The organism is Streptomyces sp. NPDC020731, from assembly GCF_044334705.1.
Classification (GTDB): Bacteria; Actinomycetota; Actinomycetes; order Streptomycetales; family Streptomycetaceae; genus Streptomyces.
On record NZ_JBIRTN010000013.1, the window covers coordinates 82917 to 128967 of the forward strand.

A 46051-nucleotide genomic window follows, 5' to 3' on the forward strand; every position below is an offset into this window, starting at 1 on the left:
GGGGGTCGGGGGGGGGGGCCCGGGGGAGGGTTTGCCCCGCCGGGCCGGGGGGCCGGGGCGCGGGCCCACCGGCCGGCGGGGGGGGCCCCGGGGGGGGGGGGCCCCGCCCCCCCGGGCGCCTGTCCGTTGCGGGGGGTGGCGGGCCGCGTCAGCGGGCGGCGCCCGCGTCGGCGTTGGGGCCCGTGTAGTCCTCGCCGTAGGCGCCCTTGGCGGGGCGGCGTCGGCGCATGGGCGGCTCGACACCGTCGGCGAGGCGGCGGGCGGTGAGCAGGAAGCCGGTGTGGCCGATCATCCGGTGGTCCGGGCGGACGGCCAGGCCCTCGATGTGCCAGTTGCGGATCATCGTCTCCCAGGAGGTCGGCTCGTTGAAGCAGCCGATCTCGCGGATGGACTCGACGGTCCGGGCGAGCTGGGTGGTGGTGGCGACGTAGCAGCACAGGATGCCGCCGGGGACGAGCGCCTTGGAGACGGCCTCCAGACACTCCCAGGGGGCGAGCATGTCGAGGATGACGCGGTCGACGTCGGTGTCGGACAGGTTGTCCTGGAGGTCGCCGACGGTGAGCTGCCAGGCGGGGTGCGGGCCGCCGAAGTAGCGCTCCACGTTCTGCCGGGCGATGTCGGCGAAGTCCTCGCGGCGCTCGTAGGAGTGCAGCATGCCCTGGTCGCCGACGGCACGCAGCAGGAAGCTGCTGAGCGAGCCGGAGCCGACGCCGGCCTCGACGACGCGCGCGCCGGGGAAGATGTCGGCGAAGGCGAGGATCTGCCCCGCGTCCTTCGGGTAGACGACGGCTGCCCCGCGGGGCATGGACAGGACGTAGTCGGGGAGCAGGGGGCGCAGCGCGAGGTAGGCGACGTTCCCGGTGGTGCGGACAACGCTGCCCTCGGGAGCGCCGATCAGTTCGTCGTGGGGGAAGGAACCCTTGTGGGTGTGGAAGTTCTTCCCGGCCTCGAGCGTGAACGTGTAGTGGCGGCCCTTGGGGTCGGTCAGCTGAACCTGGTCCCCGACCTTGAAGGGCCCGCGCCTGCGGGCGGCACCGGTCGGTTCGGACATGTGAACAGCCTACCCGTCCCTGGAGGGGGCACCGACCACTGCCGGTGCGGGCGGGGGTTCAGCTGGGCCGCGCCATCGCCTTCACGAAGGCGCGCTCGACGTCGGCCGCGGACAGGACGCCGTAGATCTCGCCCGTGTCCTCGACCACCAGGTACTCGGTGGCCGGGGTCGCGCGCAGGGTGTCCAGGAGGTCCTCTCCTGCGAGCTCGGCGGAGACGTGCATGCCGTCGGTGAGGTCCTGGGCGAGTCCGCCGACGGGTACCCAGGGGCGGCGGTGTTCGGGTACGCCGACGATGGCGGCCTCGCGGACCAGGGAGAGGGGGACGCCGTCGGGGTCCACGACGACCAGGGCGCGGGCGCCGGCGGCGTTGGCCCGGCGCAGGGCCTCGGAGAGGGGTGTGTCGGTCTCGACGGGCACCGCGCGGCGGGTGAGGTTGCGTGCGCGCAGCTCGGGGAGGTGTTCACGCAGCCGGGCCATGCGCAGGCTGTTGCCGGCGCCGGTCCAGATGATCGCGGCGAGGATGGCGGCGAGCAGGGCGTCCAGGACGGTGTCCATGCCCACGTTGTCCACGGCGTCCGAGCCGAGGGCGCCGGACTGGGTGAGCAGCGGGAGGCCGATCAGGACGGCGACGGCGAGGGCGCGGCCGACCCAGGCGGCGGCGATGGTGCCGGTCATGGGCTTGCCGCTGATCGCCCAGACGACGGCGCGGAGCATGCGGCCGCCGTCCAGGGGGAGACCGGGCAGGAGGTTGAAGACGGCCACGATGAGGTTGGAGATCATCAGGCCGGCCAGCAGGACGCCGGGGACGCTGCTGGGGTCGACGGCCAGCAGCGCGAGGTAGAAGAGGCCGGACAGGACGAGGGAGAGCAGGGGGCCGACGAAGGCCAGCACGAACTCGCGGCCGGGGGTCTCGGCCTCCTTCTCGATCTCGGAGACGCCGCCGAAGAACTGGAGCTGGATGCGGCGCACCGGGAGTTTGAAGCGGAGGGCGGCGAGGGTGTGGGCGAGCTCGTGGATGAGTACGGAGGCGTAGAAGGCGACCGCGAAGAACAGGGAGACGAGGTAGCTGACGGCGCCGAGCTCGGGCAGCACGCGGTCGATCTGTCCGCCGAACACCCAGGTGATGAGGATGGCGACGAGGAACCAGCTGGGTGCCACGTACACCGGCACTCCGAACGGGCGCCCCATCAGCAGTCCGCCCCGCTGCTTCTCCTGCGGCCGCGACGCCCGACCGGCACCGGAGTGAGCCGGCGGTCGCCCCCCGCCACGCCCACCGCTCGGCCCGCCCGCGGGCGGGGAGGACCCGCCGGACGGCTCGGCGGCCGGTGTCCGGGGACCGGTACGGGTGCCGTCGGCCGCGGTACCGCCGGGAGGGCCCGGCTGGGGGGAGGCGGAGGGTGCGCCTGGATCGGCGGCCGGGGGGCGCGGGTGGGCGGGGGCGCCGTCGGGTCGGTCGTCGGCAGGCCTGTCCGCGGGGCCGTCGGTGGGGTGGCCGGGCTCGGGGGTGGTCGGAGGCCGAGGGCCCGTGTGGTCGGGCGTCTCGTCGTTGCCGGGTCGCGGCTGTCCGCGCCCGCCGCTTACGTCCACCGGTGTCCCCTCGTTCGCTGCGTCTCCCGCGCCTGCCGGACGGGAGGGTCTCGTGTCGATGGTATGCGGCCTGCGCCGCACGTTCCGCCCCGGCACCCTGTCTCCTCCCCTCCTCCCCTCCTTCCCCTTCCCTCCCCGCCGTCACGCGTAGCGCCTGCGGCCGGTGGGCGGTTCGGGGTCGTGCCGGGGGTGTGCGTCCTCGGACCGGGGCGCGATCGGCCCGCTGGAGGGAGTGCGGGGCGCGGGCGCCTCGGCCCTCCCCGCCCCGTCCCCTCCGTGCCGCCGGCGGCGCACGCTCTGTCAGCGGCGGGCCGTAAGGTCTGTGGCATGGAGACGAGCATCGAGGGCGAGGAGCCGGCCGGCGGCGGCCCGGTCACCGTGGGCGTGCGAGCGGACACGGCCGCCATACCGCCCGCCTCGCTGTCCCCTTCACGTGCGAGTGACTTCATGCAGTGCCCGCTGCTGTACCGGTTCCGGGTCATCGACCGGCTGCCGGAGAAGCCGAGCGAGGCGGCGACCAGGGGCACGCTGGTGCACGCGGTGCTGGAGCGCCTCTTCGACGCCCCGGCCGCCGAGCGCACCGCGCCCCGGGCGAAGTCGCTGGTCCCGGGTCAGTGGGACCGGCTGCGCGAGACCAGGCCGGAGGTCGTGGAGCTGTTCGCCGACGATCCGGAGGGCGAGCGGCTGGCGCGCTGGCTGGCGGAGGCGGAGAGGCTGGTCGAGCGGTGGTTCTCACTGGAGGATCCGAGCCGGCTGGAGCCCGCCGAGCGGGAGCTGTTCGTCGAGGCGGAGCTGGACTCCGGACTGAGACTGCGCGGCATCATCGACCGGGTGGACGTCGCGCCGACCGGCGAGGTGCGGATCGTCGACTACAAGACGGGCAAGGCGCCCCGGCCGGAGTACGCCGAGGGCGCGCTGTTCCAGATGAAGTTCTACGCCCTGGTGGTGTGGCGGCTGAAGAAGGTGATCCCGCGCCGTCTCCAGCTGGTGTACCTCGGCAGTGGTGACGTGCTGACCTACGACCCCGTGCTCGCGGATCTGGAGCGGGTGGAGCGCAAGCTGCTCGCGCTGTGGGACGCGATCCGGCTGGCGACCGAGACGGGTGTCTGGCGCCCTCGCCCCACGAAGCTGTGCGGCTGGTGCGACCACCAGGCGCACTGCCCGGAGTTCGGCGGCACTCCCCCGCCGTACCCCCTCCCGGTGAGGGCGCCTGAGTCCGGCGGGGCCCAACAGGGCAGAATGGGGCCGGACTAGCGAAGGAGACTCAGGTGGCCATCCGCGTCCTACTGGTCGACGACCAGCCGCTGCTGCGTACCGGGTTCCGGATGATTCTGGAGGCCGAGCAGGACATCGCGGTCGTCGGCGAGGCCGGAGACGGCCTCCAGGCCCTGGACCAGGTGCGGGCGCTGCAGCCCGATGTGGTGCTGATGGACATCCGCATGCCGCGGATGGACGGGGTGGAGGCGACCCGGCAGATCACCGGGCCCGAGCGGGACGGGCCGGCGAAGGTGCTGGTGCTGACGACGTTCGATCTCGACGAGTACGTGGTGGAGGCCCTGAAGGCGGGGGCCAGCGGTTTCCTGCTGAAGGACGCCCCGGCCAACGAGCTGGTGCAGGCGATCCGTGTGGTGGCCGCCGGGGAGGCGATGCTCGCGCCGAGCATCACGCGCCGGCTGCTGGACAAGTACGCCACGCATCTGCCGTCCGGTGACGAGCCGGTGCCGAACACGCTGCACACGCTGACCGAGCGTGAGGTCGAGGTGCTGAAGCTGGTGGCGCGCGGGCTGTCCAACGCGGAGATCGCCGCCGACCTGTTCGTCAGCGAGACCACCGTCAAGACGCACGTCGGTCATGTGCTGACGAAGCTGGGGCTGCGCGACCGGGTGCAGGCGGCGGTGTACGCCTACGAGAGCGGGCTGGTGCGCCCCGGCGCGCAGTAGCCCGACAGCCATGATGCGACGGGGGCGCCCTCCCCGACGGGGAGGGCGCCCCCGTCGCATCGGTACGGCGCCGGCTCTTGCTCAGCTCCCAGAACCGGAAGACGGTCGAGGCGTCGAGGCGGTACTCCAGGCCGTACACGCCGTCCTGGACGACCGCGTACTGCTTGGCCTGCCGGACCGAGGACGGGGACGTCCTGGATCCGGCCGAACTCCCCGTCGGTGGCGGAGCGGTCGCTCCGGGCGGCCGCGCGTGGGAGGAGCGACTCGGTGACGGTGCCGCCGTCGTAGTCGTTGTCCGGCACGTTGCCCTCGCCGAAGAAGGGCCCGGTGAAGTTCTCGGCGTCCGGGTGGTCGGGCACCCAGCCCTTGACGTGGACGCCGTACTCGCCGGCCGCGATGTCCTCTCTCGTACTGGGCGAAGCGACTGGAAGACGTTGTTGAACAGCGGCCATGAGCCGGGGTCGTGGCCGGAGGCGGGGTCGGTGGACAGGACGTCGTCGGACATCCCCACCACGACGTCGGAACCGTCGGCCCCCGTGTCGCCGCTCCGGGTGCCACATCCGGTCGGCAGGCCGGTGGCCGGCCCCGCCACGACGGGCAGGACCGGCCACGGGTTACGCACCTTCACGTGCTGTGCGTGCTGTGCCTTGTCGTTCTTACTGCCCGGACCGTGCGACCGGTCCGGTTCCATGCGGTTTCGTCACTCGCTGACGCCGCGCCCGAGCTCCCACAGCTGGAGAGTCGAGGAGGAGTTGAGCGCGTAGGCGGTGCCGGTGACGCCGTCGCGTGCGGCGACGTACTGCTTGCCCTGCCACAGCGGGATCAGCGGGACCTCGTCGGCGACGATGTTCTGGATCTCGGCGAGGCTGTCGGAGGCGGACAGCCGGTCGGCCTGGCGGCGCGACTCGGGGATCAGCTCCTTGATGATCTTGGAATTGGCGTAGGGCGAGCTGAGGAAGTTGTCCTTGTCGAGGAAGGGGGCGGTGAAGGCGTCGGCGTCCGGGAAGTCGGGGAACCAGCCCATGCCGTAGACGTCGTACTTCTCGTTCTGAGCAGCGGTCTTGAACTTGTTCCAGGTCTCGCTCTTGATGTCGGTCTCGAACAGACCGCTGTCGTTGAGCTGCTTGCTCAGCTGCTCGAACTCCGTCTTGGCGGCGGGGCCGTAGTGGTCGTGCGTGTAGTGCAGCGTCAGCTTCACCGGGGTGCTGACGCCGGCCTCCTCCAGCGCCGCGCGGGCCTTGGCCACGCTCGGGTCGCCGTACGTGTTGAAGAACGCGTTGGTGTGACCGGTGACGCCGGCGGGGACCAGCGAGAACAGCGGCTCGGCCTGGGAGCCGTAGACGTTGCCGACCAGCTCGCCGCGGTTGATGACCTGGGCCATCGCCTGGCGGACGGCCTTGTCCTTCACCGTGGGGGCTTCGGTGTTGAACGCCAGGTACCGGATCTCCAGACCGGGCGACTCGACCACCTCGATCTCGTCGTCGGTGGCGGTGCCGAGCTCCTGGATCTGCTCCGGCGACATGGTGCGGGTCGCCATGTCGATGTCGCCCTTCTCCAGCGCCTCGCCCATGGCCTCGGCACTGTCGTAGGAGACCATCTCGACCTTGTCGTTGTTCACCTCCAGCGCGCCCTTGTAGGAGGGGTTCTTGGTGAAGGTGGCACTGACCATCGTGCCGTCCTCGACCTTGCCCTCGAGGGTGTACGGGCCGGAGGCGTCGATCTCGAAGCCTTCGCGCAGCTTGTTCTTCTCGTAGTCGTCCGGGTTGACGATGCCCGCGACCGGAGTGGACAGCTTGTACGGGAAGGTGGCGTCGGCGCTCTTGAGGTGGAAGATCACCTCGCGGTCGCCCTGCGTCTCGACGGTGTCGATGGTGGACAGCAGCGCGAACACACCACTGTCGCCCTTGATGTCGAGGGCGCGCTCGATGGAGAACTTCACGTCCTCCGCGGTGACCTCGTCGCCGTTCGAGAACTTCAGGCCGTCACGCAGGGTGCAGCTGTAGCGCTCGTTGCCGGCGTCGGTGAATCCGCAGGACTCGGCGGCCTCGGGCACCGGCTCGCCGTCGCCCCGGGGCTGGACCATCAGGGTCTGCACGGTCTGCCGCAGGATGTTCCAGGTACCGACGTCATAGGCCCAGGCCGGGTCGAGGGGCGCGGGGCCGTCCTCCTTGGATGCGGTGAACCGGTCCGTGGTGCCCACGACGATCGCGTCGCCGTCTCCGCTCCCGCCCTCGGTGTCGCCGCAGGCGGCGAGCACCGGCGCGAGCAGGCCCATCGCGGCCGCCAGCACCAAAGTCTTGCGGTTCATGCTCGAGTTTCTCCAGGACTGTCGACTCCGTGTATCCGGCATGCGGGGGTTGTTGCAGCGGATCACAGGGATGGGGGCGAGGTTCTCGCGATGACATTAGTCCGCGCCCGCAGGAGGGTTCGCGGCCGCCGGAGTTGAAGGCACATCACGCAGTGGAACCGGGTGTGAACGCACCGGTAAAGGCGACCGGGGAAGGATTGGTGCAGCTTCTCATGAATCGGGACACAAAGGCGCACCGGCGACCTCCCAAAGGAGGGTGAAGGCACAGGTGGACATCGTTGTCGACCCCCTCCCATGTGGTGAACCTCACATGTGAAAACGGGCTCGACGGCACCGGAATTCGGCCACCGACAAGCGGGTCGAATTCTTTCGGGCGCATGCGCCCGGGCCCGTGAAGCCGAGTGGCGGGAATTCCGGCGGTAACACCATTGCGCTGGGTGAACGCCTAGCGCATTTCCGTCATCACACCGCGCAGGAATGTCAGGTCCACGACTTCCAGGGAGGGAACGACCGTCCGCCGGGCGGCCGGGGTGATCGGACCCACCGAGGGGACCGCGACGACCTGGCAGCCCGCCGCCTCGGCGGCGGCGACACCGGTCACGGTGTCCTCGACGACGGCGCACCGTACGGGGTCCACACCGAGCCCGGCGGCGGCCGCGAGATACGGATCGGGGTGCGGCTTGGTGCGCGGTACCTCGTCGCCGGCGATCGACAGCGCGAAGTGCCGGGGGCCCAGCGTGGTCAGCACCCGGTCGATGATGCGCCGGTGGGAGGCGGAGACGAGCGCCGTGGGGATCCCGTACTCGGACAGTTCGGCGAGCAGCCGCGCGGCGCCCGGCATCAGCGGCAGGGCGTGGTCGATGCGGTCCTCGAAGCCGTCGTTGAGCAGCACCGTCAGTTCGGGGAGGCCGATGTCGGCACCGGTGGCCTCGATGAGGAACCCCGCGCTGCGGGTCATGGGGCCGCCGACCACGACATGGCGCCAGGAGTCGTCGAGGGTGTGGCCGAGGGAGGCGAAGACCTCGACCTCGACGTCCCACCAGAAGCCCTCCGTGTCCACCAGGGTGCCGTCCATGTCGAGGAACACGGCCTGCAGGGCCGAACCCTCGGCCGTTGGGGTTCCGAGCGCGGGGACCGTACTGGTCATCCACGTACCTCCTTCACAGGGACGACCAGGCCGGTTCCCACGAGGGGAACCGGCCTGCGGTGGACCGACCAGTGTACGTCGTACGGGCCGCGAACGCCCGGTGTGGCTGGTGGAGCCTCAGCGGGCGTTGAAGTACTTGGCCTCCGGGTGGTGGATGACGATGGCGTCCGTGGACTGCTCGGGGTGCAGCTGGAACTCCTCGGAGAGCTGCACACCGATGCGTTCGGGTTCGAGCAGGGCGGCGATCTTGGCGCGGTCCTCCAGGTCGGGGCAGGCTCCGTAGCCGAGGGAGAAGCGGGCGCCCCGGTACTTCAGGGCGAACATGTCCTCCATCGCGGCCGGGTCCTCGCCCGCGAAGCCGAGTTCGGAGCGCACGCGCGCGTGCCAGTACTCGGCGAGGGCCTCCGCCAGCTGCACGGAGAGCCCGTGCAGCTCCAGGTAGTCGCGGTAGGAGTTGGCCTCGAACATCCGGGCGGTCTCTTCGCCGATCCTCGATCCGACCGTGACCACCTGAAAGCCCACCACGTCGGTCTCGCCGGACTCCTCCGGGCGGAAGAAGTCCGCCAGGCACAGCCGGCGGCCGCGGCGCTGGCGCGGGAAGGTGAAGCGGGTGCGCTCGTTGCCCTGCTCGTCCAGGACGATCAGGTCGTCGTCCTTGGAGACGCACGGGAAGTAGCCGTAGACCACGGCCGCCTCCAGCAGGTTCTCCGTCTGGAGCCGGTCGAGCAGTCCGCGCAGCCTGGGCCGGCCCTCGGTCTCGGCCAGCTCCTCGTAGGTCGGCCCGTCGCCGGTGCGGGCCTGCTTCAGACCCCACTGGCCCTTGAACAGGGCGCCCTCGTCGAGCCAGCTCGCGTACTCCTTGAGCTGGATGCCCTTGACGACGCGGGTGCCCCGGAAGGGCGGGGTGGGGACCGGGTTGTCGGTGGCGACGTCGGAGCGGACGTGCCCCTCCTCGGGCCGCTCCTCGATCTCCACGGTGGCCGCGCGGACCCGGCGCTGCTTCAGTTCGGGCAGCTGGGCACCGGGCACCCCGCGCTTGATGCCGATGAGGGCGTCCATCAGGCGCAGGCCCTCGAAGGCGTCGCGGGCGTAGCGGACCTCGCCCTGGTAGATCTCGTGCAGGTCCTGCTCGACGTAGGCGCGGGTGAGGGCGGCGCCGCCGAGGATCACCGGGTAGTCGGTGGCCAGGCCGCGCTGGTTGAGCTCCTCCAGGTTCTCCTTCATGATCACCGTGGACTTCACCAGCAGCCCGGACATGCCGATCACGTCGGCCCTGTGCTCGTCGGCGGCGTCCAGGATCGCGGAGACCGGCTGCTTGATGCCCAGGTTGACGACGTTGTAGCCGTTGTTCGACAGGATGATGTCGACCAGGTTCTTGCCGATGTCGTGCACGTCGCCGCGCACGGTGGCCAGCACGATGGTGCCCTTGCCGGCCTCGTCGGTCTTGTCCATGTGCGGCTCGAGGTGCGCCACGGCGGTCTTCATCACCTCGGCGGACTGGAGCACGAACGGCAGCTGCATCTGGCCGGAGCCGAACAGCTCGCCGACCACCTTCATGCCGTCCAGGAGGGTGTCGTTGACGATGTCGAGGGCCCTGCGGGTCTTCAGGGCCTCGTCCAGGTCGGGCTCGAGGCCGTTCTTCTCACCGTCGATGATGCGGCGCTTGAGGCGCTCCTCCAGGGGCAGCGCGGCCAGTTCCTCGGCCTTGCCCGCCTTGAGCGACTTGGCGGTGGCGCCTTCGAACAGCTGCATGAGCTTCTGCAGCGGGTCGTAGCCCTCGCGGCGCCGGTCGTGGATCAGGTCCAGCGCCGTGCGGACCTCTTCCTCGCTGAAGCGGGCGATGGGCAGGATCTTCGACGCGTGCACGATCGCCGAGTCCAGGCCGGCCTTGACGCACTCGTCGAGGAAGACCGAGTTCAGCAGGATGCGGGCGGCCGGGTTGAGGCCGAAGGAGATGTTCGACAGGCCCAGCGTGGTCTGCACCTTCGGGTGGCGCCTCTTCAGCTCGCGGATGCCCTCGATGGTGGCCAGGCCGTCCTTGCGGGACTCCTCCTGGCCGGTGCAGATGGTGAAGGTCAGACAGTCGACGAGGATGTCCTCCTCGCGGATGCCCCAGTTGCCGGTCAGGTCGTCGATCAGCCGCTCGGCGATCTCGACCTTCTTCTCGGCGGTGCGGGCCTGACCCACCTCGTCGATGGTCAGCGCGATCAGCGCGGCACCGTGCTCCTGGGCCAGCCGGGTGACGCGGGCGAACCGGGACTCGGGTCCTGCGCCGTCCTCATAGTTCACCGAGTTGATCACCGCGCGGCCGCCGAGCTTCTCCAGCCCGGCCCGGATGACGTCGACCTCGGTGGAGTCCAGGACGATGGGCAGGGTGGAGGCGGTGGCGAAACGTCCGGCCAGTTCCTCCATGTCGGCGACGCCGTCACGGCCCACGTAGTCCACGCACAGGTCCAGCATGTGCGCGCCCTCGCGGATCTGCTCGCGGGCCATCTCCACGCAGTTGTCCCAGCGGCCCTCGAGCATCGCCTCGCGGAACTTCTTCGACCCGTTGGCGTTCGTCCGCTCACCGATCGCCAGGTAGGAGGTGTCCTGACGGAAGGGGACGGTCTGGTAGAGGGAGGCGGCGCCGGGTTCCGGGCGCGGGTCGCGCTCCGTCGGCGCGAGGTCGCGCACCCGCTCCACGAGCTGCCGCAGGTGCTCGGGCGTGGTGCCGCAGCAGCCGCCCACCAGGGACAGTCCGTAGTCGCGGACGAAGTTCTCCTGGGCGTCCGCCAGCTCTCCCGGAGAGAGCGGGTAGCGGGCGCCGTCCTTGGTGAGTTCCGGCAGGCCGGCGTTGGGCATGCAGGACAGCTGGACGCGGGAGTGGCGGGCCAGGTGGCGCAGGTGCTCGCTCATCTCGGCCGGGCCGGTGGCGCAGTTCAGGCCGATCATGTCGATGCCCAGCGGTTCCAGCGCGGTGAGCGCGGCACCGATCTCGGAGCCGAGCAGCATGGTGCCGGTGGTCTCGACCGTGACCGACACGATCAGCGGGACCTCGAACCCGGCGGTCTCCATCGCGCGGCGGGCGGCGATCACGGAGGCCTTGGTCTGCAGCAGGTCCTGGGTCGTCTCCACCAGCAGCGCGTCCGCGCCGCCCGCGAGCAGGCCCTCGGCGTTCTGCCGGTAGGCGTCCCGGATGGCGGCGAAGGTGGTGTGGCCGAGGGTGGGCAGCTTGGTGCCGGGTCCCATCGAGCCCAGCACCCAGCGGGTACGGCCGTCCCGCGCCGCGTACTCGTCGGCCGCCTCGCGGGCGATGCGGGCGCCCGCCTCGGACAGTTCGGCGACGCGCTCCGGGATGTCGTACTCGCCCAGGGCGGTGAGGTTGGCGCCGAAGGTGTTCGTCTCGACGCAGTCGACTCCGGCGGCGAAGTACTCGGAGTGGACGGAACGGACGATGTCCGGGCGCGTCAGGTTCAGGATCTCGTTGCAGCCCTCGAGGTTCTGGAAGTCCTCGAGCGTGGGGTCCTGGGCCTGGAGCATGGTGCCCATGGCTCCGTCTGCGACCACCACCCGGGTGGCGAGCGCCTCACGGAGGGCGGACACACGGGTCCGGCTGTCGGCGGAAGGGGTCAGCGGCAACGAGGCCATGAAAGGGGCTCCCTCTGGGTGCGACGGCTGTCGGCTTTGCGGCTGCCCGGGAATCCCCTCACGGAGCGTCCCCGGCTGGGCGCACCTCGCCAGAGTATCCGGGACCGCTCCCTGATGTTCAGGGCGTCCACGGGGCGGACGATGATGGCCGACGGCCGGCGTACGGAGTACGAGCGGCGGAGCCGATCACGTCCGACCATTAGCGAGAGGTCGACATCGACCGGTAGTGTTCGACATTGCCGAACGGCGGCAGCGGCGCGTCGCGGGTCGACGGCCGAAGGGGACGGAGGCAGTACGGCGATGGCACGGAACATCCAGTCGCTCGAACGGGCGGCGGCGATGCTGCGGCTGCTCGCGGGTGGCGAGCGACGGCTCGGCCTGTCGGACATCGCCTCGTCGCTGGGCCTCGCCAAGGGCACCGCCCACGGCATACTGCGCACCCTCCAGCAGGAGGGATTCGTCGAGCAGGACGACGCCTCCGGGCGCTACCAGCTGGGCGCCGAGCTGCTGCGCCTGGGCACCACCTATCTCGACGTGCACGAGCTGCGGGCACGCGCCCTGGTGTGGACGGACGACCTGGCCCGCTCCAGCGGCGAGAGCGTCTATCTCGGCGTGCTGCACCAGCGGGGCGTACTGATCGTGCACCACGTCTTCCGGCCGGACGACAGCCGGCAGGTCCTGGAGATAGGGGCCATGCAGCCGCTGCACTCCACGGCCCTGGGCAAGGTGCTGTCGGCCTACGACCCGGTGGCCCACAGCGAGGCGCTGGAGGCCGACCGCACGGCCTTCACCGACCGCACGGTGTGCGATCCGGACGCCTTCGAGCGCATCCTCGACCTCATCCGCGCGCGTGGCTACGCGGCGGACGTGGAGGAGACCTGGGAGGGTGTCGCCGCCGTCGCCGCCCCCATCCACGACCGGCGGCGCATGCCGGTGGGCGCGGTGGGCATCACGGGGGCGGTGGAGCGGCTGCGCCGGGACGGCGAACTGCGGCCCGAACTGATCGCGGCGGTACGGGACTGCGCCCGCGCGGTGTCGCGGGACCTGGGCGCCGGGCGGTTCTGAGCGGAACGCGAAGGAGACCGGGATGCCGTTCGGCGTTCCGGTCACAGCCATGCCCCGGGGCGGACATACCGGGTGCGAGCCGGCACAACCGTCGCGAAGATCGATAACTCGGGGCGATCAATAACGATCGCGTTTTCGATAACCAAACTCTTGACGCCCGCGAGGTGCCGGGAAAGACTCCCGTCCATCGGTCGGCATTGTCGAACACCTACCGGCAATACGAGTTAGAGTGTGACAACGCCAAGGGCCGGCATCGCTCTCACCCTGAGGGCGCCAATCCCCGGTGGGACCCGGGGGTCGGCTTCCCTGGACGAAGGACAAAGGAGTCGCGGGTGTCCAGCTCCGACATCTTCATCGGCGAGACCATCGGTACCGCCATACTCATCCTGCTCGGCGGCGGCGTCTGCGCCGCCGTGACCCTGAAGGCCTCCAAGGCCCGTAACGCCGGCTGGCTCGCCATCGCCTTCGGGTGGGGTTTCGCCGTCATGACGGCGGTGTACATCGCCGGTCCGCTCTCCGGCGCCCACCTCAACCCCGCCGTCACCGTGGCGCTCGCCATCAAGGACGGCGAGTGGGGCAACGTTCCGACCTACTTCGCCGGAGAGTTCCTCGGCGCGATGATCGGTGCGGCTCTGGTCTGGGTGGCCTACTACGGCCAGTTCCTGGCCCACCTCACCGACAAGGAGATCGTCGGCGGCCCGGGCGCGCAGGCCACCGCCGCCAAGGCGGTCGAGGCGCAGGAGAAGGGCGCGGGCCCGGTGCTCGGCGTCTTCTCCACCGGTCCGGAGATACGGCACACGGTGCAGAACCTCGCCACGGAGATCGTCGGCACCTTCGTGCTGCTGCTCGCCATCCTCACCCAGGGCCTGAACGACGCGGGCAACGGCCTGGGCGTGCTGGGCGGTCTGATCACGGCGCTCGTCGTCGTCTCCATCGGTCTGTCGCTGGGCGGCCCGACCGGTTACGCCATCAACCCGGCCCGTGACCTCGGCCCGCGCGTCGTGCACGCCCTGCTGCCGCTGCCCAACAAGGGCGGCTCCGACTGGTCCTACGCCTGGATCCCGGTGGTCGGCCCGCTGATCGGCGGCGCCCTCGCGGCCGGCCTCTACAACGTCGCCTTCGCGTAGGCCGCACATGCCGAATGCCGCAGCAGCGCCGTACGTACTGCCCCGTAACCAAGGAACCCCCAGGAGCACACAGTGACCGACGCCCACACCGCCGGCCCGTTCATCGCCGCCATCGACCAGGGCACCACCTCCTCCCGCTGCATCGTCTTCGACCGTGACGGGCGCATCGTCTCCGTCGACCAGAAGGAGCACGAGCAGATCTTCCCCAAGCCCGGCTGGGTCGAGCACGACGCCACCGAGATCTGGACCAACGTCCAGGAGGTCGTCGCCGGGGCCATCGAGAAGGCCGGCATCACCCGTGACGACATCAAGGCCATCGGCATCACCAACCAGCGCGAGACGACCGTGCTGTGGGACAGGAACACCGGTGAGCCGGTCCACAACGCCATCGTCTGGCAGGACACCCGCACCGACGCCCTGTGCCGCGAGCTCGGCCGCAACGTCGGCCAGGACCGTTTCCGCCGCGAGACCGGCCTTCCGCTGGCCTCCTACTTCGCCGGTCCCAAGGCCCGCTGGCTGCTCGACAACGTCGACGGCCTCAAGGAGCGCGCCGAGGCGGGCGACATCCTCTTCGGCACCATGGACACCTGGGTCATCTGGAACCTGACCGGCGGCGTGGACGGCGGCCACCACGTCACCGACGTCACCAACGCGTCCCGCACGATGCTGATGAACCTGCACACCATGCAGTGGGACGAGAAGATCGCCGAGTCCATCGGCGTCCCGCTGACGATGCTGCCCGAGATCCGTTCCTCGGCCGAGGTCTACGGCGAGATCACGGGCGGCCGGCTGGGCGAGCTGCTCGGCGGCATCCCGGTCGCCTCCGCGCTGGGCGACCAGCAGGCGGCCCTGTTCGGCCAGACCTGCTTCTCCGAGGGCGAGACCAAGTCGACGTACGGCACCGGCACCTTCATGGTGATGAACACCGGTGACAAGATCATCAACTCCTACAGCGGGCTGCTGACCACGGTCGGTTACAAGATCGGCGACCAGGACACGGTCTACGCCCTGGAGGGCTCGATCGCCGTCACCGGTTCGCTGGTGCAGTGGATGCGCGACCAGATGGGCCTGATCTCCACCGCCGCCGAGATCGAGACCCTCGCCCTGTCGGTCGAGGACAACGGCGGCGCCTACTTCGTGCCGGCCTTCTCCGGCCTGTTCGCCCCGTACTGGCGCTCCGACGCCCGCGGTGTGATCGCCGGCCTCACCCGGTACGTGACCAAGGCGCACCTCGCGCGCGCCGTGCTGGAGGCCACCGCCTGGCAGACGCGGGAGATCGCGGACGCCATGACGAAGGACTCCGGCGTGGAGCTGACCGCCCTCAAGGTCGACGGCGGCATGACCTCCAACAACCTGCTGATGCAGACGCTCTCGGACTTCCTGGACGCCCCCGTGGTGCGCCCGATGGTCGCCGAGACCACCTGCCTCGGTGCCGCCTACGCCGCCGGCCTCGCCGTCGGCTTCTGGAACAGCACCGACGACCTGCGCGCCAACTGGCGGCGGGCCGCCGAGTGGACCCCCCGCATGGACGCGGAGACCCGCGACCGTGAGTACAAGAGCTGGCTCAAGGCCGTCGAGCGGACCATGGGCTGGCTCGAGGACGAGGAGTAAGAACCGCCATGACCACCCAGTCCACCCTGCAGTCCGTGCCTGCCCTGGGGACGCACCCGGCCTCCGGCTCGAACCCGAGCCGCGCCGAGACCCGGGAGCAGCTTTCCAAGGCGTCGTACGACCTTCTCGTGATCGGCGGCGGCATCCTGGGCATATCCACCGCCTGGCACGCCGCGCAGTCCGGCCTCAGGGTGGCCCTGGTGGACGCCGGCGACTTCGCCGGCGCCACCTCCTCCGCCTCCTCCAAGCTGCTCCACGGCGGTCTGCGCTACCTGCAGACCGGCGCGGTGAAGCTGGTGGCGGAGAACCACTTCGAGCGCCGTGCGGTCTCCCGCCAGGTGGCCCCCCACCTGGCGAACCCGCTCACGTTCTACCTCCCCGTGTACAAGGGCGGGCCGCACGGCGCGGCGAAGCTCGGCGCCGGTGTCTTCGCGTACTCGGCGCTGTCCGCCTTCGGCGACGGCGTCGGGCACCTGCTCTCGCCGGCCAAGGCCGCGCAGGACGTGCCGGAGCTGCGCACCGACAACCTCAAGGCCGTGGCCGTGTACGGCGACGACCAGATGAACGACGCGCGCATGGCACTGATGACGGTCCGCGCGGCGGCCGAGTCCGGCGCGGTCGTCCTCAACCACGCCGAGGTGACGGGCCTGCGCTTCACCCGGGGCCGGGTCACCGGTGCCGAGCTGCGCGACCGTCTGACGGGCGACGAGTTCGGGGTGAACGCCCGGCTCGTGCTCAACGCGACCGGCCCGTGGGTCGACCACCTGCGCCGTATGGAGGACCCCGACGCCGCGCCGTCCATCCGGCTGTCGAAGGGCGCGCATCTGGTCCTGAAGCGGACCTCCCCCTGGAAGGCCGCGCTGGCCACGCCGATCGACAAGTACCGGATCACCTTCGCCCTCCCCTGGGAGGACATGCTGCTGCTCGGCACCACCGACGAGGAGTTCGAGGGCGACCCGGCGGACGTCGCGGTCACCGAGAAGGACACCGCGCAGATACTCGACGAGGCCGCGTTCTCCATCCGCGACCAGCAGCTCGACCGTGACCTGATCACCTACGCCTTCGCGGGGCTGCGGGTGCTGCCCGGCGGCCCCGGGGACACGGCCAAGGCCAAGCGGGAGACCGTCGTCACCGAGGGCCGGGGCGGGATGCTGTCCGTCGCGGGCGGCAAGTGGACCACCTTCCGCCACATCGGCCGTACGGTGATGCAGAAGCTCCAGGCGCTGCCCGGCCATCCGCTGGGCGACGACTTCGAGCCGATCGCCTCGCTGCCGAAGAAGCTGCCGCTGCCGGGCGTGGCCAACCCCCGCGCGGTGGCCCACCGACTGCTGGTGGACGGCCCGGCCCCCGGCCCGCGCATGGCGGCGGACACCGCCAGGCACCTGGCCACCCACTACGGTTCGCTGGCCTTCGACATCGCCCGGCTGGCCAACGACGACCCGGCGCTGGCACAGCGCGTGCACCCGGACGCCCCGGAGATCTGGGCGCAGGTCGTCTGGGCCCGGGACCACGAGTGGGCCGAGACCGCGGACGACGTGCTGCGCCGCCGCACCACCCTGACGATCCGGGGCCTGGCCACGGACCAGGTCCGCGCCGACGTGCAGGACCTGCTCGACAAGAAGTGACCGCCACTCCCCCGGCTCCCCCCGCACGGGAGCCGTTACCGGGTCAGGGGCGGCTCCGCGCCGACGGAGCCGCCCCTGACCCGTACATAATGGGCTGGATACATCGGAGGTCTGGTCCGCAGGGAGGCGCGGTATGACAGTGACCGACGAGGCGATCGAGAAGATCAAGGGAATGATCGTCTCGGGCGCGCTGCGTCCCGGCGCCCGGCTGCCCAAGGAGAGCGAGCTGGCGGCCGGGCTGGGGCTGTCCCGCAACTCGCTGCGCGAGGCGGTGCGCGCCCTGTCGCTGATCCGCATCCTGGACGTACGGCAGGGCGACGGCACCTACGTCACGAGTCTCGATCCGCAACTCCTGCTGGAGGCGATGAGTTTCGTCGTCGACTTCCACCGCGACGACACGGTCCTGGAGTTCCTCGCCGTACGCCGCATCCTGGAGCCGGCCGCGACGGCCCTCGCGGCCACCCGGATCGACGAGGAGCAACTGGACGCGCTGTCGGATCAGTTGGACAAGCTCGGCGACGAGCCGTCGGTGGAGGACCTGGTCGCCGCCGACCTGGAGTTCCACCGGGGCATCGTGCGCGGCTCCGGCAACTCCGTGCTGTGTTCCCTGCTCGACGGCCTGTCGGGTCCCACCACCCGGGCCCGGATCTGGCGCGGGCTCACCCAGGAGGACGCGGTCGGCCGCACCCTGCGCGAGCACCGGGCCATCCTCGCCGCCCTGCGGGACCGGGACGCGGAGGCGGCGCGGTCCTGGTCGACGGTGCACATCGCGAGCGTGGAACAGTGGCTGCGGTCCACGCTGTGAACGCCTCCTTCCGCCCCGGGGCTCCCGGCTCGCCGAAGGGTGTTTCCCGGTGCCCGGCGGGGCAGTGATGGGGGCACTCCCCTCGTGAGGGGGCTGCGGGCGCCCCGTGGGCACGCCGTAAGGTTGGGGCGTACGCGAGGGCACGTCGGAAGGAGGCGCTGGGTGATCGAGCTCGAGGGGGTTCCCGAGCTGGTCGACCCGGTCATGGTGGCCGCGTTCGAGGGCTGGAACGATGCCGGTGACGCCGCCTCCACCGCGGTCGCGCATCTGGACAGGGAGTGGAAGGGCGAGGTGTTCGCGGCGCTGGACGCCGAGGACTACTACGACTTCCAGGTGAACCGTCCCACGGTGTTCATGGACGGCGGGGTCCGCAGGATCACCTGGCCGACGACGCGGTTGTCGGTGGTCCGGGTCGGCGGCGAGAAGCCGCGCGACCTGGTGCTGGTCCGCGGCATCGAACCGTCCATGCGGTGGCGTTCGTTCTGCAACGAGATCCTCGGCTTCGCGCACGAACTCGGCGTGGAGCTGGTGGTCGTGCTGGGCGCGCTGCTCGGTGACACCCCGCACACCCGGCCGGTCCCGGTCAGCGGGACCACGTCCGACCCCGACCTGGCCCGCCGCATGGATCTGGAGGAGACCAAGTACGAGGGCCCCACGGGCATCGTCGGCATCCTCCAGGAGGCGTGCGCGCACGCGGGCGTGCCCGCGGTGTCGCTGTGGGCGGCGGTTCCGCACTACGTGTCGCAGCCGCCCAACCCGAAGGCCACGCTGGCCCTCCTCAACCGCCTGGAGGACCTGATCGACGTGCGGATCCCGCTGGGCGAACTGCCCGAGGACGCGCGTGCCTGGCAGGTGGGCGTGGACCAACTGGCCGCGGAGGACAGCGAGGTGGCCGAGTACGTCCAGACGCTGGAGGAGGCCCGGGACACCGCGGAGCTGCCGGAGGCGTCGGGCGAGGCGATCGCCCGCGAGTTCGAGCGCTACCTGCGGCGTCGTGACGGGGCGTCGGGTCCGCCCGGCGGGCATGCCACCGCCGACGGCTCGGACGGTACGTCGTACCGGCGGGAGGGCCCGGGCGGGCGCACCCGCCCGCCGAAGCCGCCGAAGCCGGAGACGGACTCCGACCCGGGCCCGGACTCGGACCCGGGCGGCGACGAGTCGTCGGAGGACTGACCGAGAGGACCGCACGAAGGGGCGCCCCGTTCCGGAACGGGGCGCCCCTTCGTTGTCGCGTCCGGCTACAGTGCCACGCCGAGCAGCGCGTCCACCGCGCGGGAGACGACGCCGGGCGCGCCGGTGTCCGTGCCGCCGCTCTCCTCCTGGAGCACGGTCCAGCGGTCGACGGCGGCCAGCGCGGCCGGGGCGTCCAGGTCGTTGGCGAGCGCCTCCCGGATCTCCTCGACCAGCGCCTCGGCGGGCGGACCGTCGGGACGGGAGACCGCGGCACGCCAGTGGGCAAGGCGGGTCACCGCGTCCTGGAGGACCTGGTCGGTCCACTCCCAGTCGGCGCGGTAGTGGTGGGCGAGCAGCGCCAGCCGGATCGCCGCCGGGTCCACGCCGTCGTGCCGCAGCCGGGACACGAAGACCAGGTTGCCCTTGGACTTGGACATCTTCTCGCCGTGCAGGGCGACCATGCCGGCGTGGACGTACGCCGTGGCCATGGGGAACTCGCCGGTGAGCACCTGGGCGTGGGAGGCGCCCATCTCGTGGTGCGGGAAGACCAGGTCGGAGCCGCCGCCCTGGACGTCGAAGCCCATGCCGAGGTGGTCGAGGGCGATGGCCACGCACTCGATGTGCCAGCCGGGGCGGCCCCGGCCGAGGGAGCCGCCGTCCCAGCTCGGCTCGCCCTCGCGGGCGGCCATCCAGAGCATCGGGTCGACGGGGTTCTTCTTGCCCGGACGCTCCGGGTCGCCGCCACGTTCGGCGGACAGCAGCCGCATGGCGGCGGCGTCGAGGTTCGAGACCTGGCCGAAGTGCGGGTCGGACTCGACGGAGAAGTAGACGTCGCCCTCGATCTCGTAGGTCGCACCGAGGTCGCGCAGCCGTTCGACGAGCGGGACGATGCCGGGTATCGCCTCCACGGCGCCTATGTACTGCCGCGGGGGCAGCATCCGCAGGGCCGTCATGTCCTCGCGGAACAGCGCGGTCTCGCGCTCGGCGAGCTCGGCCCAGTCGAGGCCGTCCCGCTCGGCCCGCTCCAGCAGCGGGTCGTCGACGTCCGTGACGTTCTGGACGTAGTGAACCTGCCGCTTGGTGTCGAGCCACACGCGCTGCACGAGGTCGAACGCGTTGTAGGTCGCCGCGTGTCCGATGTGGGTGGCGTCGTAGGGGGTGATGCCGCAGACGTAGATACGGGCGACGGGACCGGGGTCGGAGGTGATCAGACCCCCGGTCGCGGTGTCGTGGATCCTCAGGTCGCGGCCCTGACCGGGCAGGGCGGGGACCTCGGAAGCGGGCCAGGCATGCATGTCATGAGCCTAACCGGACCGCGGTTCGGAATACGAACGGGAGCGGGCCGGATGACCGGGAAGGCCCTCTTGCGCCGCGCCGTCCGGCGTGCTCGCGGTGCCGTCAGACCGGGGGCCAGGGGATGGCCGGCCAGTCGCCGGCCGGCTGTGGGTGGGTGCCGGTGGAGAGGAGGGCCTCGACGCGTGCGCGGGTGGCGTCGATCTCCGCGGGGGTGATGAGGGGGGTCAGGGCGGTGGTGAGGGCGCCGGTGCCGGTGAGGGCCGTCCTGAGGCCCTCGAGGACGTCCAGCGCCTCCGCGGTCAGGGGCTCCCCCGCCCAGCCCCACAACAGGGTGCGGAGCTTGTCCTCGGCATTGAAGGTGACTCCGTGGTCGATGCCGTACAGCCGGCCCTCCGCGGTGGGCAGCAGATGGCCGCCCTTGCGGTCGGCGTTGTTGATCACCGCGTCGAGGACCGCGAGCCGGCGCAGCCGCTCGTCGTCGGCGTGCACGAGCAGGGCGGTGCGGCCCTCACCGACCTCGGCGAAGCCGATCGCCTTCCAGCCCGGTTCCGGTTCCTCACCGTCGACCAGGGCGAGGAGTTCCGCACCGGGCGCCGTCTCGATCCACAGCTGGCACATGCCCTCGCCATAGGGGCCGTCGCGGAGGACGGTGGGCGGCACGAGGCCCCAGCCGGTCGCCTCGGAGACCGCGTGGGCGGCGACCTCGCGCCCGGCGAGCGTGCCGTCGGGGAAGTCCCACAGGGGCCGCTCCCCGGCGACCGGCTTGTAGACGCACGCGGCTTCCCGGCCCTCGTACGTCACGGTGCAGTACAGCGCCGCGTTCGACGCCTCACGGATGCGCCCGCGCACGGTCAGCCCGCCCTCGGCGAGCAGCATCGCGGCGGCCGGGTCGGCGGCCGTCACGCTCCGCGGCGGTATCCGTTCTGGCGCGGACATACGTGTCCTTCCGGGTCGAGCGGGAGGCTGCACAGCGGGCACGGCGGCCGCCCGGCGTTGACGATGTCGAGGGCGCGCTTGGCGAAGGCCCGGGCCTGCGCGCCGGTGAGCCGGACGCGGAGCATCGGGGGCCCGTTCTCCTCGTCCTGGAGCAGCCGCTCCTCGGCCTCGGCGAGGTCCTCCTCGGTGTCGGCGTCCAGTTCGACGAGGGCCTGCGCCTCGACGATCATGCGCTGCTCCTCGCCGTCCCAGGCGAGCGCCATGGTGCCGACGCGGAACTCCTCCTCCACGGGGGTGTCCAGCGGGGCGCTGTCGGTGGTCTCGGCCGGCGTCATCGCGGGCACCGCGGCGCTGCCGCCGCTGCGGCGTACGACCTCGTCGAGCAGTTCGTCCATCCGCTCGGCGAGCGCCGCGACCTGGGTCTTCTCCAGGGCCACGCTGGTCACCCGGGAGCCGGCGGAGGCCTGGAGGAAGAACGTACGGCGCCCTGGCAGTCCGACCGTACCGGCCACAAAACGTTCCGGTTGGTCGTAGAGGAACACCTGACGGGACACGTCCTGTCTCCATTGAGAGTCGTGGTGGGCGTTGGGTGGGGGGACGGGCGGCTGTTCGAAACGGGGACGCACTGCTGCGACCGCTTCACCCTACTGCGCCCGACGATCACGGTGCGCCCGCGCCGCCCCCGACCGTGGCGTCGTCGGCCGGCGGTTCCTCGCGCGGCGCCAGGGACGCGAAGTCGCCGGTGTCGCCGAGGCGGACGAGAAAGGGACGCAGCCGTGTGTAACGGATCGCGGTGATGGAACACGGTTCAACAGCAATCCGCTGGAAGAGGTCGAGATGAAGTCCGAGTGCGTCCGCGACGAGGGACTTGATGATGTCGCCGTGCGAGCACATGAGGTACACGGCGTCGGCGCCGTGATCGCGCTCCACGCGCGCGTTCCACTCGCGTACCGCCTCGGCGGCGCGTGTCTGCATCGCGCGCATGGACTCCCCGCCGGGGAAGGCCGCCGCCGACGGGTGCGCCTGCACCACCTCCATCAGGGGCTCGTCCTTGAGCTCGGCGAGTTTGCGGCCCGACCAGTCGCCGTAGTGGCACTCGCCGATGCGGTCGTCGGTGTGCGGGGTCAGGCCGGGACGTTCCTCCAGCAGCGGCCGGATCGTCTCCTGGCAGCGCTGGAGCGGGCTGGTGACGATCTCGGCCAGCGGCAGCTCGGCGAGCCGTCCGGGCAGTGCGGCGGCCTGGGCGGCGCCGCGGTCGTCGAGGGCGACACCGGGCGTCCACCCGGCGAGCAGTCCCTCGGTGTTGGCGGTGGAACGTCCGTGCCGGACCAGGAGCAACGTGGGCATGCGGCCCAGGGTAGGGGGTCCGGTGTGTTCGCCGTAGGAAGGGAGAAAGGGCTTCGTGATCGTCGACTGTGCCATCTACCGGGAGGGACATCGGTCGGAGGGGCCCCACGACTTCTCCGACGCGCTGGACGAGGCGCGGTCGGCCGGGGGGTTCGTCTGGATCGGGCTGCACGAGCCGACGGCGGACGAGTTCGACCTGGTCGCGCAGGAGTTCAGCCTGCATCCGCTGGCGGTCGAGGACGCCCTCAAGGCCCATCAGCGGCCCAAGCTGGAGGTGTACGACGACTCGCTCTTCGTGGTGCTGAAACCGGTCGTGTACGAGCCGCGGAGCGACACCGTCTCCTCCGGCGAGGTCATGATCTTCCTCGGTGATTCCTTCGCGGTGACCGTACGGCATGGCGAGGGGACGCCGCTCAAAGCCGTACGGGGGCGGCTCGAGCGGGAGCCCGAGCTGCTGGGTGAGGGGCCCACATCGGTGCTGTACGCGATCGCCGACGCGGTCGTCGACCACTATCTGGACGTGGCGACCGAGCTGCAGACCGACCTGGAGGAGCTGGAGGCGGAGGTCTTCACCCCCGACGGCGGGGGGTCGCGGCACACCGCCTCCCGGATCTACAACTTCAAGCGGCAGGTCCTGGAGTTCCGCCGCGCGACCGGGCCGCTGGCGCTGCCGATGACGCGGCTGGCGGGGGTGGGCACGTACGGGGCGGGGGTGCCGTTCGTGGAGGACAGGGCGCGGCCCTTCTTCCGTGACGTGCACGACCACCTCACCCGGGTGAACGAGTCCGTGGAAGGGCTGGACCGGCTGGTCTCGGACATCCTCTCGGCGCATCTGGCGCAGATGAGCGTGCGGCAGAACGACGACATGCGGAAGATCTCCGCGTGGGCGGCCATGGCCGCGATCCCCACGATGCTCGCGGGGATCTACGGGATGAACTTCGAGCACATGCCGGAGCTGCGGTGGGAGTGGTCGTATCCGGTGGTGATCCTGGTGATGGGTGTGCTGGAGGTGCTGGTGTTCCGCCTGTTCAAGCGGCGGGGATGGATGTGAGGGGGCCGTGCGGGTGTCCGGTCACGCGAACTCCGGTTCCGGGTTCGCCGGGCCGCCGAGCGCGTTGCGGCGGTCGGGCATCTCGAGGGAGACCATGCGGCGCCAGCCGCCCAGGCGTTCGTACGCGTACACCGCGTGGATGCCTGCCGCGAGGACCGCTGCCTTGGGCCTGGGCCAGCCGAGGATGCGGCCCATGTGGGCCATCACCGCCAGGCTGACGTCCCGGTGGACGCGGATCTCCGCGAGCGCGCACTCGCGCAGGGTGCGCTGGATCGCGCGGCCGTGTCCGGCGTACGCGAAGCGCAGCAGTTCCTCGTGGCAGTAGGCGAGGTGGTTGCCCTCGTCGTTGGAGATCATCCCGACCGCGCGGCCGAGGTCGGGGTGGTCGGCGAAGTGCCTGCGGAGCAGGTCCATCTGCTCGGAGGCGCGCTGTTCGGTGACCCTGCTGTGGGCGAGGTAGGTGACGAGGTCCTGGACGGTGAGCGGCTCGTCGCGCCTCAGCCGGTCGTGGGCCAGGCCGATGCCGTTGTTCTCGAGGAGCATCGTGTAGTCGGTCTCCGGGGGGACCGGGACGGGCCTGAGGCCCCGTTTCTTCATCAGGGCGTTGAAGATGCGGCCGTGCTTGTCCTCGTCGGCACCGTGCCTGGTGATCTTGGGGGCGAGTTCGCGCCCGCTCTCGGGGACCAGCGCGGCGATACGGGCGTTCTCCCAGCCACCCTGGGACTCGCCGCTCGCGGCGATGGAACAGAACAGGGCGAAGGACTCGTCGTCGTCGACGATCTCCTGGAACAGACTCTTGGCCGAAAGCATGGTGGGCCACCTCTCCGCAGGCTTCCGCAGTTCCGAGGTTCCGCAAAGAACGAGTCAAGTGCGTGGGGCCGGGCGCGGCAACAGGTGTGTCGGGCAACTCCGCCGAAAGGAGTACGGAGCAGGGGGCGCGGGAGCGTAACCGGGTGGGTCGACGGGCGTTGTGGTGGGTGACGGCCGTGGCGGGGTGGATCTCCCGAGCCCCCACCACGGCCGTGGGGACTACGCGAGACCTGCGCGCTCCAGGGCCTCGGTGCCGGCGCGGAGGGACGCGAGGCGCTCGTCGAGCGTGAAGCCGGCCGGGGCGAGGGTGAGGGTGGTGACCCCGGCGGCGGCGTAGGCCTTCATCCGGTCGGCGATGCGGTCGACGGAGCCGAGGAGGGTGGTCCTGTCGATCAGGTCGTGCGGGACCGCGGCGGCCGCGCCCTGCTTGTCGCCGGTGAGGTACTTGTCCTGGATCTCGGCGGCCTCGCGTTCGTAGCCCATGCGCCGGGCGAGCTGGTTGTAGAAGTTCTGCTTGCGGCTGCCCATGCCGCCGACGTACAGCGCGGTGTAGGGGCGGAAGGTGTCGGCGAGGGTGGTGACGTCCTTGTCGTCGCCCACGGCGAGGGGGACGGTGGGGCAGACGTCGAAACCTTCGAGGGTCTTGCCGGCCTTCTCGCGGCCCGCGCGGAGGTGCTTGACGGCGGTGTCCTCGAGGTGGTCGGCGGAGGGGAAGATCAGCAGGGCGCCGTCGGCGATCTCGCCGGTCTGTTCGAGGTTCTTCGGGCCGATGGCGGCGATGTAGAGGGGGATGTGCTCGCGCTGGGGGTGCACGGTGAGCTTGATGGGCTTGCCGGGGCCGCCGGGGAGGGGGAGGGTCCAGTGCTCGCCCTCGTAGGAGAGGCGTTCGCGGGTCATGGCCTTGCGGATGATCTCGACGTACTCGCGGGTGCGGGCGAGGGGCTTGTCGAACTTGACGCCGTACCAGCCCTCGGAGACCTGGGGTCCGGAGACGCCGAGGCCGAGGCGGAAGCGGCCCTGGGAGAGGGAGTCCAGGGTGGCCGCCGTCATCGCCGTCATCGCGGGCTGGCGGGCGGGGATCTGGAAGATGGCCGAGCCCACGTCGATGCGGTGGGTCTGGGCGGCGACCCAGGTGAGTACGGTGGCGGCGTCGGAGCCGTAGGCCTCTGCGGCCCAGCAGACGGCGTATCCGAGGCGGTCGGCTTCCTGGGCCACGGCGAGGTTGTCCGCGTCCATTCCGGCACCCCAGTAGCCGAGGTTGATCCCTAGCTGCATGGCGGCTTTCCCCTTACCGATGAGTAACGTCGCTTGTGCGGAGACCTTATACCTCCGGCGGTCGGGTGGGGTGCCTGATATCTCCGGCGGTCGGGGGGTGCCTGCGGCTTCGGTGAGGGCTGGGGCAGCGCCTGCGGCCGGTGGGTGGGTCGGGGCCGTGTCGGGGGTGTCCGTCCTCGGACCGGCGCGGATCACGTCTCCCGGAGGGGGTGCGGGGCGCGGACGCGCCGGCCACTGCGGGCGGCCACCCCCGCCCCGTCCCCTCCGCGCCGTACGCGGCCATGCCCGCTGCCACCGGCCCGCGATCCGCGGGCAGCCGCTCCCGCATGCCACCGCCCCGCGGGCAGCCGCTGCCGCGTGTCTCCGCCGCCGCGGGCAGTCGTGCCTCCCCAGTGCCTCAAGGGCCTGGGAGGTGCCCCCAGGCGATGGGGGTACCTCCCGGTCGAGCGGAGCCGAGAGTGGTGGGTGCCTCCCCGGGGGTGCTCCTCCGGGGAGGCACCCCGCGACCGCTCGCCCTTCGGGAAACCCGTTGTCCACAGGCCCCCACACCAAACGCTCCGGCCAGTAATCTCGGCGTTCATGGAGCAGAGGCATCTCGGCCGTACCGGCCTGCGTGTGTCCCGGCTCGGGCTCGGGACTCTGACCTGGGGTCGGGACACCGACGAGCACGACGCCGCAGACCTCTTGAAGACCTTCTGGGAAGCGGGCGGAACCCTCGTCGACACCGCCGACGTGTACGGCGACGGAGAGTCCGAGTACCTGCTCGGCAAGCTGATGGACGGACTCGTGCCCCGCCGGGACCTCGTCATCTCGACGAAGGCCGGCAGCGTACCCGACCCGGACCGCCGGTTCGACGGCTCGCGCGGCCATCTGCTCTCCGCCCTGGACGCCTCGCTCGCCCGCCTCGGCACCGACTACGTCGACGTGTGGCACATCCACGCCTACGACCCCGCCACCCCGCTGGACGAGACGCTCGCCGCGCTCGACATCGCCGTCGGCAGCGGGCGCGTGCGATACGCCGGTGTCTCCAACTTCTGCGGCTGGCAGCTGGCCAAGGCGGCGACCTGGCAGCTCGCCGCGCCGGGGGCTCGGACCCGGCTGGCGAGCACCCAGATGGAGTACTCGCTGCTTCAGCGGGGCATCGAGCGCGAGGTCCTCCCCGCGGCCCTCGACCTGGGGATCGGACTGTTGCCGTCCTCGCCGCTCGGCCGGGGCGTGCTCACCGGCAAGTACCGCAACGACGCCGCACCGCTGGACTCCCGGGGTGCCTCTGAGCATCTCGCCCCGTTCGTCGCGCCGTATCTCGACGACACGGCGAGCCGTATCGTGGACGCCTTGACCACGGCGGCGGACGGACTCGCCGTGACCGCGCTGCAGGTGGCCCTCGCATGGGTCCGTGACCGGCCCGGTGTGGCCGCCCCCATCGTCGGCGCGCGCACCGCGCAGCAGCTCACGGCGGCATTGTCAGTGGAGGCCCTTAGTCTTCCTGACGAGATCTGCCGGGCGCTCGACGATGTGTCGGCGCCCGTGCACCGCTATCCCGATCACGACTGGAGCACGCTGTGAGCACGGAGCCGCCCGAGACCGCGGAGGACGCCGAGGAGCCGGGGACGCCGGCCGAGGGCGAGCGGGTGTCCGAGGGCGCGCAGGTGTCCGAGGCCGAGGCCGAGCTGGCCGCGCAGCGCGTGGAGCGGGAGCGGATCGAGCGGCGGAAGGCGGAGCGGGAGGGCCCGGTCGAGGCAGGCGGCAAGCTGAGCGGCACGGCCGCGGATCTGCTGGCCGCGGTGCGGGCCGTGGAGAGTGGGGAGAAGCCGGCCGCCACCGTGTTCGCGGAGGCCGGACCCGCGCCGCGGCGGCCCGCTCCCGAGCCCGTGCGGCGGGCCCCGGAGGCGGCCCCCGGCCCGGTGGTCCCGGCCGCCGGTGCCGTCGCGGACGTGCGGGAGGTGCTGGTTCAGGGGGGTGCGCCGGAGGGGATCGCCGTGCAGGCCGCCGGCGTGTTCGGGGACGGGGGCGCCGACGTGCTGCGCGCCGATCCCTGGCAGTTGCTGCGGGTCCCCGGGGTGCGGCCCGAGCAGGCGGACGGGTTCGCCCGTGCGCTGCTCGGCGCCGTGGCCGGGCCGGACGACGAGCGGCGGGGGCGGGCGGTCACCGTGTGGCTGCTGGAGCAGGCCGCGCTCGCCGGGCACACCGCGCTGGAGATGTCCTCGCTGGTCGTCGCGCTGGGGCGGCAGGGGGTGCCGGAGCCCGAGGAGGCCGTGCAGAACGCCATCTCGGAGGGGGACGTGCTCGTTTTCCAGGACGCCATCGGCGAAGCCGGTGATGCCGGGGAGGACGAGGAGCGGCCGGTGCGGGTGCTGGTGGGACTGGAGCGGTACGCGCTGGCCGAGGAGAGTCTGGCCGACGGGCTGGCCCGGCTGGTCAGCTCCGTGACCGAGCAGGACGGTGCGGGTGCGGAGTGGGAGCGTGCGGCCGCCGCGGCGGAGGGTTCCGCGGGTGAGTTGATCCGGGCGGTCGCCGGGCACGGGCTGGTGCTGCACACCGGTGGGGAGGCCTCGCTGGCCGAGCCGGCGGCGCTGCTGGGCGCGGCGCACGGGCTGGGGCTGCGTGCCTGGGCCGCCGCCCACGGTCCGGTGGGGCGTGCCCGGTTCGCGGGCCTGGTCGAGGGGGCCGGGGTCGCCACCGTCGCGGGACTGCTGTCCGGTGCCGAGGGGCCCGGACGGGACGCCGACGGGGCGCTGGACGTGGATCTGCTGGTGGTGCTCGACGCTCCGCAGCTGGATGTCGAGACCGCCGCGCTGGTGACGGAGTCGCTGCCGGACGGGGCGCGGCTGGTGCTGGCCGGTGATCCGGGAGTGCTGTGGTCGGTGGGCCCCGGGCGGGTGTTCGCGGATCTGCTGGCGGCGCGGGTCTGCCCGCAGGTCGCCTCGCGGCGGCCGGATCCCGGACCGCTGGGCGAGCTGGTCTCGGGTATCGGCGTCGGCGAGCTGAACCAGGTGGCGGCGCCCGGCAAGGAGGTCGTGATCGTGCCGGTGCGGGACGCGGGAGAGGCCGTGCACCGGACCGTGCAGCTGGTGGTGGACTCGGTGCCGCGCGCCATCGGGGTGCCGGTCGAGGAGACCCAGGTGATCACCCCGGGGCACGGGGGCGCGGTGGGGACGCGCGCGCTGAACGCGGCACTGAAGGAGCGGCTGAATCCGGGGCCGGGACGCTTCGGCGGATTCGACCCGGGTGACCGGGTCGCCTACTCCCCCGCTCCCGGGCGTACGCTGCCGGGCCGCGTGGTGCGGGCCGACGGTGAGGGGCTGCACCTGGAGTGCGGGGACGAGGAGATCGTCGTACCGAGGGAGCGGGTGGAGTCGTCCGTGCGGCACGGGTGGGCGCTGACCGCGCACCAGGCGGTGGGCTGCCGGTGGCCCGCGGTGGTCGTGGTGCTGCCCGGTGACGCCGCGCGGGCGCTGAGCCGGCCCTGGGTGTACACGGCGTTCAGCCGGGCCGACCGGCATCTGTCCGTGGTGCACGGCGCGGAGCAGGCGCTGCCGCGTGCCGTGGCCGAGGTGGCGGCGAAGCCGCGGACCACCCGGTTGCCGGTGCTGCTGGTCCCGCAGGTTCCGGTGGCGGAGGGCTGATCCCGGCCCGTGCGCGGGTGGCGGCACCGGGAGTGCCGCCGTGCGGGGCGGGTGCGGTCAGCGGTCCGCGTCGAGGGGTTCCAGGTCCTCGTCCTCGTCCAGGCTCGGGTCCAGCTCGTCCTCCAGGTCCTCGTCGTCGAGGTCCCCCTCGTCGTCGAAGACCGCGCTGACGTCGAAGCGGCACACCACCTGCTGCGGGTCCGCCTGCTCGAACGGCGCCTCCAGCCACTCGCCGGGTTCCGCGGGGGCGTCCGATGCCGTCACCCAGAGCGTGGAGTCGCCTTCCTCCAGCCCGAACTCCTTGTGCCGGGAGGCGATCTCGTCCGGTTCGAACTCTCCGAACAGCAGGCCGAGCGCACCGTGGACGGTGCCCGACACCTCCGGGTTCTCCTCGTCCGCCGCCTCGATCCGCTGGGCGTGCGCGCGCAGCCGCTGGGGTTCCACGACGGCGTAGTCGCGGCGGATCAGCACACTGAGCGCGGCCGGTTCCTCGGGACCGGTGTACGGCGGCGTGTCCTCCGCGCCGGGGATCTCGAAGGGGGTGACCTCGTCGTAGCGGTCGTAGAGCAGTTCGTCGTACGCCTCCGCGGCCGCGGCCAGCTGGTTGAACGCCTCGTAGACGGCCGGGTCGTCCTCCCCCGACCGGCGTTCGACCGCGGCCAGGTGGCGGTCGAGCGCGGTCTTGACCGCCTCGGCGGCGGCGCGTACCTCGGCAGCGGTGGGCTGCGCAGCATCAGACATAGTGCAGACGCTATCCGTACCGGGGCCCGGCCCGCACAATAGATGCGATGCCGGAATACGAATTTGTCGACGTGCACGTACCGCGCGGGGTCTCCCGCAAGGAGACGGCACGTCTGCTGACGGACCATGCAGAGTACGGTCACTGGGAGTTGTACCGCCTGACGCTGATGCGTGACGGCAGTCGCAGGGTGCGGCTACGGAGGCGGATCATCCGCCAGGTGCGCGCCACCTGGTGATCTTCGACACCCGACCGGAATCACACGACGGAGCGGACCCCGCGGTCGCGGGGTCCGCTCCGTGTGTCCGGCGTCACGCGGCGGTCCGTGCCTTGCGGTAGAGGACCGCGCCGGCGAGCAGCGCGCCCGCGCCGACGGGCAGGACGAGGCCCATCGGCAGTTCGCTGCCGGTCCGGGCGAGCTGTGCGTCGTGCCGGGGCTGGGCGAGGGAGTGGACGTCCGGCCGGTCACCGGCCGAGGGGCGGTCCGGAGTGCGGTCGTCCGGGGTACCCGGCGTGCCCGGCTCGTCGCCGGGGTGCCCTGGGCTGCCGGGCTGTCCCGGGGTGTCGTGGCCCGAGCCGTCGTTCGCGCAGCCGTTGCCCTCGGTGGTGTTTCCGGCACCGAGGATGTCGACACTGTTGCCGCAGACGTTCACCGGCACGTGGACCGGTGCCTGGATGTGGTTGCCGGAGCCCACACCGGGCGAGCCCTCGGCGTACCCGCCGGCGTGCGAACCGCCGTGGCCGCCGGAGTCGCCGTAACCGCCCGGGGAGGAGCCGCCCTGGTCGGCACAGGAGTTCCCCACCGACGGATTGAGGACGCCGACCACGTCGACCGTGTTCCCACAGACGTTCACCGGCACGTGCACCGGCGCCTGCACCGTGTTCCCGGAGAGCACACCGGGCGAACCCTCGGCGTACCCGCCGGCATGCGCACCACCGTGGCCGCCGGAGTCGCCGTAACCACCCGACGAGGAGCCGCCCTGGTCGGCACAGGAGTTCCCCACCGACGGATTGAGGACGCCGACCACGTCGACCGTGTTCCCACAGACGTTCACCGGCACGTCCACCGGCGCCTGCACCGTGTTCCCGGAGAGCACACCGGGCGAACCGGCGGCATGGCCCGCCGCGCCGGAGTCGGCGTGGGCGGCCCCGCCCGCGGCGGCGAGCACGCCCGTGGCGGCCGCCATCGTCATCAGGCCCTTGCGGGTGACCTGTCGCATTGCTGAAATCCCTGCCTTCGACCTGGTGCCGGGAACCGGCGTTCCGACGGATTCCCGGTGCTTCCGACGTTCGACGAGACCGGTCGGCCCCGGAGCGCATGGCGCGCGCTCCGGGGCCGACGGGCTCAAGCCCTCAGCGGGCATTCCCCAGAGGGCGAGACGCAACGTCAGGCGTTGACGCAGGTGTTGCCGAAGGCGGGGTTCAGCAGTCCGATCACGGAGATCGTGTTGCCGCAGACGTTCACGGGGATGTGGATCGGGGCCTGCACGACGTTGCCGGAAAGGACACCCGGGGAGTGCACGGCGGCACCCTGGGCACCGGAGTCGGCGGCGGCCATGCCCGCGCCCGCGAGAACCAGACCACCGGTGGCAGCAGCGACGGCGACGACCTTCTTGAGCATTATTCCTCCTTGTTGGCAAAGCGATCCAAAGTCGCGGATCACATCACGGCTAACGAGGACGGAGTAATGAGGCTACGAGCTTATCGTCGCATTCACTCTTTTCAGTCAACTCCGCACGTCTGGGCGATTATTGAGGTCATCGGGTAACCGTCTCAGCTCGCGTCGAGGAAGCGGTCGAGCACCCGCACGCCGAACTTGAGACCGTCCACCGGGACCCGCTCGTCGACCCCGTGGAACATGCCGGCGAAGTCCAGCTCCGGGGGGAGCTTGAGGGGCGCGAAGCCGAAGCCCCGGATGCCGAGGTCGTCGAAGGACTTGGCGTCCGTCCCGCCGGAGAGCATGTACGGGACGGCCTTCGCGGCCGGGTCCTCGGCCACCAGCGCGGACTGCATCGCGTCCACGAGGGCTCCGTCGAACGTGGTCTCGACGGCCTTGTCGGAGTGGACGTCCTCGCGCCGCACCTTCGGACCGAGGATCCGGTCGAGGTCGGCGAGGAACTCCTCCTCGTGCCCGGGCAGGAAGCGGCCGTCCACGTGCGCGGTCGCCTCGCCCGGGATGACGTTGACCTTGTAGCCCGCGCCCAGCTGAGTGGGGTTGGCGGTGTTGCTCAGCGTCGCGCCGATGAGCTTGGCGATGCCGCCGAGCCTGGCGAGGGTCCCCTCCATGTTCTCCGGGTCGAGCTCGGTCCCGAGGGCGTCGCCCAGTTCGTCGAGGAAGGCCCGGGTCGTCTTCGTGACGCGGACGGGGAACGTGTGCCGGCCGAGGCGCGCGACCGCCTCCGAGAGCTCGGTGATGGCGTTGTCCCGGTGGATCATCGACCCGTGCCCGGCGGTGCCGGCCACGGTCAGCTTCATCCAGTGCATGCCCTTCTCGGCCGTCTGGATCAGGTACAGGCGGCGCTGCTCGCTGACGGTGAACGAGAAGCCGCCCACCTCGCTGATCGCCTCGGTGACGCCCTCGAAGAGGTGCGGGTGGTTGTCGACCAGGTGGCGGGCGCCGTACGTGCCGCCGGCCTCCTCGTCGGCGAGGAACGCCAGCACGATGTCCCGGGGCGGCTTGCGGCCGCTGCGCATCCGGTCGCGGACGACCGCGAGGGTCATCGCGTCCATGTCCTTCATGTCGACGGCCCCGCGCCCCCACACGCATCCGTCGGCGATCTCGCCGGAGAAGGGGTGGTGGGTCCAGTCGTCGGCGTTGGCCGGTACGACGTCGGTGTGGCCGTGGATGAGCAGCGCGGGCCGGGACGGGTCCTCGCCCTCGATCCGGGCCACCGTGGAGGCGCGCCCCGGGTGCGACTCGAAGATCTGCGGTTCCAGGCCCACCTCGGCGAGCTTCTCGGCGACGTACTCGGCCGCCTTGCGCTCGCCGGGGCCCGAGTGGTCGCCGTAGTTGCTGGTGTCGATCCGGATCAGCTCGCGGCAGAGGTCCACGACCTCGTCCTCACCGGTGACGCTCCTGGCCGTGTCCGTCTCGCTCACGTGCTTCCTCCCGCTGCTGGTGTTCCCGCTGGTGGGTCGTCCTCATCCTCTCTCTCCCACGGGCGCACCCCAAGACCCGGCCCGGCCCGTCATCCCCCGTTCACGCGACGGCGCGGCCGGGCGGGGGTGATCGGCCACTCCGGAACACCTGGTAATGTTTACGTCGTCGCCACGGGGGAAACTCCGCGCGACAGACACCTTGTCCGGGTGGCGGAATGGCAGACGCGCTAGCTTGAGGTGCTAGTGCCCTTTATCGGGCGTGGGGGTTCAAGTCCCCCCTCGGACACATGAAGCGCGAGGGCCGCGACCAGGAGGTCGCGGCCCTCGGGCGTTGTCGCGGAGGCCGACCATGACCACTCGTTCCTGCCCCTGCGGGCTCCCCGAGGCGTACGAGGACTGCTGCGGCCGCTTCCACACCGGGGCCGCCGCCGCGCCCACCGCCGAGCGGCTGATGCGGTCGCGGTACTGCGCGTTCGTGCGGCGGGACGGCGGGTATCTGCTGCGGACCTGGCATCCGCGGACGCGGCCGGAGCGGATCGACTTCGATCCCGGGATGCGGTGGACCGGGCTGGAGATCCTGGACACCGACGGCGGGTCCGCCTTCCACTCCACCGGGACGGTGACCTTCCGGGCCTGCTACCGGGGCGGCTCGCTGCACGAGCGCAGCCGGTTCGAGCGGGTCGACGGGGGCTGGGTGTACGTCGACGGGGAGTTCCTGGACTAGGGCGCCAGGATGTCCAGTTCCTGGAGGGCGCCCTCGGTGATCTCGCGGGTCAGCTTCTCCGCGCGGGTGGCGTCGCGTTCGCGGACCGCCTCCGCGAGCTGGACGTGCAGGGTGACGGCGGCCGGGTCGGGGTCCTCGAACATCACGTCGTGGTGGGTGCGGCCGGACAGCACCTCGGCGACGACGTCGCCGAGGCGGGCGAACATCTCGTTGCCTGAGGCGGTCAGGATCACGCGGTGGAACGCCACGTCGTGGAAGAGGTACCCCTCCAGCCGGTGACCGCTGGCGTTGGCGACCATGCCGAGCGCGCACTCGGTCAGTTCGGCGCACTGTTCGGGGGTGGCGTAGCGGGCGGCCAGGCCCGCCGCGACGGGCTCGATCGCCGAGCGCAGCACCGTGAGGGAGCGCAGCTGGCGGGGGCGGTCCGCGCCGGCCAGGCGCCAGCGGATGACCTGGGGGTCGTACACGTTCCACTCGGGGGCCGGCAGGACCGTCACGCCCACCCGGCGCCGGGACTCGACCAGGTGCATGGACTCCAGGACGCGGACGACCTCGCGCATCACGGAACGCGACACGTCGAAACGCTGTGCGAGTTCGTCGGTGCGCAGGACACTGCCGGGCGGATACTCGCCGGCGGTGATCTCGGGGCCGAGGGTGTCCAGTACGCGGCCGTGCAGCCCCCGGCCCATGGTGCTCATGCACTCAGAGTACGGGGCGGGTCACAGGAACAAAAAGTCAGACTTATATGTCACAGGCTCTTGAATTCGTCGTACCTAATGAGCTTCAGTTGCGTCGACATCACGTGTCGACGAAGACATCAGACAGTGAGGCAGCGATGAACACCCCCCATGTCGTCGTGGTCATGGGCGTCGCGGGCACCGGGAAGACCACCATCGGTCCCCTGCTCGCGGCCCGGTTCGGCGTCCCGTACGCCGAGGGCGACGACTTCCACCCGCCGGCCAACATCGCCAAGATGTCGGCCGGTACCCCGCTCACCGACGACGACCGGTGGCCCTGGCTGGACGCCATCGGCGACTGGGCGCACGGACGGGCCGGTCTCGGCGGGGTGGTCAGCTGCTCGGCGCTGAAGCGGTCGTACCGCGACCGGCTGCGGGCCGCCGCGCCCGGCGTGGTCTTCGTGCACCTCAGCGGTGACCGCGCGCTCGTCGAGGACCGGATGTCGCACCGGCAGGGTCACTTCATGCCCACGGCACTGCTCGACTCCCAGTTCGCCACGCTCCAGCCACTGGAGCCGGACGAGGCCGGAGTCGCCGTGGACGTGACGGGCAGCCCCGAGGAGATCAGCGCACGGGCGGCCACCGCCCTGGACGCCCTCCCCGAGCCGACCCCGTAGGTCCCTGACCGGACCCCCAGTTCCCGGGGCGCCCCCACCTCCCCGGTTTCCTCCCCGACCCCCGTAGAAACAAGGGAACCACCGTGACCGGACTCAGCGTTGAGATGCTGGCAGCGGACGCACCCGAGTCGATCACCTCGGCCGGCCACGCCCAGCTGGGCATCGCCGTGCTCCTGGGCATCGCCGTCATCGTCCTGCTCATCACCAAGTTCAAGCTGCACGCCTTCCTGTCCCTGACCATCGGGACACTGGCGCTCGGCGCCTTCGCCGGCGCGCCGCTCGACAAGGTCATCACCAGCTTCAGTGCCGGACTCGGCTCCACCGTCGCCGGTGTGGGCGTGCTGATCGCCCTCGGCGCGATCCTCGGCAAGATGCTCGCCGACTCCGGCGGCGCCGACCAGATCGTCGACACCATCCTCGCCAAGGCGGGCGGCCGTTCCATGCCGTGGGCGATGGTGCTGATCGCCTCGGTGATCGGTCTGCCGCTGTTCTTCGAGGTCGGCGTGGTGCTGCTGATCCCGGTGGTGCTGATGGTCGCCAAGCGCGGCAACTACTCCCTGATGCGCATCGGCATCCCGGCGCTCGCCGGTCTGTCCGTGATGCACGGTCTGGTGCCGCCGCACCCCGGTCCGCTGGTCGCGATCGACGCCGTCGGCGCCAACCTCGGTGTGACGCTGGCGCTGGGCGTGCTCGTCGCGATACCGACGGTCGTCATCGCCGGCCCGCTGTTCTCGAAGTACGCCGCCCGCTGGGTGGACGTCCCGGCCCCGGAGCGGATGATCCCGCAGCGGCCCTCCGAGGACCTGGAGAAGCGTCCGAGCTTCGGCGCGACGCTGGCCACGATCCTGCTGCCGGTCGTGCTGATGCTGGCCAAGGCGCTGGTCGACATCGTCATCGACGACCCCGAGCACCACGTGCAGCGCGTGTTCGACGTGATCGGCTCCCCGCTGATCGCGCTGCTCGCGGCCGTACTGGTCGGCATCTTCACCCTCGGTATGCCCGCCGGGTTCAGCAAGGAGCGGATGCAGCAGCTGGTCGAGAAGAGTCTCGCGCCGATCGCGGGCATCCTGCTGATCGTCGGCGCGGGCGGCGGTTTCAAGCAGACGCTGATCGACACCGGCGTGGGCCGGATGATCCTGGAGATCTCCGAGGACTGGTCGATCCCGGCGCTGCTGCTGGCCTGGCTGATCGCGGTGGCGATCCGGCTGGCGACCGGTTCGGCCACGGTGGCGACCGTCTCGGCGGCCGGTCTGGTGGCGCCGCTGGCGGCCGACATGTCGACCACGCACGCGGCCCTGCTGGTGCTGGCGATCGGAGCCGGTTCGCTGTTCTTCAGCCATGTCAACGACGCCGGGTTCTGGCTGGTGAAGGAGTACTTCGGGCTGAACGTCGGCCAGACGATCAAGACCTGGTCGATCATGGAGACGATCATCTCGGTGGTCGCCGGTGCCCTGGTGCTGCTGCTGTCGCTGATCATTTAGCCGGAGACCCGATACGACGCGGGCCCACCCGCTCCCCCTCGGGGCGCGGGGGGCCCGTGTCGTGTCAGGGGCACCACAGTTTCAGGGGCGCCACAGCGGGTGTTCGCGCTCCGCCCAGTCGCGGCCGACCGAGCCGGTGCGCATGCCGCGGCGGGCCTCGGGGTCCGCCAGGGCCATGCCGATGTGTCCGGCGAGGACGATGCCGATGGTCAGCGCCAGCCAGTCGTGGACGAAGGTCGCGCTGGTGCGCCAGACCAGCGGGGTGAGGTGGGTGAACCACATCAGCAGCCCGGTGCCGAGCATCACCAGCGTGGCGCCCGCGATCCAGGCCGTGTAGATCTTCTGGCCGGCGTTGAACTTGCCGGCCGGGCGGGACGAAGGACGCTTGTCACGGCGCAGGGCGGCGCGCAGCCAGGTCCGGTCGTGCGGGCCGAAGCGGTTGAGGCGGCCCAGGTCGGCGCGGAAGGCGCGGGAGGCGAGACCGGCGAGCACGGGGACGGGCAGGGCGAGCCCGGACCACTCGTGGAGGGTGACGACGAGGGCGCGGCGGCCCACCAGCTGGGCGAGCTGGGGGACGTAGAGGCAGGCGGCCGTGACCACGCAGACGCCCATCAGCGCGGCGGTGGTGCGGTGCACCCGGCGTTCGGCGCGGCCGAAGCGTCGTACGGCGGTGGCGGCGGGCGGGGCGTCAGTCCGTGGGCTCATCGTCGCGTCCGTTCGAGCGGCCGACCCAGGCGTCGATGTCGTAGCCGCGCTCCTCCCAGTAGCCGAGTTCGACGTCCTCGGTGACGGTGATGCCGGAGAGCCACTTGGCGGACTTGTAGAAGTACATGGGGGCCACGTAGAGGCGGACCGGGCCGCCGTGGGCGTGGCCGAGGTCCTCGTCCCGCATGCGCAGGGCGACCAGGACGTCCGCGCGGCGGGCCTGGTCGAGGGTGAGGCTCTCGGAGTACGCGCCGTCGAAGCAGGTGAAGCGCACCGCCCCGGCCGAAGGGCGCACTCCCGCGGCGTCCAGGAGCCGGGACAGGCGCACCCCTTCGAACGGCGTGTCCGGCACCCGCCAGCCGGTGACGCACTGGACGTCCCGGACCGTGCGGGTCTGCGGCAGGGCCTTCAGCGCGGCCAGGGTGTAGGACGTGGGGCGGTCGACGAGGCCGTCGACCGTGAGGCGGTAGGTGTCGGCGTTCTCCCGCGGGACGGACGAGGTGACCGAGTAGTAGCGGAAGCCGCCGCCGTTGGGGAGCAGTCCGGTCAGGCCGGTGGGGTCCTTGTCGGAGGCTCCGGCGAGGAAGGATTCCAGGCCGCGCTGCAGGGTGGGCGCGCTGACCACGCCGAGGGCGCCCAGTCCGAGGGTGCCGAGGAAGACACGGCGGCCGATGGGTGTGCCCCGCGCGTCCCCGTCGTCCGGGGCGCGCGGCGGCTGTTCGGAGTTCACTCCTCCATTCGAGCACCCGCGTCCCCGTCGGGCCAGGGAGCGCGGGTGCCCGTCAGACTTCCGTAAGCGGCTCTGCTACGAGGTGCGCTCGGCCTCCTTCTCCAGCTGGAACGCCTCGTTGCCGAGCCCGATGCGGGCGTGCTTCTCGGGTGCGCGGGCGCGCAGGACGGCGCCCTGGACCAGTCCGACGACCAGGGAGAGCCCGATGACGCCGGGCAGGAGCCAGCTGAGCGAGGAACCGGGGCCGGCGCCGACCAGTACGTCGAAGTCCTTGACCGTGTAGCCGGCGATGACGGCCAGGGCGATGCCCGCCAGCGCGGAGGTGACCAGCCGCCAGCTCTGCGCGCCCGCGGCACCGCGCCGGACGAAGAAGACGACGACGGACAGGGAGGCGATGGCCATCAGCACGATCACGCCGAGCGCGCCGATGTTGCCGCCCCAGGTGAACAGGTGCAGGACCGGCGCGGTCGGGTCGCCGGTCGGCTTGTCGTCGGTGAGCGCGAAGGCGAGGACGAGCACGGCGGCGACGACGGTCTGGAGCAGGGAGCCGGTGCCGGGGGCGCCGCTGGTGCCGGTGGTGCGGCCGAAGGCGGCGGGCAGCAGGCCCTCGCGGCCCATGGCGAAGGCGTACCGGGCGACGACGTTGTGGAAGCTGACCATGGCCGCGAACATGCCGGTCACGAAGAGGATGTGCAGGACGTCGGTGAAGGTGGAGCCGAGCCGGTCCTCGGTGAGGAAGAACAGCAGTCCCGCGCTCTGCTCCTGGGAGGCGCCGACGATCCCGGAGGGGCCGGTGGCGACGGTGAGCGCCCAGCTGCTGAGGGCGAAGAAGACGGCGACGCCGGTGACCGCGAGGAACATCACGCGCGGCACGAGGACGTGCGGCCTGCTGGTCTCCTCGGCGTAGACGGGGGCCTGTTCGAAGCCGAGGAAGGCGGCGATGCAGAAGCACAGGGCGGTGCCGACGCCGGCGCCGGTGAGCGTGTCCGGGTTGAAGGCGTGCAGCGACAGGCCCTCCTTGCCGGGGTCGGCGACGGCGGCGATGTCGAAGACGACGACCAGCAGCACCTCGATGACCAGCAGCACGCCGAGCACGCGCGCGTTGACGTCGATCTTCAGCCAGCCCAGCGCGCCGACGGCGAGCACGGCCACGAGCGCCGGGATCCACCAGGCGACCTCGAGGTCGGCGTAGGTGGCGAAGAGGCCGGAGACCTCGAAGCCGAAGATGCCGTAGATGCCGACCTGGAGGGAGTTGTAGGCGACGAGCGCGACGAGCGCGGCGCCCGCTCCGGCGGTGCCGCCGAGTCCGCGGGAGATGTAGGCGTAGAAGGCGCCGGCGTTGTGGACGTGCCGGCTCATCTCGGCGTAACCGAGGCTGAACAGGACCAGTACGACGCCGAGGGCCACGAAGAGCAGCGGCTGTCCGACGATGCCCATCACCGCGAATGTGGTGGGCATGACACCTGCGACCACCATGAGGGGGGCGGTCGCGGCGAGGACGGAGAGCAGCAGGCCCCCCGTGCCGAGACGGTCGGCGCGCAGGGCGCGCTCCTGCCCCTTGAAGGTACTGATGCCGTCGGCTGGTGCTCTGCTGGTGCTCGAACTGTCCGTCGTCATCGAAAGGCCGTCCTTGGTCGGTTGTGGTTACGGCGGGCGGGTGCGGGGGGAGGGTGGGGCTGGGGTCAGGCCGTGCCCAGGGCTGCGGCGCGGGCGGTGCGGAAGGCGGTCAGGGCGTCGCGGTCGGGGTACGACCAGGGGGCGGATGTGGCGTGGTCGCCGATGCGGTGGAAGAGGGCGGCGGCCTCGGCGCCCCGGCCCTCGCAGACCTTGGCGTGGGCGAGGAAGTTGAGGTCGACCAGGCGGCGCGGATGGCCTTCGTGCTCCCACTCCAGCCACCAGTCGAAGGCGGCCTTCATCACCTGCCGGGCGCGGCGGCCGACCCAGTGGCCGGAGGCGACCGGGTCGGCGGGTTCGTGTCCGGCGGTGGCCAGCGTGCGGTAGCGCTCGGCGTGCGCGATGACCGGCAGGATCGCCAGCGGGGAGTCGGCGGGTGCCTGCTCCGCGGCCCAGTTGGCGAAGTCGTACACCTCGTGCAGCGGGTCCGGGCCCGCCTCCACGCGGCGCTCGGCGAGCCAGGCGACCACCAGGTGGTGGGCGTGGTGGTGGTCCGCGTACCGGGTGCGGACCTGCTCGAAGAGCCGGACCACGTCTCCCTCGGCCCCCTGGGCGCACTCCAGCAGGAGCAGCCCGAGCCAGGGGGTGGGGTCGGCGGGCACGAGCTCCGCCGCCTTGTGGCAGACGTCGCGGGCGCGGGCCGGTTTCTCCTTGCCGTGCAGCGCGCGCCGCACCTGGGCCAGGGCGAGCAGCACGGACGCGTCACCGGAGTCGGGTTCGGCGAGCAGCCACTCGCGGGCCCAGGCGGCGCAGTACGACTCCCGGGCGAGCACCGTGACGCGGTGGCCCCGGCGGTCCCATTCCTCCCCCGTGCGGACCAGCAGCGAGCGGGTGTTCTGCCATCGGCCCTGTGCCAGCGCGGTCCGCGCGGCGACGAGTTCGGCGTCGTCGAGGGCCTCGTCGAATGCCTGTGCCGCCCGTCTGCGGGCACGGCCGAGGGGAGGCGGGGGTGGGGGCACCGCGGAACTTCCTCACGCGCTCTTCTTGTGGTCACCGGCTCACGGCGGGTGGTCGGTACGACAGTGGTCGGCTGCCGATTGCCATGAGCTGATCACTCACAGCAAACCGTCCGCCAACGGATCACGTCAAGGGCACCCCTTGCGTTACACGCGTCAACTACGGTCACGAACGGGCTACTTGTGACGTCCGGGATCGAGAGATCGGTCGGGCGGTGCGACAGGATGGCCGTATGAGCGCCGAGGAGATCATCGACATCGTCGACGAGGACGACCGGGTGGTCGGGCGGTCCCCGCGCGGGGAGGCCTACGCACGGGGTCTGCGCCACCGCTGCGCCTTCGTCCTCGCCCGGGACGCCGAGGGGCGGATCTTCGTCCATCGCCGCACCGCGACCAAGCAGGTCTTTCCCTCCCTGTACGACATGTTCGTCGGCGGGGTCGTCGGCGCGGGCGAGAGCTACGACGAGGCGGCGCTGCGGGAGGCCGAGGAGGAGCTGGGAGTGAGCGGGCTGCCGCGCCCCGAGCACGTCCTCACGTTCCTGTACGACGACGGGGCGGGCCGGAGCTGGTGGTCGGCGGTGTACGAGGTGCGCTGCGACCGGCCCGTACGGCCGCAGGCGGAGGAGGTGGCCTGGGGGGACTTCCTGTCGGAGGCGGAGCTGGAGCGGCGGCTCGGTGAGTGGGAGTGGACCCCGGACGGGCTGGTGGCGTACGAACGGCTCAAGGCGTACCGGTCGGAGAGCTGAGCACATGGCCGCCGCCGGCTGTCGACCCGGCGCCGAGGCGGTCCCGGTAGGGTCGCGGCGTGATCGACTTTGTGCGGAACGTCCGGTTGTGGTTCGCGCCCGGCGAGGCGCGGCGGGAGGGCGACACGCCCGACTACCGGTTCTCGCTGGCGAACGAGCGGACGTTTCTCGCCTGGTTGCGCACCGCGCTCGCGTTGATCGGGGGCGGGTTCGCCGTGGACCAGTTCCTGCCGGACCTGCGCTGGGGGTGGCGGGTCGGGCTGGCACTGGCACTGCTGGCCGCGGGGGCCTTGTGCGCGTTGCGGGCGGTCAACCACTGGGTGCGGTGCGAACGGGCGATGCGGCGGGGTGAGGATCTGCCGGTGTCGCGGTTTCCGGTGCTGCTGAGTCTCGTGGTGGCGGTGGTGGCCGTGGCGATGGTCGCCGTCGTGCTGTTCGGGTGGGACGGGTGAGCGGGACGGCGGCTCGGGCCGCGGAGCGGGATCCGGGGCTGCAACCCGAGCGGACGCGGCTCGCGTGGCGGCGTACGACGTTGTCGGCCACTGTTGCCGCCGTGCTGGCCGTGAAGACGGCTCTGGCGGGTGGGGTGTCGGCGGTCGGGGTGGTCGCGTGCGCGTTGTGCTGCGCCTGCTGGTTCGGGTTTCTGTGGTTCGCCCACCGGCGGATCCGGGTTCTGGCGGCCGCGGGGGTGCCGGGGGCGCTTGCGCCGCCGCATGCGGCGGTTGCGGTGGTCTGCACGGTGGCCATGGCCGTGTGCGGGGCGGTGCTTGTCGGTTCGGGGTGAGGTGGGGGTGCTCAGTGGGTTCTCGCCCCCGCCGCCCCTTCCCGTCCCGTCCCCGGGGCTGCGCCCCGGACCTCCCTTCGGCCCTGGACGGGCCTCGTCCTCAAACGCCGGACGGGCTGTTCGATGCCGGGCGGTGCTATTCGCTCACCGTCACTACGATCTTGCCCCGGGTGCGGCCCTCCTGGCTCAGGCGGTGGGCGTCCGCCGCCCGGTCCAGGGGGAAGGTCTCCGAGACGTGGACGGTGACCGTGCCCTGGTCCGCCAGGTCTGAGAGATGCTGGAGGTCCTGGGGGTCGGGGCGGACGAACCAGTAGCGGCCGCCGTAGCCCACCACCTCGGGGTCGGTGATCGAGGCCAGGCGGCCCTCGGGGGCCAGCAGGTTCGCGGAGGTCTTGAGGGCGTCGCCGCCCACCGTGTCGAACACCGCGTCCACGCCCTCGGGGGCCAGTCCCCGTACCCGTTCGGCCAGGCCCTCGCCGTGGCTCACCGGCTCCCCGCCCAGTCCGCGTACGAAGTCGTGGTTGCGCTCGCTCGCCGTACCGATGATCCGGGCGCCGAGGTGGGCGGCGAGCTGGACGGCGATGGAGCCGACGCCGCCGGCCGCGGCGTGCACCAGGACGGTCTCACCCCGCTTGACCTGGAGGACGCGGTGCAGCACCTGGTACGCGGTGAGCCCCGCGAGCGGGAGGCCGGCCGCCTCCTCGAAGGACAGGGCGCGCGGCTTGCGCGCGAGGGCGCGCGCCGGAGCCGCCACGTACTCGGCGAAGGTGCCGCGCGAGAGGACGTCCTCGCGCACATAGCCGATGACCTCGTCGCCGACGGCGAACTCCGGTACGGCGGGACCGGGCCGGACGACCACGCCCGAGACGTCCCAGCCGGGGATCACCGGGAACACCGGCTGGAGGAGCGAGTCGAGATGACCCTCGCGGCACTTCCAGTCGACCGGGTTGACGGCCGCCGCCCGCACCTTCACCAGGACCGAGTCGGGGCCGACCCTGGGGTCGTCGACCTCCCCGAGTCCGAGTACTTCGGGACCGCCGTACCGTGAGTAGCTGATCGCCTTCATGGATCCGACCCTCCGGCGTCCGCGCGCGCCGTGCAAGCCGAATGGCCTGATGTACGCCATTCGCGTGGCGGCCGGACGAGAAGCGGGCGCGGCGAGCGCCTATCGTGGCCCCGATCACGTTCGGCCGCCGCTCTGGACGACATACCGACCGGTCGGCATCATAAGGCGGGTACTGTTTCCCCGCCCGTAGGAGCCACGATGAGCACCGACCACCCGCCCGGACTCGATCTCGAACGGCTGCGCGGCCTGCTCGAACGGGAGCGGCCCGGCCTGGTGAACGGCCCGCTCACCGGCCGGCTGATCGAGGGCGGCAGGTCGAACCTCACCTACGCGGTCTCCGACGGCGGCTCGAAGTGGGTCGTACGGCGTCCCCCGCTCGGCCATGTCCTGGCCACCGCCCACGACATGAAGCGCGAGCACCGGGTGATCAGCGCGCTGCACCCGACCGCCGTGCCGGTGCCGCGCACCGTGCTGCTGTGCGAGGACGAGGAGGTGCTCGGGGCGCCGTTCTACGTCATGGAGTTCGTCGAGGGCACTCCGTACCGGACGGCCGGCCAGCTCGCCCCGCTCGGTGCCGAGCGCACCCGGGACGCGGTGCTGAACCTGGTGGACACGCTGGTCGAACTGCACGCGGTGGAGCCCGGCGAGGTGGGTCTTGCGGACTTCGGCCGGCCCGAGGGCTTCCTGGACCGGCAGCTGCGGCGCTGGGGCAAGCAGCTGGACGCCTCCCGCAACCGGGAGCTGGCCGGGATCGACGAGCTGCACGCGGCGCTCGGACGCGAACTGCCCGCCTCCCCCGCGCCTGCCGTGGTGCACGGCGACTACCGCCTCGACAACGCGCTGATCGGGGAGGACGACCGGATCAAGGCCGTCCTCGACTGGGAGATGTCCACGCTCGGCGATCCGCTGACGGACCTGGGGCTGCTGGTGATGTACAGCATGCCGCTGGGCATGCCGGACTCCCCCGTCTCCACGACCGCCGAGGCGCCCGGGCACCCCACGCCGGCCGAACTGATCGAGCGGTACGCCGCGCGGTCGGGGCGCGATGTCTCCGCGGTGTCCTGGTACACGGCGTTCGCCTGGTTCAAGCTCGCCGTGATCCTGGAGGGCATCCACTACCGCTACACCCTGGGCCGGACGGTCGGGCACGGCTTCGACCGCATCGGTGATCTGGTCCCGGTCTTCATCCGGCACGGTCTGACCACTCTTCAGGAAGGCTGACGCACCATGGACTTCGCGTTCGACGCGCGCACCGAGGAGCTGCGCGCCAAGCTGCTCGCCTTCATGGACGAGCACGTCCACCCGGCCGAAGCGGTCGCCCACGAGCAGCGTGCCGGGCTGGACTCGCCGTGGGAGAACGTCCCCGTGGTGGAGGAGCTGAAGGCCGAGGCCCGCCGGCAGGGGCTGTGGAACCTGTTCCTGCCCGACTCCGAGCACGGTGCCGGGCTCACCAACCTCCAGTACGCCCCGCTCGCCGAGATCATGGGCCGCTCCCCGCAGATCGCCCCCACCGTCACCAACTGCGCCGCGCCCGACACCGGGAACATGGAGGTGCTGGCCCAGTTCGGCGACGAGGCGCAGAAGAAGCAGTGGCTCCAGCCGCTGCTGGCCGGTGGGATCCGCTCGGCGTTCGCGATGACCGAGCCGGACGTCGCCTCCTCGGACGCCACCAACATCACCACGCACATCGAGCGGGACGGCGACGAGTACGTCATCACCGGTCGCAAGTGGTACATCTCCGGGGCGATGCACCCGGACTGCGCGATCTTCATCGTGATGGGCAAGACCGACCCGGACGGGGCGGACATCCGCCGCCAGCAGTCCATGGTCCTGGTCCCGCGTGACACCCCGGGCGTCACGATCGAGCGCGCCATGCAGGTGTTCGGTTACGAGGACCACTACCACGGCGGGCACGCCGAGGTGGTCTTCGACCGCGCGCGCGTGCCGGTGTCGAACCTGATCGGTGAGGAGGGCGGCGGTTTCGCCATCGCGCAGGCCCGGCTCGGTCCCGGCCGGATCCACCACTGCATGCGGCTGATCGGCATGGCCGAGCGGGCCATCGAGCTGATGTGCCGCCGCGCGGTGTCGCGTGACGCGTTCGGCAAGGCGCTGGCGCAGCAGGGCGTGGTGCAGAACTGGATCGCCGACGCGCGCGTGGCGGTCGAGCAGCTGCGGCTGCTGGTGCTGAAGACGGCCTGGATGATGGACACCGTCGGCAACCGGGGCGCCCACACGGAGATCCAGGCCATCAAGATCGCCACCCCGCGCACGGTCGTCGGCATCCTCGACCGCGCGATCCAGCTGTACGGCGCGGGCGGGGTCAGCCAGGACTTCCCGCTGGCCGAGCTGTACGCCGGTGCCCGCACGCTGATGATCGCCGACGGCCCGGACGAGGTGCACCAGCGGTCGCTGGCGCGCCGGGAGCTGAAGAAGTACCTGTAGGCCCCGGACGTGGGGGGGGGCGCCCGGGCCCGCGGGGCCCCCCGCCCGGGGGGGTGGCCCCGGGCCCAGGGGCCCCCGCCGCGCGGTCGCCCGGGGGGGGGGGGGCACCCGCGGGCGGCGCGGGGCGGGGGGGCGGGGCG

General features: G+C 71.7%; 42 protein-coding genes and 1 tRNA gene. 21 read left to right on the plus strand and 22 right to left on the minus strand.

What is annotated here, in order from left to right; all coding sequences use genetic code 11:
• Positions 1-148: 148 nt before the first annotated feature.
• Together ACH4VX_RS21075 and ACH4VX_RS21080 are read right to left on the minus strand one after the other, a co-directional pair.
• On the minus strand, positions 149-1051 hold the full coding sequence (locus ACH4VX_RS21075) for a tRNA (adenine-N1)-methyltransferase (RefSeq protein ID WP_398369023.1): 903 nt from the start codon (positions 1049-1051) through the stop codon (positions 149-151).
• Positions 1052-1109: 58 nt separating this feature from the next.
• The gene (locus tag ACH4VX_RS21080) at positions 1110-2639 is read right to left on the minus strand and encodes a site-2 protease family protein (RefSeq protein WP_398369024.1); all 1530 of its coding nucleotides are present in this window, start codon (positions 2637-2639) and stop codon (positions 1110-1112) included.
• Positions 2640-2966: 327 nt separating this feature from the next.
• Between ACH4VX_RS21080 and ACH4VX_RS21085 the strand changes: the two genes are divergently transcribed.
• Positions 2967-3893: a RecB family exonuclease gene (locus tag ACH4VX_RS21085; protein WP_398369028.1), complete on the plus strand. Its 927-nt coding sequence runs from the start codon at positions 2967-2969 to the stop codon at positions 3891-3893.
• Positions 3894-3907: 14 nt separating this feature from the next.
• A complete protein-coding gene (locus ACH4VX_RS21090; protein WP_398369030.1) occupies positions 3908-4579 on the plus strand; it encodes a response regulator in 672 nt (223 codons plus the stop codon).
• On the opposite strand, the gene ACH4VX_RS21095 is transcribed toward ACH4VX_RS21090, so the two are convergent.
• From ACH4VX_RS21095 to metH, 4 genes are all read right to left on the minus strand, one after another.
• Positions 4543-5031 (minus strand): hypothetical protein, encoded by a 489-nt coding sequence (locus tag ACH4VX_RS21095; RefSeq protein WP_398369031.1) that lies wholly within the window; start codon positions 5029-5031, stop codon positions 4543-4545. The genes ACH4VX_RS21090 and ACH4VX_RS21095 overlap by 37 nt on opposite strands.
• Before the next feature lie 248 nt (positions 5032-5279).
• The gene (locus tag ACH4VX_RS21100) at positions 5280-6887 is read right to left on the minus strand and encodes an ABC transporter substrate-binding protein (protein ID WP_398369033.1); all 1608 of its coding nucleotides are present in this window, start codon (positions 6885-6887) and stop codon (positions 5280-5282) included.
• A gap of 445 nt (positions 6888-7332) precedes the next feature.
• On the minus strand, positions 7333-8034 hold the full coding sequence (locus tag ACH4VX_RS21105; protein WP_398369035.1) for an HAD family hydrolase: 702 nt from the start codon (positions 8032-8034) through the stop codon (positions 7333-7335).
• Between the two features lie 117 nt (positions 8035-8151).
• Entirely contained in the window at positions 8152-11664 is a 3513-nt protein-coding gene (gene metH, locus ACH4VX_RS21110; protein WP_398369036.1) for a methionine synthase, read from the minus strand.
• 300 nt (positions 11665-11964) lie between these two features.
• Here metH and ACH4VX_RS21115 point away from each other — a divergent pair, with 300 nt between their 5' ends.
• The 6 genes from ACH4VX_RS21115 to ACH4VX_RS21140 all read left to right on the plus strand — a co-directional run bounded on the left by ACH4VX_RS21115 (position 11965) and on the right by ACH4VX_RS21140 (position 19070).
• Entirely contained in the window at positions 11965-12729 is a 765-nt protein-coding gene (locus ACH4VX_RS21115) for an IclR family transcriptional regulator (protein ID WP_398369038.1), read from the plus strand.
• Between the two features lie 332 nt (positions 12730-13061).
• The gene (locus ACH4VX_RS21120) at positions 13062-13856 is read left to right on the plus strand and encodes an MIP/aquaporin family protein (RefSeq protein WP_398369040.1); all 795 of its coding nucleotides are present in this window, start codon (positions 13062-13064) and stop codon (positions 13854-13856) included.
• A 72-nt stretch (positions 13857-13928) separates the two neighbouring features.
• Complete coding sequence (gene glpK, locus ACH4VX_RS21125) at positions 13929-15467, plus strand: glycerol kinase GlpK (protein ID WP_398369042.1); 1539 nt, start codon at positions 13929-13931, stop codon at positions 15465-15467.
• Between the two features lie 8 nt (positions 15468-15475).
• Positions 15476-17092: an FAD-dependent oxidoreductase gene (locus tag ACH4VX_RS21130; RefSeq protein ID WP_398369043.1), complete on the plus strand. Its 1617-nt coding sequence runs from the start codon at positions 15476-15478 to the stop codon at positions 17090-17092.
• A 133-nt stretch (positions 17093-17225) separates the two neighbouring features.
• Complete coding sequence (locus ACH4VX_RS21135; protein WP_398369045.1) at positions 17226-17897, plus strand: FadR/GntR family transcriptional regulator; 672 nt, start codon at positions 17226-17228, stop codon at positions 17895-17897.
• 162 nt (positions 17898-18059) lie between these two features.
• Positions 18060-19070 (plus strand): PAC2 family protein, encoded by a 1011-nt coding sequence (locus ACH4VX_RS21140; RefSeq protein WP_398369047.1) that lies wholly within the window; start codon positions 18060-18062, stop codon positions 19068-19070.
• 65 nt (positions 19071-19135) lie between these two features.
• Here the strand turns inward: ACH4VX_RS21140 and mshC are convergent, their stop codons facing one another.
• The 4 genes from mshC to ACH4VX_RS21160 form a co-directional block, all read right to left on the minus strand.
• Positions 19136-20365: a cysteine--1-D-myo-inosityl 2-amino-2-deoxy-alpha-D-glucopyranoside ligase gene (gene mshC, locus ACH4VX_RS21145; RefSeq protein WP_398369049.1), complete on the minus strand. Its 1230-nt coding sequence runs from the start codon at positions 20363-20365 to the stop codon at positions 19136-19138.
• A 103-nt stretch (positions 20366-20468) separates the two neighbouring features.
• Complete coding sequence (locus ACH4VX_RS21150) at positions 20469-21302, minus strand: SCO1664 family protein (protein ID WP_398369050.1); 834 nt, start codon at positions 21300-21302, stop codon at positions 20469-20471.
• A complete protein-coding gene (locus ACH4VX_RS21155) occupies positions 21266-21856 on the minus strand; it encodes a DUF3090 domain-containing protein (protein ID WP_398369051.1) in 591 nt (196 codons plus the stop codon). Before ACH4VX_RS21155 ends, ACH4VX_RS21150 begins: the two co-directional genes overlap by 37 nt.
• A 106-nt stretch (positions 21857-21962) precedes the next feature.
• Positions 21963-22649, minus strand: a complete 687-nt coding sequence (locus tag ACH4VX_RS21160) for a histidine phosphatase family protein (protein ID WP_398369053.1) — start codon at positions 22647-22649, stop codon at positions 21963-21965.
• Between the two features lie 55 nt (positions 22650-22704).
• On the opposite strand from ACH4VX_RS21160, the gene ACH4VX_RS21165 reads away from it, so the two are divergent.
• Positions 22705-23700 (plus strand): magnesium and cobalt transport protein CorA, encoded by a 996-nt coding sequence (locus tag ACH4VX_RS21165; RefSeq protein ID WP_398369055.1) that lies wholly within the window; start codon positions 22705-22707, stop codon positions 23698-23700.
• Between the two features lie 21 nt (positions 23701-23721).
• Here ACH4VX_RS21165 and ACH4VX_RS21170 read toward each other — a convergent pair whose 3' ends face one another.
• Together ACH4VX_RS21170 and ACH4VX_RS21175 are read right to left on the minus strand one after the other, a co-directional pair.
• Positions 23722-24510 carry a ferritin-like domain-containing protein gene (locus ACH4VX_RS21170; RefSeq protein ID WP_398369057.1) on the minus strand — a complete coding sequence of 263 codons (789 nt, stop codon included), beginning with the start codon at positions 24508-24510 and terminating at the stop codon, positions 23722-23724.
• Positions 24511-24729: 219 nt separating this feature from the next.
• On the minus strand, positions 24730-25785 hold the full coding sequence (locus ACH4VX_RS21175; protein WP_398369059.1) for an LLM class F420-dependent oxidoreductase: 1056 nt from the start codon (positions 25783-25785) through the stop codon (positions 24730-24732).
• A 579-nt stretch (positions 25786-26364) separates the two neighbouring features.
• On the opposite strand from ACH4VX_RS21175, the gene ACH4VX_RS21180 reads away from it, so the two are divergent.
• Both ACH4VX_RS21180 and ACH4VX_RS21185 read left to right on the plus strand, forming a co-directional pair.
• Entirely contained in the window at positions 26365-27351 is a 987-nt protein-coding gene (locus tag ACH4VX_RS21180) for an aldo/keto reductase (protein ID WP_398369061.1), read from the plus strand.
• The gene (locus ACH4VX_RS21185) at positions 27348-29411 is read left to right on the plus strand and encodes a helix-hairpin-helix domain-containing protein (RefSeq protein WP_398369063.1); all 2064 of its coding nucleotides are present in this window, start codon (positions 27348-27350) and stop codon (positions 29409-29411) included. Before ACH4VX_RS21180 ends, ACH4VX_RS21185 begins: the two co-directional genes overlap by 4 nt.
• Positions 29412-29468: 57 nt before the next feature.
• On the opposite strand, the gene ACH4VX_RS21190 is transcribed toward ACH4VX_RS21185, so the two are convergent.
• Positions 29469-30152 carry a hypothetical protein gene (locus tag ACH4VX_RS21190; RefSeq protein WP_398369064.1) on the minus strand — a complete coding sequence of 228 codons (684 nt, stop codon included), beginning with the start codon at positions 30150-30152 and terminating at the stop codon, positions 29469-29471.
• Positions 30153-30199: 47 nt separating this feature from the next.
• Between ACH4VX_RS21190 and ACH4VX_RS21195 the strand changes: the two genes are divergently transcribed.
• On the plus strand, positions 30200-30388 hold the full coding sequence (locus ACH4VX_RS21195; RefSeq protein WP_026085313.1) for a DUF5703 family protein: 189 nt from the start codon (positions 30200-30202) through the stop codon (positions 30386-30388).
• A gap of 73 nt (positions 30389-30461) precedes the next feature.
• Here the strand turns inward: ACH4VX_RS21195 and ACH4VX_RS21200 are convergent, their stop codons facing one another.
• The 3 genes from ACH4VX_RS21200 to ACH4VX_RS21210 all read right to left on the minus strand — a co-directional run bounded on the left by ACH4VX_RS21200 (position 30462) and on the right by ACH4VX_RS21210 (position 33249).
• Entirely contained in the window at positions 30462-31370 is a 909-nt protein-coding gene (locus tag ACH4VX_RS21200) for a chaplin (RefSeq protein WP_398369066.1), read from the minus strand.
• Between the two features lie 167 nt (positions 31371-31537).
• A complete protein-coding gene (chpH, locus tag ACH4VX_RS21205; RefSeq protein ID WP_398369068.1) occupies positions 31538-31771 on the minus strand; it encodes a chaplin ChpH in 234 nt (77 codons plus the stop codon).
• A 152-nt stretch (positions 31772-31923) separates the two neighbouring features.
• On the minus strand, positions 31924-33249 hold the full coding sequence (locus ACH4VX_RS21210; RefSeq protein WP_398369070.1) for a M20/M25/M40 family metallo-hydrolase: 1326 nt from the start codon (positions 33247-33249) through the stop codon (positions 31924-31926).
• A gap of 201 nt (positions 33250-33450) precedes the next feature.
• On the opposite strand from ACH4VX_RS21210, the gene ACH4VX_RS21215 reads away from it, so the two are divergent.
• Both ACH4VX_RS21215 and ACH4VX_RS21220 read left to right on the plus strand, forming a co-directional pair.
• Positions 33451-33535 (plus strand) — tRNA-Leu (locus tag ACH4VX_RS21215).
• 63 nt (positions 33536-33598) lie between these two features.
• On the plus strand, positions 33599-33973 hold the full coding sequence (locus tag ACH4VX_RS21220) for a YchJ family protein (protein ID WP_398369072.1): 375 nt from the start codon (positions 33599-33601) through the stop codon (positions 33971-33973).
• Here ACH4VX_RS21220 and ACH4VX_RS21225 read toward each other — a convergent pair.
• The gene (locus ACH4VX_RS21225; protein WP_398369074.1) at positions 33970-34671 is read right to left on the minus strand and encodes a FadR/GntR family transcriptional regulator; all 702 of its coding nucleotides are present in this window, start codon (positions 34669-34671) and stop codon (positions 33970-33972) included. The genes ACH4VX_RS21220 and ACH4VX_RS21225 overlap by 4 nt on opposite strands.
• 137 nt (positions 34672-34808) lie before the next feature.
• Here ACH4VX_RS21225 and ACH4VX_RS21230 point away from each other — a divergent pair, with 137 nt between their 5' ends.
• Positions 34809-35327: a gluconokinase gene (locus ACH4VX_RS21230; RefSeq protein WP_398369075.1), complete on the plus strand. Its 519-nt coding sequence runs from the start codon at positions 34809-34811 to the stop codon at positions 35325-35327.
• A gap of 83 nt (positions 35328-35410) precedes the next feature.
• Positions 35411-36808, plus strand: coding sequence for a gluconate:H+ symporter (locus ACH4VX_RS21235; RefSeq protein ID WP_398369077.1), 1398 nt, complete (start codon positions 35411-35413; stop codon positions 36806-36808).
• Positions 36809-36889: 81 nt separating this feature from the next.
• Here ACH4VX_RS21235 and ACH4VX_RS21240 read toward each other — a convergent pair whose 3' ends face one another.
• The 4 genes from ACH4VX_RS21240 to ACH4VX_RS21255 all read right to left on the minus strand — a co-directional run bounded on the left by ACH4VX_RS21240 (position 36890) and on the right by ACH4VX_RS21255 (position 40876).
• Positions 36890-37513, minus strand: a complete 624-nt coding sequence (locus ACH4VX_RS21240; protein ID WP_398369079.1) for a cytochrome b/b6 domain-containing protein — start codon at positions 37511-37513, stop codon at positions 36890-36892.
• A complete protein-coding gene (locus ACH4VX_RS21245; protein ID WP_398369081.1) occupies positions 37497-38243 on the minus strand; it encodes a molybdopterin-dependent oxidoreductase in 747 nt (248 codons plus the stop codon). The genes ACH4VX_RS21240 and ACH4VX_RS21245 overlap by 17 nt, the downstream gene beginning before the upstream one ends.
• Before the next feature lie 75 nt (positions 38244-38318).
• A complete protein-coding gene (locus ACH4VX_RS21250) occupies positions 38319-39860 on the minus strand; it encodes an APC family permease (protein WP_398369082.1) in 1542 nt (513 codons plus the stop codon).
• 65 nt (positions 39861-39925) lie between these two features.
• Complete coding sequence (locus ACH4VX_RS21255) at positions 39926-40876, minus strand: hypothetical protein (protein WP_398369084.1); 951 nt, start codon at positions 40874-40876, stop codon at positions 39926-39928.
• Between the two features lie 230 nt (positions 40877-41106).
• On the opposite strand from ACH4VX_RS21255, the gene ACH4VX_RS21260 reads away from it, so the two are divergent.
• From ACH4VX_RS21260 to ACH4VX_RS21270, 3 genes are read left to right on the plus strand one after another with little or no spacing between them, the layout of a single operon-like run.
• Positions 41107-41619, plus strand: a complete 513-nt coding sequence (locus tag ACH4VX_RS21260) for an NUDIX hydrolase (protein ID WP_398369085.1) — start codon at positions 41107-41109, stop codon at positions 41617-41619.
• 59 nt (positions 41620-41678) lie between these two features.
• Entirely contained in the window at positions 41679-42071 is a 393-nt protein-coding gene (locus tag ACH4VX_RS21265; RefSeq protein WP_398369087.1) for a YidH family protein, read from the plus strand.
• Entirely contained in the window at positions 42068-42403 is a 336-nt protein-coding gene (locus ACH4VX_RS21270; protein ID WP_398369088.1) for a DUF202 domain-containing protein, read from the plus strand. Before ACH4VX_RS21265 ends, ACH4VX_RS21270 begins: the two co-directional genes overlap by 4 nt.
• A 136-nt stretch (positions 42404-42539) precedes the next feature.
• Here the strand turns inward: ACH4VX_RS21270 and ACH4VX_RS21275 are convergent, their stop codons facing one another.
• On the minus strand, positions 42540-43469 hold the full coding sequence (locus tag ACH4VX_RS21275; RefSeq protein ID WP_398369090.1) for an NADP-dependent oxidoreductase: 930 nt from the start codon (positions 43467-43469) through the stop codon (positions 42540-42542).
• Positions 43470-43667: 198 nt separating this feature from the next.
• Between ACH4VX_RS21275 and ACH4VX_RS21280 the strand changes: the two genes are divergently transcribed.
• Together ACH4VX_RS21280 and ACH4VX_RS21285 are read left to right on the plus strand one after the other, a co-directional pair.
• Entirely contained in the window at positions 43668-44690 is a 1023-nt protein-coding gene (locus ACH4VX_RS21280) for a phosphotransferase family protein (RefSeq protein ID WP_398369091.1), read from the plus strand.
• Between the two features lie 6 nt (positions 44691-44696).
• Entirely contained in the window at positions 44697-45911 is a 1215-nt protein-coding gene (locus ACH4VX_RS21285; RefSeq protein ID WP_398369093.1) for an acyl-CoA dehydrogenase family protein, read from the plus strand.
• The last annotated feature ends 140 nt before the right edge of the window (positions 45912-46051 follow it).

Coding starts and splice junctions, on each gene's coding strand:
- ACH4VX_RS21200 (WP_398369066.1), bottom strand. CDS start 31,370: ATGCGACAGGTCACCCGCAAGGGCCTGATGACGATGGCGGCCGCCACG.
- metH (WP_398369036.1), bottom strand. CDS start 11,664: ATGGCCTCGTTGCCGCTGACCCCTTCCGCCGACAGCCGGACCCGTGTG.
- mshC (WP_398369049.1), bottom strand. CDS start 20,365: ATGCATGCCTGGCCCGCTTCCGAGGTCCCCGCCCTGCCCGGTCAGGGC.
- ACH4VX_RS21170 (WP_398369057.1), bottom strand. CDS start 24,510: ATGCTTTCGGCCAAGAGTCTGTTCCAGGAGATCGTCGACGACGACGAG.
- ACH4VX_RS21115 (WP_398369038.1), top strand. CDS start 11,965: ATGGCACGGAACATCCAGTCGCTCGAACGGGCGGCGGCGATGCTGCGG.
- ACH4VX_RS21240 (WP_398369079.1), bottom strand. CDS start 37,513: ATGAGCCCACGGACTGACGCCCCGCCCGCCGCCACCGCCGTACGACGC.
- ACH4VX_RS21095 (WP_398369031.1), bottom strand. CDS start 5,031: ATGGCCGCTGTTCAACAACGTCTTCCAGTCGCTTCGCCCAGTACGAGA.
- ACH4VX_RS21085 (WP_398369028.1), top strand. CDS start 2,967: ATGGAGACGAGCATCGAGGGCGAGGAGCCGGCCGGCGGCGGCCCGGTC.
- ACH4VX_RS21175 (WP_398369059.1), bottom strand. CDS start 25,785: ATGCAGCTAGGGATCAACCTCGGCTACTGGGGTGCCGGAATGGACGCG.
- ACH4VX_RS21250 (WP_398369082.1), bottom strand. CDS start 39,860: ATGACGACGGACAGTTCGAGCACCAGCAGAGCACCAGCCGACGGCATC.
- ACH4VX_RS21135 (WP_398369045.1), top strand. CDS start 17,226: ATGACAGTGACCGACGAGGCGATCGAGAAGATCAAGGGAATGATCGTC.
- ACH4VX_RS21195 (WP_026085313.1), top strand. CDS start 30,200: ATGCCGGAATACGAATTTGTCGACGTGCACGTACCGCGCGGGGTCTCC.
- ACH4VX_RS21180 (WP_398369061.1), top strand. CDS start 26,365: ATGGAGCAGAGGCATCTCGGCCGTACCGGCCTGCGTGTGTCCCGGCTC.
- ACH4VX_RS21220 (WP_398369072.1), top strand. CDS start 33,599: ATGACCACTCGTTCCTGCCCCTGCGGGCTCCCCGAGGCGTACGAGGAC.
- ACH4VX_RS21105 (WP_398369035.1), bottom strand. CDS start 8,034: ATGACCAGTACGGTCCCCGCGCTCGGAACCCCAACGGCCGAGGGTTCG.
- ACH4VX_RS21280 (WP_398369091.1), top strand. CDS start 43,668: ATGAGCACCGACCACCCGCCCGGACTCGATCTCGAACGGCTGCGCGGC.
- ACH4VX_RS21190 (WP_398369064.1), bottom strand. CDS start 30,152: ATGTCTGATGCTGCGCAGCCCACCGCTGCCGAGGTACGCGCCGCCGCC.
- ACH4VX_RS21150 (WP_398369050.1), bottom strand. CDS start 21,302: ATGTCCGCGCCAGAACGGATACCGCCGCGGAGCGTGACGGCCGCCGAC.
- ACH4VX_RS21160 (WP_398369053.1), bottom strand. CDS start 22,649: ATGCCCACGTTGCTCCTGGTCCGGCACGGACGTTCCACCGCCAACACC.
- ACH4VX_RS21260 (WP_398369085.1), top strand. CDS start 41,107: ATGAGCGCCGAGGAGATCATCGACATCGTCGACGAGGACGACCGGGTG.
- chpH (WP_398369068.1), bottom strand. CDS start 31,771: ATGCTCAAGAAGGTCGTCGCCGTCGCTGCTGCCACCGGTGGTCTGGTT.
- ACH4VX_RS21225 (WP_398369074.1), bottom strand. CDS start 34,671: ATGAGCACCATGGGCCGGGGGCTGCACGGCCGCGTACTGGACACCCTC.
- ACH4VX_RS21275 (WP_398369090.1), bottom strand. CDS start 43,469: ATGAAGGCGATCAGCTACTCACGGTACGGCGGTCCCGAAGTACTCGGA.
- ACH4VX_RS21130 (WP_398369043.1), top strand. CDS start 15,476: ATGACCACCCAGTCCACCCTGCAGTCCGTGCCTGCCCTGGGGACGCAC.
- ACH4VX_RS21230 (WP_398369075.1), top strand. CDS start 34,809: ATGAACACCCCCCATGTCGTCGTGGTCATGGGCGTCGCGGGCACCGGG.
- ACH4VX_RS21100 (WP_398369033.1), bottom strand. CDS start 6,887: ATGAACCGCAAGACTTTGGTGCTGGCGGCCGCGATGGGCCTGCTCGCG.
- ACH4VX_RS21075 (WP_398369023.1), bottom strand. CDS start 1,051: ATGTCCGAACCGACCGGTGCCGCCCGCAGGCGCGGGCCCTTCAAGGTC.
- ACH4VX_RS21285 (WP_398369093.1), top strand. CDS start 44,697: ATGGACTTCGCGTTCGACGCGCGCACCGAGGAGCTGCGCGCCAAGCTG.